This window comes from Faecalimonas umbilicata, assembly GCF_004346095.1.
Lineage (GTDB): Bacteria > Bacillota > Clostridia > Lachnospirales > Lachnospiraceae > Faecalimonas > Faecalimonas umbilicata.
In genome coordinates this window covers 1-57671 of record NZ_SLZV01000001.1, presented here as the reverse complement: position 1 = coordinate 57671, position 57671 = coordinate 1, and the positions used below count along the sequence as shown (strand labels likewise).

General features: G+C 43.3%; 57 protein-coding genes (1 of these 57 running past the window's edge). 53 read left to right on the top strand and 4 right to left on the bottom strand.

Annotated features, from left to right (window positions below):
- The 40 genes from EDD74_RS00290 to EDD74_RS00100 all read left to right on the top strand — a co-directional run.
- Window positions 1-325, top strand: partial view of a hypothetical protein gene (locus EDD74_RS00290; protein WP_009263599.1) — the 3' portion only. It extends 92 nt beyond the left edge of the window; 325 of the gene's 417 nt are visible here — the last part of the coding sequence; its start codon lies off the left edge, out of view; the stop codon is at window positions 323-325.
- A 219-nt stretch (window positions 326-544) separates the two neighbouring features.
- Window positions 545-913 carry a GntR family transcriptional regulator gene (locus EDD74_RS00285; protein ID WP_116441186.1) on the top strand — a complete coding sequence of 123 codons (369 nt, stop codon included), beginning with the start codon at window positions 545-547 and terminating at the stop codon, window positions 911-913.
- Window positions 910-1767 carry an ABC transporter ATP-binding protein gene (locus tag EDD74_RS00280; protein WP_116441187.1) on the top strand — a complete coding sequence of 286 codons (858 nt, stop codon included), beginning with the start codon at window positions 910-912 and terminating at the stop codon, window positions 1765-1767. Before EDD74_RS00285 ends, EDD74_RS00280 begins: the two co-directional genes overlap by 4 nt.
- 12 nt (window positions 1768-1779) lie before the next feature.
- On the top strand, window positions 1780-2535 hold the full coding sequence (locus EDD74_RS00275; RefSeq protein ID WP_116441188.1) for a hypothetical protein: 756 nt from the start codon (window positions 1780-1782) through the stop codon (window positions 2533-2535).
- A 138-nt stretch (window positions 2536-2673) separates the two neighbouring features.
- A complete protein-coding gene (locus EDD74_RS00270) occupies window positions 2674-3711 on the top strand; it encodes a hypothetical protein (RefSeq protein WP_116441189.1) in 1038 nt (345 codons plus the stop codon).
- A 10-nt stretch (window positions 3712-3721) separates the two neighbouring features.
- Window positions 3722-7132, top strand: a complete 3411-nt coding sequence (gene addB, locus EDD74_RS00265; RefSeq protein ID WP_116441190.1) for a helicase-exonuclease AddAB subunit AddB — start codon at window positions 3722-3724, stop codon at window positions 7130-7132.
- 31 nt (window positions 7133-7163) lie between these two features.
- Window positions 7164-10853, top strand: coding sequence for a helicase-exonuclease AddAB subunit AddA (gene addA / locus EDD74_RS00260; protein ID WP_116441191.1), 3690 nt, complete (start codon window positions 7164-7166; stop codon window positions 10851-10853).
- Window positions 10850-11122: a DUF1294 domain-containing protein gene (locus tag EDD74_RS00255; protein ID WP_009263593.1), complete on the top strand. Its 273-nt coding sequence runs from the start codon at window positions 10850-10852 to the stop codon at window positions 11120-11122. Before addA ends, EDD74_RS00255 begins: the two co-directional genes overlap by 4 nt.
- A gap of 278 nt (window positions 11123-11400) precedes the next feature.
- Window positions 11401-11724, top strand: a complete 324-nt coding sequence (locus EDD74_RS00250; RefSeq protein ID WP_008977377.1) for a PadR family transcriptional regulator — start codon at window positions 11401-11403, stop codon at window positions 11722-11724.
- Window positions 11721-12428 (top strand): DUF1700 domain-containing protein, encoded by a 708-nt coding sequence (locus EDD74_RS00245; protein WP_009263592.1) that lies wholly within the window; start codon window positions 11721-11723, stop codon window positions 12426-12428. Before EDD74_RS00250 ends, EDD74_RS00245 begins: the two co-directional genes overlap by 4 nt.
- Window positions 12425-13279 (top strand): DUF4097 family beta strand repeat-containing protein, encoded by an 855-nt coding sequence (locus EDD74_RS00240; RefSeq protein ID WP_116441192.1) that lies wholly within the window; start codon window positions 12425-12427, stop codon window positions 13277-13279. The genes EDD74_RS00245 and EDD74_RS00240 overlap by 4 nt, the downstream gene beginning before the upstream one ends.
- 59 nt (window positions 13280-13338) lie before the next feature.
- Window positions 13339-13539, top strand: coding sequence for a PspC domain-containing protein (locus tag EDD74_RS00235; RefSeq protein WP_008977374.1), 201 nt, complete (start codon window positions 13339-13341; stop codon window positions 13537-13539).
- Window positions 13540-13718: 179 nt separating this feature from the next.
- A complete protein-coding gene (locus EDD74_RS00230; protein WP_008977373.1) occupies window positions 13719-13940 on the top strand; it encodes a small, acid-soluble spore protein, alpha/beta type in 222 nt (73 codons plus the stop codon).
- A gap of 177 nt (window positions 13941-14117) precedes the next feature.
- Window positions 14118-15206 (top strand): PucR family transcriptional regulator, encoded by a 1089-nt coding sequence (locus EDD74_RS00225; RefSeq protein ID WP_116441193.1) that lies wholly within the window; start codon window positions 14118-14120, stop codon window positions 15204-15206.
- Between the two features lie 14 nt (window positions 15207-15220).
- Window positions 15221-15907, top strand: coding sequence for a cell division ATP-binding protein FtsE (ftsE, locus tag EDD74_RS00220; protein ID WP_008977371.1), 687 nt, complete (start codon window positions 15221-15223; stop codon window positions 15905-15907).
- Window positions 15897-16805 carry a permease-like cell division protein FtsX gene (gene ftsX, locus EDD74_RS00215; protein WP_008977370.1) on the top strand — a complete coding sequence of 303 codons (909 nt, stop codon included), beginning with the start codon at window positions 15897-15899 and terminating at the stop codon, window positions 16803-16805. Before ftsE ends, ftsX begins: the two co-directional genes overlap by 11 nt.
- An 8-nt stretch (window positions 16806-16813) precedes the next feature.
- Entirely contained in the window at window positions 16814-18022 is a 1209-nt protein-coding gene (locus EDD74_RS00210) for a murein hydrolase activator EnvC family protein (protein WP_039861741.1), read from the top strand.
- A 13-nt stretch (window positions 18023-18035) separates the two neighbouring features.
- Entirely contained in the window at window positions 18036-19253 is a 1218-nt protein-coding gene (locus tag EDD74_RS00205) for a S41 family peptidase (RefSeq protein WP_116441194.1), read from the top strand.
- 204 nt (window positions 19254-19457) lie between these two features.
- A complete protein-coding gene (locus EDD74_RS00200) occupies window positions 19458-20738 on the top strand; it encodes a dihydroorotase (protein ID WP_008977367.1) in 1281 nt (426 codons plus the stop codon).
- 58 nt (window positions 20739-20796) lie between these two features.
- Complete coding sequence (gene pyrF, locus EDD74_RS00195; protein ID WP_016441426.1) at window positions 20797-21723, top strand: orotidine-5'-phosphate decarboxylase; 927 nt, start codon at window positions 20797-20799, stop codon at window positions 21721-21723.
- Between the two features lie 40 nt (window positions 21724-21763).
- Entirely contained in the window at window positions 21764-22537 is a 774-nt protein-coding gene (locus tag EDD74_RS00190) for a dihydroorotate dehydrogenase electron transfer subunit (RefSeq protein WP_116441195.1), read from the top strand.
- On the top strand, window positions 22537-23439 hold the full coding sequence (locus EDD74_RS00185) for a dihydroorotate dehydrogenase (protein ID WP_008977364.1): 903 nt from the start codon (window positions 22537-22539) through the stop codon (window positions 23437-23439). Before EDD74_RS00190 ends, EDD74_RS00185 begins: the two co-directional genes overlap by 1 nt.
- A 56-nt stretch (window positions 23440-23495) precedes the next feature.
- Window positions 23496-24176, top strand: coding sequence for an orotate phosphoribosyltransferase (gene pyrE / locus EDD74_RS00180; RefSeq protein WP_008977363.1), 681 nt, complete (start codon window positions 23496-23498; stop codon window positions 24174-24176).
- Between the two features lie 13 nt (window positions 24177-24189).
- A complete protein-coding gene (locus EDD74_RS14965) occupies window positions 24190-24342 on the top strand; it encodes a hypothetical protein (RefSeq protein WP_008977362.1) in 153 nt (50 codons plus the stop codon).
- Window positions 24343-24376: 34 nt separating this feature from the next.
- Window positions 24377-24844: a VanZ family protein gene (locus EDD74_RS00175; protein ID WP_008977361.1), complete on the top strand. Its 468-nt coding sequence runs from the start codon at window positions 24377-24379 to the stop codon at window positions 24842-24844.
- Window positions 24831-25235, top strand: coding sequence for a DUF6142 family protein (locus EDD74_RS00170; protein WP_008977360.1), 405 nt, complete (start codon window positions 24831-24833; stop codon window positions 25233-25235). The genes EDD74_RS00175 and EDD74_RS00170 overlap by 14 nt, the downstream gene beginning before the upstream one ends.
- Before the next feature lie 4 nt (window positions 25236-25239).
- A complete protein-coding gene (locus tag EDD74_RS00165; protein WP_116441196.1) occupies window positions 25240-27327 on the top strand; it encodes an aminopeptidase in 2088 nt (695 codons plus the stop codon).
- Between the two features lie 228 nt (window positions 27328-27555).
- Complete coding sequence (gene purE / locus EDD74_RS00160) at window positions 27556-28068, top strand: 5-(carboxyamino)imidazole ribonucleotide mutase (protein ID WP_008977358.1); 513 nt, start codon at window positions 27556-27558, stop codon at window positions 28066-28068.
- Window positions 28069-28105: 37 nt separating this feature from the next.
- Window positions 28106-29131: a phosphoribosylformylglycinamidine cyclo-ligase gene (gene purM / locus EDD74_RS00155; protein WP_008977357.1), complete on the top strand. Its 1026-nt coding sequence runs from the start codon at window positions 28106-28108 to the stop codon at window positions 29129-29131.
- Window positions 29125-29754, top strand: a complete 630-nt coding sequence (gene purN / locus EDD74_RS00150) for a phosphoribosylglycinamide formyltransferase (RefSeq protein ID WP_008977356.1) — start codon at window positions 29125-29127, stop codon at window positions 29752-29754. The genes purM and purN overlap by 7 nt, the downstream gene beginning before the upstream one ends.
- Before the next feature lie 113 nt (window positions 29755-29867).
- Window positions 29868-31139, top strand: a complete 1272-nt coding sequence (gene purD, locus EDD74_RS00145; RefSeq protein ID WP_016441423.1) for a phosphoribosylamine--glycine ligase — start codon at window positions 29868-29870, stop codon at window positions 31137-31139.
- A 202-nt stretch (window positions 31140-31341) separates the two neighbouring features.
- Window positions 31342-31824 carry a GNAT family N-acetyltransferase gene (locus EDD74_RS00140; protein WP_116441197.1) on the top strand — a complete coding sequence of 161 codons (483 nt, stop codon included), beginning with the start codon at window positions 31342-31344 and terminating at the stop codon, window positions 31822-31824.
- Between the two features lie 25 nt (window positions 31825-31849).
- A complete protein-coding gene (locus EDD74_RS00135) occupies window positions 31850-32662 on the top strand; it encodes a threonine/serine exporter family protein (protein ID WP_116441198.1) in 813 nt (270 codons plus the stop codon).
- Window positions 32659-33135, top strand: coding sequence for a threonine/serine exporter family protein (locus EDD74_RS00130; RefSeq protein ID WP_008977352.1), 477 nt, complete (start codon window positions 32659-32661; stop codon window positions 33133-33135). Before EDD74_RS00135 ends, EDD74_RS00130 begins: the two co-directional genes overlap by 4 nt.
- An 81-nt stretch (window positions 33136-33216) precedes the next feature.
- Window positions 33217-33756, top strand: coding sequence for a GNAT family N-acetyltransferase (locus EDD74_RS00125; RefSeq protein ID WP_008977351.1), 540 nt, complete (start codon window positions 33217-33219; stop codon window positions 33754-33756).
- 61 nt (window positions 33757-33817) lie between these two features.
- Window positions 33818-34654, top strand: coding sequence for an NAD(+) diphosphatase (nudC, locus tag EDD74_RS00120; RefSeq protein WP_008977350.1), 837 nt, complete (start codon window positions 33818-33820; stop codon window positions 34652-34654).
- Between the two features lie 142 nt (window positions 34655-34796).
- Window positions 34797-36125 carry an FAD-dependent oxidoreductase gene (locus EDD74_RS00115; RefSeq protein ID WP_116441199.1) on the top strand — a complete coding sequence of 443 codons (1329 nt, stop codon included), beginning with the start codon at window positions 34797-34799 and terminating at the stop codon, window positions 36123-36125.
- Complete coding sequence (locus tag EDD74_RS00110) at window positions 36122-37021, top strand: tocopherol cyclase family protein (RefSeq protein ID WP_116441200.1); 900 nt, start codon at window positions 36122-36124, stop codon at window positions 37019-37021. Before EDD74_RS00115 ends, EDD74_RS00110 begins: the two co-directional genes overlap by 4 nt.
- A 62-nt stretch (window positions 37022-37083) precedes the next feature.
- The gene (locus EDD74_RS00105) at window positions 37084-37545 is read left to right on the top strand and encodes an NADH-quinone oxidoreductase subunit NuoE family protein (protein WP_116441201.1); all 462 of its coding nucleotides are present in this window, start codon (window positions 37084-37086) and stop codon (window positions 37543-37545) included.
- A 151-nt stretch (window positions 37546-37696) separates the two neighbouring features.
- Window positions 37697-38986: an aspartate aminotransferase type Ic gene (locus EDD74_RS00100; protein ID WP_174704833.1), complete on the top strand. Its 1290-nt coding sequence runs from the start codon at window positions 37697-37699 to the stop codon at window positions 38984-38986.
- A gap of 118 nt (window positions 38987-39104) precedes the next feature.
- Here EDD74_RS00100 and EDD74_RS00095 read toward each other — a convergent pair whose 3' ends face one another.
- Complete coding sequence (locus EDD74_RS00095) at window positions 39105-39986, bottom strand: alpha/beta hydrolase (protein WP_008977345.1); 882 nt, start codon at window positions 39984-39986, stop codon at window positions 39105-39107.
- 150 nt (window positions 39987-40136) lie between these two features.
- A complete protein-coding gene (locus EDD74_RS00090) occupies window positions 40137-41807 on the bottom strand; it encodes an L-lactate permease (protein WP_330572294.1) in 1671 nt (556 codons plus the stop codon).
- Window positions 41808-42171: 364 nt separating this feature from the next.
- Between EDD74_RS00090 and EDD74_RS00085 the strand changes: the two genes are divergently transcribed.
- From EDD74_RS00085 to EDD74_RS00040, 9 genes are all read left to right on the top strand, one after another.
- The gene (locus EDD74_RS00085; protein ID WP_008977343.1) at window positions 42172-42807 is read left to right on the top strand and encodes a TetR/AcrR family transcriptional regulator C-terminal domain-containing protein; all 636 of its coding nucleotides are present in this window, start codon (window positions 42172-42174) and stop codon (window positions 42805-42807) included.
- Window positions 42801-43610 (top strand): glycine/betaine/sarcosine/D-proline family reductase selenoprotein B, encoded by an 810-nt coding sequence (locus EDD74_RS00080; protein ID WP_008977342.1) that lies wholly within the window; start codon window positions 42801-42803, stop codon window positions 43608-43610. The genes EDD74_RS00085 and EDD74_RS00080 overlap by 7 nt, the downstream gene beginning before the upstream one ends.
- A gap of 179 nt (window positions 43611-43789) precedes the next feature.
- Entirely contained in the window at window positions 43790-45082 is a 1293-nt protein-coding gene (gene farE, locus EDD74_RS00075; protein WP_116441202.1) for a fluoroacetate reductase subunit FarE, read from the top strand.
- Window positions 45082-46401 carry a glycine/betaine/sarcosine/D-proline family reductase selenoprotein B gene (locus EDD74_RS00070; RefSeq protein WP_278320657.1) on the top strand — a complete coding sequence of 440 codons (1320 nt, stop codon included), beginning with the start codon at window positions 45082-45084 and terminating at the stop codon, window positions 46399-46401. The genes farE and EDD74_RS00070 overlap by 1 nt, the downstream gene beginning before the upstream one ends.
- Window positions 46402-46453: 52 nt before the next feature.
- Complete coding sequence (locus EDD74_RS00060) at window positions 46454-47623, top strand: M20 metallopeptidase family protein (RefSeq protein ID WP_016441412.1); 1170 nt, start codon at window positions 46454-46456, stop codon at window positions 47621-47623.
- A gap of 152 nt (window positions 47624-47775) precedes the next feature.
- Entirely contained in the window at window positions 47776-48159 is a 384-nt protein-coding gene (locus EDD74_RS00055) for a CidA/LrgA family protein (protein WP_116441403.1), read from the top strand.
- Window positions 48143-48835, top strand: a complete 693-nt coding sequence (locus tag EDD74_RS00050; RefSeq protein ID WP_016441411.1) for an LrgB family protein — start codon at window positions 48143-48145, stop codon at window positions 48833-48835. The genes EDD74_RS00055 and EDD74_RS00050 overlap by 17 nt, the downstream gene beginning before the upstream one ends.
- Before the next feature lie 81 nt (window positions 48836-48916).
- Window positions 48917-49459 (top strand): phosphodiesterase, encoded by a 543-nt coding sequence (yfcE, locus tag EDD74_RS00045; protein WP_009263564.1) that lies wholly within the window; start codon window positions 48917-48919, stop codon window positions 49457-49459.
- Complete coding sequence (locus EDD74_RS00040) at window positions 49456-50016, top strand: nucleoside phosphorylase-I family protein (protein WP_009263563.1); 561 nt, start codon at window positions 49456-49458, stop codon at window positions 50014-50016. Before yfcE ends, EDD74_RS00040 begins: the two co-directional genes overlap by 4 nt.
- Window positions 50017-50089: 73 nt before the next feature.
- Here EDD74_RS00040 and EDD74_RS00035 read toward each other — a convergent pair whose 3' ends face one another.
- Window positions 50090-50845 (bottom strand): type 1 glutamine amidotransferase, encoded by a 756-nt coding sequence (locus EDD74_RS00035; RefSeq protein ID WP_008977333.1) that lies wholly within the window; start codon window positions 50843-50845, stop codon window positions 50090-50092.
- Window positions 50842-52182: a MurT ligase domain-containing protein gene (locus tag EDD74_RS00030; protein WP_008977332.1), complete on the bottom strand. Its 1341-nt coding sequence runs from the start codon at window positions 52180-52182 to the stop codon at window positions 50842-50844. Before EDD74_RS00030 ends, EDD74_RS00035 begins: the two co-directional genes overlap by 4 nt.
- Before the next feature lie 138 nt (window positions 52183-52320).
- Here EDD74_RS00030 and EDD74_RS00025 point away from each other — a divergent pair, with 138 nt between their 5' ends.
- From EDD74_RS00025 to radA, 4 genes are all read left to right on the top strand, one after another.
- Window positions 52321-52689, top strand: a complete 369-nt coding sequence (locus tag EDD74_RS00025) for a GntR family transcriptional regulator (protein ID WP_008977331.1) — start codon at window positions 52321-52323, stop codon at window positions 52687-52689.
- A 21-nt stretch (window positions 52690-52710) separates the two neighbouring features.
- The gene (locus tag EDD74_RS00020; RefSeq protein WP_116441204.1) at window positions 52711-55155 is read left to right on the top strand and encodes an ATP-dependent Clp protease ATP-binding subunit; all 2445 of its coding nucleotides are present in this window, start codon (window positions 52711-52713) and stop codon (window positions 55153-55155) included.
- Window positions 55156-55265: 110 nt separating this feature from the next.
- The gene (locus EDD74_RS00015) at window positions 55266-55679 is read left to right on the top strand and encodes a hypothetical protein (RefSeq protein ID WP_008977329.1); all 414 of its coding nucleotides are present in this window, start codon (window positions 55266-55268) and stop codon (window positions 55677-55679) included.
- Between the two features lie 146 nt (window positions 55680-55825).
- Window positions 55826-57187, top strand: a complete 1362-nt coding sequence (radA, locus tag EDD74_RS00005; RefSeq protein ID WP_008977328.1) for a DNA repair protein RadA — start codon at window positions 55826-55828, stop codon at window positions 57185-57187.
- Window positions 57188-57671: the final 484 nt, after the last annotated feature.

Below are 57671 nucleotides of genomic sequence, written 5' to 3'. Positions count from 1 at the left end.
TTGCCTTCTGTGGGACAAGTTTTTGAATCAAGGGGGATATCGGTCACTTGCAGAGAATGCACTTTTTGTGGCAGGATGTATTTTCCTTATGTTGGCATGGATTCAATATCTTAGGCTGGATGGGGTTCGGATCCATCATTTGTTGGAGGAAAAAGAAGAGAAAAAAAAGAAACATATCACAAAAGATATGGTAGACTTTGTCGATGAGAAGGTGATTCCATTTGGGGAATTGGATGATGACGAACGGATTGTGTGCCGGTTTTTAGGAGATTTGTTGTGTGCGCTTGTCTGTTTGATTCCTTCTCTGATCGCAATGATGGTCTAGGAAAGAAAAAGACATTCCAGCATAGGTGTAAATATAGCATAGAGAAAGAACAGAAAGAATAGAGAAAGATGCCTTGCGACGTATAGAAAACGTTGCGAGGTTTTTTGTTTTTTACAAAACTTTTTGAAGCAAAGTAATTGACAAAAGTAGGAGTGGTGGATATAATGCATATATAGTTAATTACTTGAGTAACTAACCACATAACGAGAGGAGGAAAAGATGAAGCTGAATTTTGATGATGAGAAGCCTGTATTTTTGCAGATTGCAGAAGGGATGGAAGATGCAATCTTGACAGGGGTATTTCAGGAAGAGAGTCAGATTCCTTCTACAACAGAGCTATCTGTGACTTATAAGATCAATCCGGCAACTGCGCTTAAGGGGATCAACCTGCTGGTAGATGCCGGGATCGTGTATAAGAAGAGAGGAGTAGGAATGTTTGTGACAGAAGGTGCAGTAAGGAAGTTGAGACAAAAGAGGAAAGACCAGTTTTATGAAAATTTTGTGAGTCGTCTTGTAGAAGAGGCGAAGAAGCTGGAGATTACAGATGTGGAGATCATTTCGATGATAGAAAGGGGATTTTCAAAATGAGAGGGATAGAGATCAAAGAAGTGTCAAAGGGCTATAAGGACACAAAGGCGCTGGATCATGTCAGTGTACAGTTTGAGGATGGGAAAATATATGCGCTTCTCGGACGAAATGGAGCAGGGAAATCCACCATGCTTAATATTATCAGTAACCGGATTTTTCCGGATCAGGGAGAAGTGCTGGTAGATGGAAAGCCTGCAAGGGAAAATGATCAGGTACAGCAGAATATGTATCTGATGAGTGAGCAGACACTTTACCCGGCAGGGATGAAGATCCAGCAGGCATTTCAATGGTCGAAGGAATTTTATCCGAAGTTCGATATGGAGTATGCGATGGAACTTGCAAGGATGTTTGGGCTGAATACGAAGAAAAAAGTGCGGACGCTTTCCACGGGGTATAAGTCGATTTTTAAGCTAGTTCTTGCGCTTTCTGTCAATGTTCCATATCTGTTTTTAGATGAGCCGGTCCTTGGGCTGGATGCGAATCACAGAGAGATGTTCTATCGGATTCTTCTTGAGAAGTATATAGAAGAACCGTTTACGATAGTAATTTCTACACATCTGATTGAAGAGGTCGCAAGTGTGATCGAACATGTTGTGATCTTGAAAGACGGGAAGATTGTGAAGAATTGTGCGACAGAGGAATTGCTTGCCGGTGGTTATAGAATTTCCGGGAAGAAGGAAATGGTTGACATATGGAGCCAGGGAGAGGATGTGATCGGCACGGAGATGCTCGGAACGATGAAGACGGCATATGTGATCGGAAGTTCCAAAGAAAAATGGAAGAAAGCACCGGAAGAGCTGGAAGTGGCGAAGTTGGACTTGCAGAAGATGTTTATCCAGATGACAAATCGTTAGAGGGGGATGTATATGAGAACGAAGAAGAGTTTTAAATATCAGTTTCAAGAAGTGTGGCAGTCAATTGGGATGTTATATCTTGTTCAGATTGGAATGCGTCTACTGGCATTGCTGATTGCGAGCAAGATTGGTGGAGAATATGTGACGATGAACGGAATGAATATGATGTCGGCGATGTTTATGCTGATCATCGGAATGTGTAGTTTTACAGAAAGCTTCCAGTTTTTATTGCAGAATGGTGTGAGCAGAAAGCAGATTCTGGCAGGAAAGATGCTTGTCTTCGCAGCCGGTGCCGGGATGTGCGGAGTGGCTGATACCTTGCTTGCTACAGTAGATCAAAAGCTGAACGGATGGGGAAATATCAAATTTGGAGGAGAAATTTTACCCTTGTTTTATCCAGAGTTTTTAGAGCAGGTATCTTCCGTTGTGAGGGCAATCGTCTCGGTAGCACTGCTGTCTGTAGTGTATGCACTTTTTGCAGGGGCGGGGTATATGGTGTCTATCATCTGGTATCGTCTGAATAAAATAGGAAGAATCATATTTGCATTTGGAGTACCGGCAGTTTTATGGCTTGTATATCCCCTCGCGGACTATTTTCTGTTTGGTGGAAGGAGCATGATCGCCATCATGAATGCGATCATGAAGTTATCCGGCCTCGCAGATGGGAATCCATTCTATGGACTGATATCCGGTGTAATAGGTCTGGTGATTCTGGCAGGTGTCAGTATATTGTTGATCAGAAAAACGGTGGTAAGACGGGAAAATTAATTTTATAGTGGGAGATCGTTCTATATTTCCTCCGGAAATCATGTTATAATGAAATACATGATTTTCGGAGGATTTTTATTTTGGAATCAGGAAGGAACAGATCAGGAGTGAGCAGAAAATCCGGAGAGGAGGAGAGGTATGAGAAAGATTTCTAAGGAAGAACTCAGACATGGAACATGGTTCCGGAAGATGATGGTGGTGACAGTATTTCTATTTATTGCGATGATCGCAGCGGGCGCGGCGATGCAGATGGCAGAGTGGGCGCTTTCTGGAGGAAACGGTCTGGCAGCATGGCTGGTAGTGTTTGGAATCTTTGCGGCAGCAGTGGCAGGGTGTAAAGCGTACTGGAAGCCGATGGTGCGATACTGCCGCAGGAAATATCTGACAGTTCCGATCGTATCGGGATTGCTGGATGGGAAAGAGATCGACCGACTTCTGGATGGAGAAGTCTTTGAGACGGTGGTGGATCTGGACCGGAACTGGGATGTCAAAGAAAGTGCGAACTGGTTTCGTGTGGCGGATTACTATATTTCCAAGCAGCTGACGATGGGAATGCAGCTGGGGAATAATGTAGGAGTAGTGAATACAGGGCGTGAAACCGGAGAACTGTCTTTACTTGGGATCGACGGGACTTTCCTGAAGGTGACTTTGCCGACGATGATCCCAAGAAGCGGCGTAGAGCAAATCTATCACTATATTCGCAGCGAGGGGAGTATCCGGACAAACTGGGTATGGAAGATTTTTGATTGTGGAGAGGAGACGCGGCATCCCGTATTGCAGCGCGTATTTGAGGAGGAATGCCGGAAGTTTCCATCGAAAACAGAGGCAGTGCTTGCATTGGGTGCAGATGCCGAGGAGTTGAAAGAGAGGGAAATTGCAGCGCTTTCCTACGAGGAAAAAGAAGATGTATACAGGTTTCAGAAAGAAGCGATGAAACTTGTCCGGACTGTGAAGATTGGAAATGCGAAGAAAAATGGATTTGTCGAACAGTACGACCGGGCATATGCATTTGAAATTTGCAGCAAGGCGCTGAAAGCATTGATCGTCAAAGAGCCGGGAAAGAAAGAGCGGAAATTTGAAATCGAAGACTGGCCGTTTCTCTATATGACGCAGCGTGTGCCGGAGTGGTATGAGATACTGGATGAACAGGGAAATGTTGTGTTTGGAAAGAAGTAAGAGGTGAATGATGTCGTTACAATTTATTTTTGGAAATTCTGGATCCGGGAAATCCAGATATCTGTATGAACAGGTTATTGCAGGAGCATGCGAAAATCCAAATCGGAATTACATTGTGCTTGTGCCGGAGCAGTTTACGATGCAGACACAGAAAGAATTAGTCAGACTGCATCCGCGGCATGGAATCATGAATATTGATGTATTAAGCTTTGGACGGCTGGCGCATCGCATTTTTGAGGAGGTGGGCGGAAACAGAAGAATCGTGCTTGACGATATCGGGAAAAGCTTGCTGCTAAGGAAGGCAGCAGGGGATATGGAAGGAGAATTAAAGGTACTGGGGAGCAATATCCGGCGTCTTGGATACATCAGTGAAGTGAAATCGGTGATCTCAGAATTCACACAGTATGATGTTGGCGCAGAGGAACTGGAGCGTGTAATGGAAAGTGGAGAGATCGGCCCGCAGCTTTACTGGAAGCTTCACGATATCCAGAAACTTCAGGAAAAATTCGGAGAGTATCTGCAGGGAAAATATATTACCGGAGAAGAATTGCTGGATGTCTTTAGTGCGGTCGTGCAGCAGTCAGAGATTTTAAAAGACAGTGTGGTTGTACTTGACGGATTCACCGGATTTACACCGGTACAGAACCGGGTGCTTGGACAGCTTTTAAAAATTTGCCGGAAAGTAACCGTTACTGTGACGATAGATCAGAGGGAGGATCCTTACCAGTTGAAGCATAAGTATCAGTTGTTTACTCTGAGTAAGCAGATGGTTACCGGATTGGTGCACATTGCGGCGGAGGAAAACATTGAGGTAGAGCCTCCTGTGCAGTTGTATGGAAACCGGGGAGAAGTTCCTGTTAGATTCCGGGAAAATCCGCCGCTTGCTTTTTTAGAGCAGAACTTGTTCCGCTATACGAAGCGGGTGTATGACAACAAGCAGGATATGCTGTCGCTTCATGCGGTCAAAAATCCAAAGGAAGAGTCGGTGTTCGTTGTCTCAGAGATTCTCAGGCTGGTGCGGACAAAGGGGTACCGCTACCGGGATATGGCTGTGATTGTCAGTGATATGGAAACTTATGCGGAATATATGGAGAGAGCATTTCGGATTTGTGGGGTTCCATTTTTTATGGATCACAAACGAAGTGTGCTGCTCAATTCCTTTGTGGAATACTTGAGAAGTCTTTTGGCGATGATCGACGAAAACTTTTCCTATGAGAGTACGTTCCGTTTTCTGAGGACAAATCTGACCGGTTTTACACGGGAAGAGGTGGACGATGTGGAAAACTATGTGGTGGCACTCGGCATTCGTGGATATAAGAAGTGGAAAGAGATGTGGGTAAGGCAAAGTCCGCATGCAGACGCTGAGGACATGCTTCGTTGGAATGCATTCCGGCAGAAATTTATAGAGAAGTTAGAAAGACTCACAGAGGTATTGAAGCGCCGGAAAAAGACGGTGCGGGAAGTGACGGAGGCAATTTATGCATTTCTCGTTCAGGAAGAGATGCAGAAGAAGATCGGCATATATGAAGTGCAGTTTCAGGAGCGGGGACAGTTGGTACTTGCAAAGGAATATGCCCAGATTTACCGGATTGTACTGGAGCTGTTTGACAAGTTTACAGAACTGCTTGGGGAAGAGCAGATTTCTCTCGGGGAATACAGAGAACTTCTCGATGCAGGGCTTCAGGAGGCAAAGGTCGGTGTGGTTCCTCCGGGAATCGATCAGGTGGTCGTTGGAGATATCGAGCGTACAAGGCTTCAGGATGTGAAAGTTTTATTTTTGGCAGGAGTAAATGACACCTGGCTTCCGGGAAAGCAGGGAGCAGGAGGACTGTTGTCCGAGTATGACCGGGAGAGATTTCAGGAGCAGAAGGTGGCACTGGCACCGGGGGCGAAGGAGCAGGCTTACATTCAGAAATTTTATCTGTATCTGCATCTGACAAAACCATCTGAGTATCTGTATTTGACTTTTTCTAAAATCTCCTCGGAAGGGAAAAGTCTGCGTCCTGCCTATCTGATCGCAGATCTAAAAAGGATGTATCCAGAACTTTTGGTGGAAGAGGAGGAAGACAGGCCATTCTGGGAAAAGGAACTGACACCGGAGACGGCACTTCCGTATCTTGTGGAAGGGCTGCAGGTGCGAAGTGAGACATTTGGAGGAGCATGGAAGGAGCTATATACTTGGTATCGGAAGCACCCTAAGTGGCATGTACAGATGGAGCAATTGCTTGCGGCAAACCATCTGAAACGTCCGCACGATCAGTTATCGGAAGAGGTGGCTAGAAAGCTTTATGGCACGATCTTAGAGAACAGCGTGACAAGATTAGAAAAATTCTCTGCCTGTGCTTATGCGCATTTCCTTACTTATGGGATGAAGTTGGAAGAGCGTGCAGTCTATGGATTTAAACCGGTAGATCTTGGGAATATTTTCCACAGTGCGATGGAACAGTTTTCGAAAAAATTAGAAGAGCACCAAGTGACATGGACGACAGTTTCTGAGGAATTGCGGGAACAACTCATCGAGGAAAGTGTGGAGGCAGGTGTCACAAACTATGGAAATGCAGTGTTATATAGTTCTTCCAGAAATGAATATGTGATCACGCGTATGAAACGTCTGCTTAGAAGAACGGTATGGGCGTTGACTAAGCAACTGGAGAAGGGAGATTTTGTGCCGGCGGGATATGAGATCAGCTTTGGGAATTTGGCACATTTGGAGTCGGTTAATTTGTCACTGTCAGAGCATGCACGGATGCGGCTGAGAGGAAAGATTGACCGTGTAGATCTGTATGAGGATGAGGAGCATGTCTATGTCAAAGTCATTGATTATAAAACTGGGGCAAAAGCATTTCAGTTAGGAGAAATGTATCATGGATTGCAGCTACAGTTGATTGTCTATTTGAACGCGGTGATGGAGATGGAAGAGCAGAAATATCCGGAGAAGGAGATTGTTCCGGCAGGAATTTTCTACTATCAGATGAAAGATCCGTTTGTGGAAAAGGAAGTTAGAGAAAATCTTGGGGAGAAGGCAGTTTTGAAAGAATTAAAACCAGATGGCATCGTCAATTCCTCAGAGGAAGTCATCACCCATTTGGATCGTTCTTTTTCGGGGAACTCGGATGTGATCCCGGTTGGAAGAAATAAGGATCAGAGCCTCTCAAAGACGTCAAAAGTGTTGAGCGGAAGAGGATTTAACATTTTGTCAGAATATACAGATCAGATTTTAAATCGGATCGGACAGCGGATTTTAGATGGGGAAGCAGAGATCCTTCCATATGAACTGGGAGGAAAGACTGGGTGTGATTACTGCCCGTATCAGGGAATCTGTGGATTTGATAAGAAAATACCGGGGTATGAGTATCGGAAACTTTCCAAATTGAAAGATGTGGAAGCATTGCAGCAAATGGAGCAAGAAGTGAAAGAGTAGATTATGAAAAAAGAAAGGGGAGAATCATCGGATGGGAGTATCTTGGACAAAGGAACAAGCGCAGGTCATCCATCTTAGAAACAGAAATATTCTTGTGTCTGCGGCGGCAGGCTCAGGAAAGACGGCGGTGCTTGTAGAGCGGATCATCACGAGACTAACAGTAGATGAGCCGCCGATTGATGTAGATCAGATGCTCGTCGTGACATTCACGGAAGCTGCGGCGGCAGAGATGAAAGAACGTATTCGGGATGCGATTGAGAAAAAATTGGAGGAGCAGCCGGAAAACGTCCATTTGCAGCGACAGGCGACACTGATCCACAATGCACAGGTGACGACAATCCACAGCTTTTGTCTTTCGGTCATCCGGGACTATTTTCATATGATCAATCTGGATCCGGGATTTCGGATTGCGGATGAGGGAGAATTGAAGCTGCTTCGGCAGGATGTGCTGGAAGAAGTTTTGGAGAACTGTTATACAGCCGGTGAGCAATCTTTTTTGGATTGCATCGAAAGTTTTGCAGCAGGAAGGGACGACAAGAAGATCGAGGAGATTATTTTGCAGTTGTATGAATTTTCTCGAAGCAATCCGGAGCCGGAAAAGTGGCTCCGTCAGTGTGTGAAATCCTATGAAGTAGATACGATGGAAGCATTTGAGGCTTCGGAAGGAGCTGTTTATGCGAAAGAGAGTTTGAGAAAAGCGTTGGAAGAAACAATGGCACTTCTGGAGGAAGGGATAAGACAGTGCCAGAAGCCGGACGGCCCTTATATGTATGCCGATGCACTCAAGGAGGATCGCGAGAGGATTCAAAAGCTGCTGGCGCAGACAACGATGCGGGGAATGTATGACTTGTTTGCAGACTGGAAGTGGAAGCGATTTGCAGCGAACAAAGACAAAAGTGTATCGGAAGAACTCACTGCCTCGGTAAAGAATATCAGAGAAGAAGTGAAAGACATTGTGGGAGCGCTTAAGGATCAGTTTTTCTATGAAGCACCGGAGGAATTGTGGAAAGATATGGTGGAAGCAGGGAAAACGATGTCTGTACTTGCAGGGTTGGTACAGTTCTTTGCAGATGCATTCGAGGAAAAGAAACGGAGTAAACACCTGATTGATTTTTCGGATATGGAGCAATATGCACTTCGCATTCTGACAGAAAAGACAGAGGAGGGACTCATCCCTTCTGAGGCCGCGAAAGATTATCAGAAAAAATTTGCGGAAGTTATGATTGATGAGTACCAGGACAGCAATCTGATCCAGGAGGCGATTCTCACAAGTGTCTCTACGGTGTCAGAAGGCAACTATAACGTGTTTATGGTGGGAGATGTCAAACAGAGTATTTACCGTTTCCGTCTTTCCAGACCGGAACTGTTTATGGAAAAATTTAACACATATAGTATAGAAGAAAGTCAAAAACAGCGGATCGATCTCCATAAAAATTTCCGAAGTAGAAGAGAGGTGCTGGACAGCACCAATTTCGTATTCGAGCAGATTATGACAAAAGAACTAGGAGAAATTACATACGATGAGAAAGCTGCATTGTATGTGGGAGCAGACTACGAGGAGAAGCCGGGAATGGAGACGGAGGTACTGCTGGTCAATACGGCGGAGGATTTTTCCGAACAAACCGAAGTAAGGGAAGCATCTGACCGGGAGCTTGAGGCGCGTGCAATTGCGGCAAGGATCAAGCAGCTTGTGGGAGCACACCCGGTATTTGATAAAAAAAGCGGGGCATATCGTCCGGCAAAATACAGCGATATTGTCATTCTTACGAGAAGTTTGAAAGGATGGACAGATGTCTTTACGGAAGTGCTGAACCGGGAAGGAATTCCAACCTTTACTGGATCGAAAGAGGGGTATTTTGAGACGAGAGAAATTCGTCTGTTGTTAGATTATCTTCGTGTGCTGGATAATCCGCGGCAGGATCTTCCGCTTGCAGCTGTGTTAAAATCAATGTTTGCAGGACTTTCCAGTGAAGAGTTTGCCAAGATCAAATGCGAGGAAAAGGAAGTACCTTTTTATCAGGCGGTGCAGGATTACCGGCGGATGGGGGACGACAGAGCGATCCAAGAAAAATTAGACAGGTGTTATGAGAAGATGGAGGACTTCCGGGAGAGGCTCCCGTATACGGCCATCCACGAACTGCTCTGGCAGATTCTAGATGAAACTGGCTATGGAAATTATGTGGCGGCGATGCCAGGAGGCGGGCAGCGGGCGGCGAATCTGGAGATGCTTGTGGAGAAGGCGATTGCTTTTGAAGCTACAAGTTATAAAGGGCTTTTTAATTTCGTGCGCTATATTGAACAGCTGAGGAAATATGATATTGATTATGGAGAGGCAAACATTGCCGATGAGCAGGCGGATACGGTGCGCCTGATGAGTATCCATAAAAGTAAAGGGCTGGAATTTCCAATCGTCATTGTGGCGGGAATGAGCAAGCGTTTCAATATGCAGGATACGACGGGAAGCATTGTAGTCCACCCGGAACTTGGAGTCGGGGTGGATGCAGTCGATTTGGAGTACCGGACGAAGATTCCGACGTTCCTGAAAAAAGTGATCCAGAGAAAGGTTCAGCTGGAAAATCTCGGAGAGGAACTTCGCGTACTTTATGTTGCACTTACAAGAGCAAAGGAAAAACTGATTTTAATTGGAAGCATTTCTAATCTGGAGAAAAAATTGAAAAGTTTTGCTTCCATTCAGTCCAGAGAACAAACAGCGCTTCCATTTGGAATTCTTTCGAGGGCTACATCGTATTTTGACTGGATTTTGCCGGCGCTGTTTCGGAATCAGGTGCTTGCAGATCTGCTGAATGGATATGGGATGAATGTTCCGTTTACCAATGCAATGTACCAGAAGGAGGTTCCGCTCGTTGTGGAAGAGATTTTTCCGGAACATCTTATCTTGCAGGAAACTGCGGAGGAAGTGGAGCAGGCATTGACAGAAGAGCTCTTAAGAAACTGGGATACAGCATATGTCTATGATGAGAGAATGAGAGCGCAGATTGAAGAACAGTTTTCCTATCAGTATCCATACGAAGCCATGCAGAAGATGAAATTGAAATTTACTGTGTCTGAACTGAAAAAAAGGTCAGAGCCTGAGGAAGAGGCAGGAGAAATTTTGTATGAAGAGCCCGAGATAGTTCCTTTGGTTCCAAACTTTATGCGGGAGAAAACAGAGCCGGGATACACGGGAACTTTGTCCGGGGCATCCAGGGGAACGGCATACCATAAGTTTTTGGAACTGCTGGATTTTGGAAAAAGTTATACTATTTCGCAATTGTATGCTGAGGCGGCAAAGTTCTGTGAGGAAGGGAAACTTAAGCCGGAGATGATGGAAAGTATCTACTACAAAGATATTTTAGGATTGCTGGAAAGTCCGCTTGGTCTCAGACTTCGGAAAGCCGCACAAAGTGGCTGCCTGAAAAAAGAACAGCCATTTGTACTTGGAGTTTCGGCGGATACAATTTATCCGGAACTGTTCGAGAGACAGGAAGAAGAGGAAGAACTTCTGATCGTGCAGGGGATCATAGATGTTTATTTTGAGGAGGCAGACGGAATTGTCGTCGTGGATTATAAGACAGACCGGGCAGCATCTCGGGAAGAGCTTGCAGAACGATATGAGAAACAGCTTAGCTATTATGGAGAAGTGCTGGAACGACTTACCGGAAAGAGAGTAAAGGAGAAAATTATATATTCCTTTGCGCGGAAAGAGGAGGTACAAGTATGATAGAAATCGCAATCGGTTACGTGCTTCTGATCAATTTGTTTGCGTTTTCCCTGTTTGGAATCGATAAGAGAAAGGCAGTGAAAAGGAAATGGCGCATTCCAGAAGCGACCCTTCTGACGGTGGCGGCGCTTGGAGGAGGAGCCGGGGCGCTTCTTGGAATGTATACCTTTCATCACAAGACGAGAAAACCGAAATTTTATGTTGGTGTGCCGGCATTACTTGTGGCAGAATGTTTGGTGCTATGGTATTTATGGGGAAATCGATTCTGATTTTCGATGTTATGGATGGATTGAATAATAAAGGACAGGGGCGATACAGAAGTAGTTTCTTATACAAGAGATGATTCTGTATCGCCCCTGTCTGTATGCCTGAAAATGGAGGAGGTTTCAGGCAGAAATTGGCACGACATTAAGAAAATCTTCATAAATTCTTATATATTTTTACATTGACAACAATATTATACGCTATATAATATAGATAAATAAATAGTATTAAATTTATTATCATATTATGAATCACAAATAGAAAAAGATAAAGGAGTGATGACATGGTATTTAACACAGGAGCGGCATTGTTAGATGCGATTGTGTTGGCAGTTGTATCCAGAGAAAGTCAGGGGACTTACGGATATAAAATTACACAGGATGTCAGACAAGTGTTGGAAGTATCGGAGTCTACCTTGTATCCGGTTTTGCGAAGACTCCAGAAAGATCAATGCCTGGAAGTGTACGATATGCAGTTTGACGGCAGAAACCGGCGGTACTATAAGGTGACGGATCGAGGAATGGCACAGCTGAATCTGTATCGCGAGGAATGGAAAGTGTATTCAAAGAAGATCAGTGAGATATTTGAGGGAGGTGTGACTGCATGAATCGAATAGAATTTATGTTAGAGCTGGCAGCGCTTTTGCAGGATGTGCCAGTGGAAGAGCGAACAGATGCAATGCAGTATTATAATGATTATTTTGATGCGGCAGGAGAAGAAAATGAACAAAAAGTAATTTCGGAGCTGGAAAGCCCAAAGAAAGTTGCAGAAAAGTTAAAGGCAGGCCTGGATGGCAGAAGCGATCTGGGAGGAGCCTTCACAGAAAATGGTTATCAGGATTTTCAGTTTGACAGTCGGAAAATGCCGGTATCCGGAGAGTATCCATATGAGCAGAGTCGGTCAGAAGAACGTGGTACTTATGAAAATGAGAGACACAACAGGACAGCAAAGGTGATTTTGCTCGCTGCGATTATTCTTATAGGAGCGCCGATAGTGATACCGCTTGTGATTGCAATTATCGGTGTCATCTTTGGGGTGGTGATCGGGATTGTAGCAGCAGTGGCAGGGATTGGTATGGGAACGATTGCAATTTTGATTTCCGGAATTTTTACAGCAGGTGTAGGAATTGTCCACATGTTTACGGCTGTCGGAGAAGGATTGCTAGTAAGTGGAATCGGACTTTTGCTTACCGCGGTCGGATTGCTTGGATCGATGGCGGTTCTGTGGGTGATTTTGAAGGTGGTACCATTTCTGTTTCAGGGAGCTGTAAATATTTGTAGAAAGATTTTGCAGAGAGGAGTGAGAAGATGAAAAAAGGTTGGAAAGCCGGGTGGATCATAGCAGGTGTAGTGGCAGTGACTGGAGGGATGTTTTGTATTGCGGGTGTTGCGCTTGGAGGAAGAACAGATACAATTGAATTTAACGGAGAGCATGTTTTCGACTTCTTTTCAGGGGAACTGTTTGAAGATGATCTGTCGGAGGTGGCCTCTCCGTATGGGGCTCCTGAAGAGCAGTACACAGGGAGTGAAAGAGAAAATCTTTTTACAGATGTAAAGCGGATGGAAGTTGAGATAAGTGTAGGTGAGATAATCGTAGAGGAAACAGATGGAGCAGAAATTCAAGTAACGATTCCAGAGGACTTCAGAAAAATCCAGTGTTACCAGGACGGTGAGAAACTGACGATCGAGAATACAGAGCGAAAGTCAAAACTGGGAAAGAGCGTAGAACCGGTCGTGATTGGGATTCCAAAAGGATACCGTTTGGAATCGTTTCAGTGTGAGATTGCAGCAGGTGAGTTTACTGCGGACAAGCTTCGCGGTGGTCATGTGGAAATCAGTGCGGGAGCAGGAGATGTTACGATTGAGAAAGTCGATGCAACGACAATGACTTTAGAGGCTGGTGCCGGGGAAATTGACATTATGGAGGCAGTTGTGTCAGAAGGAGAAATCGAATGTGGAATGGGAGAAATATATCTGACACTTGCAGGGGAAGAGACAGACTATGAATGTTTCACAGAGTGTGGAATGGGAAGTGTGTGGATCGGAGATGAGGAATATACGGCGCTGGGATCAGAAAAACGTATCCATCCGGGAGCAGAGAAAAAGCTTGCTATCGAATGCGGCGCCGGGGAAATTACTATTGACTTTTCTGAGCAGGAGTGAAACACTGTTCATAGGAAAATTAATTTACAGAGTGTTTTTTAAGAAAGGGGAATTTTAGAATGGAACAGAAAAGATTATACAGATCAACAAGAAATAAAATGATATGTGGAGTATGCGGAGGAATAGCAGAATATTTCAACATCGATCCGACACTTGTAAGACTTGGAGTTGTATTGCTCAGCTTGACAAGTTGGGGAACGGGAATTCTTGCCTATTTTATCTGTTCGGTCATTATTCCGGATGAGCCGAAAGAATTTTAATATGTAGAAAACTTTAGGGTGACATAAAAAGCAGCGAACAGCTGCTTTTTCCTTTTAGATCATAGAGAAGTCCATGGGAAGTGAGGAGTCTGTATAAATTAAAAAAAACAGGGAATATTTACAAATATCACAATGGATTTAATAGAATTAGGAAATTGCAGGAAAAGGGGAGAAAAAAGATGTCACGGAAAAAGGAAAAGAAGATTGTATTAAGTGAATTAGAGCCAGAAGAACGGTTGAAATATGAGATTGCAGAAGAACTCGGACTCCTCGATCAGGTGATGGAAAAAGGGTGGAAATCACTGTCGTCGAGGGAGACCGGAAGAATCGGAGGAATCGTAAAAAACCGTAGAAAAATGTTTAAAAACTGTGAACAATCTGAGGCAGGGGTTGAAAAATAAGAGATTATTTGATATAATCGTACGACTGGGAGAAGGAATTTTTTTGTGCGTAAGTATTTCTCCCGAAAGAAAAAATGCATAATAATTCTTGATTTCTACTTTCTTTTTTTGCTGTTTTGCATTAAGATATATACAGATATGTAGAAATGTAGAATTTATTAAGCGGAGGAGAAGAATATGATATCAAATCAGACACTTCAGAACACCATCGAAGGCTTGAAGGGAATTACCCGGATCGATTTGTGTGTAATGGATACAGAAGGAAAGGTACTTGCAAGTACATTTACAGATACAGAAGATTATGAAAGTGCGGTAGTGCCGTTTGTGGAATCACCGGCGGACAGTCAGGTGATCCAGGGCTACCAGTTCTTTAAGATTTTTGACGAACATCAGCTCGAATATATCTTAATGGCGAATGGTGGAAGCGAGGATGTATACATGGTCGGTAAGATCGCGGCATTCCAGATCCAGAATCTTTTGGTCGCTTACAAAGAGCGTTTTGACAAAGATAATTTCATCAAGAACCTGCTTCTTGACAACTTACTGCTTGTAGATATCTATAATCGGGCGAAAAAATTACATATTGACACGGAAGTGAGACGTGTTATTCTTATAGTTGAAACGTCCCGGGAGAAAGATACGGGGATGCTTGAGAGTGTGCGTGTACTTCTGGGCAGCAAGACAAAGGATTTTATCACAGCTGTGGATGAGAAGAACATCATCGTTGTGAAAGAGCTTGCAGCTAATGAAGGTTACAAAGAGATGGAACAAGTTGCAAAGAACATTCTGGAGATGCTTCAGTCAGAGGGCGAGGAAGATGTTCACGTTGCATACGGAACTATAGTAAATGATATCAAGGAGGTATCCAAGTCCTACAAAGAGGCGAAGCTTGCACTGGATGTAGGAAAGATCTTCTTTAATGAGAAAGATATCATTGCATACAACACACTTGGTATCGGAAGACTGATCTATCAGCTGCCGATTCCACTTTGCAAGATGTTTATCCGTGAGATTTTTGGAGGAAAATCACCGGACGATTTTGATGAGGAAACATTGACGACGATCAATAAATTCTTCGAAAACAGTCTGAATGTATCGGAGACATCAAGACAGCTATACATCCACAGAAATACACTTGTGTACAGGCTGGATAAGCTGCAAAAGAGCACAGGTTTGGATCTTCGTGTGTTTGAAGATGCGATCACATTCAAGATTGCTCTTATGGTAGTGAAATACATGAAGTACATGGAGACCTTGGAGTATTAGTGATAGGAGGACATATGATAGAATTAAAAGATGTAACGAAGGAGTATTCAAAAGGAGTTGCGGCTCTGAATGGAGTATCTGTGAAGATCGAGCAGGGCGAATTCGTGTTCATCGTAGGGGACAGTGGGTCAGGAAAATCTACTTTGATCAAGTTGATCATGAAAGAATTGGACCCGACATCCGGCACGATCATCGTGAATGGACAGAATCTGAACCGTATGAAGCACAGACATATTCCGAAGTACAGAAGAGGGCTTGGAGTTGTGTTCCAGGACTTCAGACTTTTAAAAGACAGAAATATTTATGAGAACATTGCATTTGCCCAGAGAGTTGTTGAGACTCCGACGCGTGTGATGAAGAAGAAAGTACCTGCAGCGCTTTCACTTGTAGGACTTGCTCAGAAATATAAGATGTTCCCGAAGGAACTTTCCGGTGGAGAACAGCAGCGTGTAGCAATCGCAAGAGCGATCGTCAATGAGCCGTCAATCCTTCTGGCAGACGAGCCGACAGGAAATCTTGACCCGACAAACTCATGGGAGATCATGCAGTTGCTTGAGGAAGCGAACCAAAGAGGAACAACCGTATTAGTCGTTACACATAATCAGGAAATCGTAAACGAGATGCAGAAGCGTGTAATTACGATGAAGAAAGGTGTCATTGTCAGCGACGAGAAAAAAGGTGGGTATATAAATGAGGATTAGTACAGTAGGATATACGATGAAGCAGGGAGTTAAGAATATCGGAAGAAACAAGCTGTTCTCGCTGGCATCAGTTGCAACGATGGCGGCATGTATCTTCTTATTCGGACTATTCTTTTCCGTAATTCTTAACTTTAACTACATAGTCAAGAAGGCAGAAGAAGGGGTAGCGATCACTGTATTCTTTGAGGAAAATCTGGAAGACAGCAAGGTAGAGGCAATCGGAGATGCGCTGAGAGATAGGGACGATGTCCTGAAGGTTACTTACGTTTCGGCAGATGAGGCGTGGGATACATTCAAGGATGAATATTTTGGAGAATCCAAAGATCTTGCCGAGGGATTTAAGGATGACAATCCGCTGGCAGGATCTGATAACTATGAAGTGTATATGAAAGACGTAGAGTCACAGAAAGAAGTCGTGAAATTTGCAGAAGGACTTGATGGAGTCCGCAAGGTCAATAAGTCCGATGTTGTTGCAAAGACATTGTCGAGTGTCAATAAACTGATCCTCTATGTGTCTGCGGCGATCATCTTGATTCTGCTGATTGTAACAGTATTTTTGATCAGTAACACAGTTACGATTGGTATTACGGTCCGGAAGGAAGAGATTGCGATCATGAAATACATTGGTGCCAAGGATTATTTTGTCCGTGGACCATTTATCGTTGAAGGTATTCTGATCGGTCTTGTCGGGGCAGCAATTCCGCTGGCAGGATTGTATGTCGTATATGACAAAGCAATTGATTACATTATGACCCGCTTTAGCATTCTGAATAACATTTTAGATTTCATGCCAGTGTGGGATGTGTATAAAATCTTATTGCCGACAGGTCTTCTTCTTGGAGTCGGAATCGGTTTTATCGGAAGTTTCTTTACGATCAGAAAGCATTTAAAGGTATAGGTGAAAATATGAAATTAAGAGGAAAGAAGATAGCGGCACTATTCCTTGCGTGTGCGTTATGCAGCGGAAGTGTCATGCCAGTGTCAGCAACATCTATTTCTGAGACACAAAAAAAGGGAGAGCAGTTGGAAGAGCAGAAGAAAGCTGCGGAAGCCGAGAAAAGCTCACTTGACAATGAACTGAACACAGTAATCCAGGAACTTCAGAAAGCGCAGGATGATATGTCTGCGAAGGAAGAGCAGATTGAGTCTGCTGAGAATGAGCTTGTAGAGGCGAAAGTAACTGAGAACAATCAATATGAGAGCATGAAGAAACGTATCAAATACATGTACGAGAATGGAAATGTGGAATTTATCGAGATCATTCTCAGTGCAGAAAATATCTCAGATTTTCTCAACAAAACGGAATATGTGACTAAGATCTCGGAATATGATAGAGATATGCTTGTAGAATTTCAGAAGACGGTTGAGCAAGTGCAGAAGAAGGAAGAAGAACTCCGTGCAGAGTACGAGGAACTGTCGGCACTTCAGACGACACTTTCTGAGAAGCGTGCAAGTGTAGAAACACTACTTTCTAATAAGAACATTCAGATTGCAAATCTGGAATCTGAGATTGGAGAGAACGCAAAAGTATTACAGCAACTGATCGCGGAAGCACAGGAGGCCGAACGGCGTCAGAAGGAAGCTGAGGCGGCGCAGTTAGCAGCACAGCAGCAGGCGATGAACAACAATGCCGGACAGAACAATCAGATACAGGCACCTTCGGGTGGAAGCAGTACTGGTGGAAGTACATCTGGAGGAGTGATTCCGCCGTCATCAGGCAATGTGGTATCCGGCAGCGGGTATTTTACACACCCATGTCCGGGGATGACATATCAGTCAAGTTACTTTGGAGAAATCCGAGAGTTTGAGGTCGGAGGACACAAAGGGCATGATTATGCAGCGCCGGAAGGAACACCTACATATGCAGCAGCGGCAGGCACTGTCCTGATTGCGAATTATAGTACATCAGCAGGAAACTGGGTTGTCATTCAGCATGACAATGGACTTGTTTCAAAATACATGCATCATTCTGCACTGACAGTATCTGCTGGACAGAGAGTAGAGAAAGGTCAGCAGATTGGATATGTGGGAAGTACCGGACAGTCGACAGGACCACACCTTCACTTTCAGGTAGAATTAAACGGTGTAGCAGTGAATCCTTCAAATTATATGTAAGACAGGTAATCATATGGAGAATAAACATAGTTTTTTAAAAGGGGCGCTCTGTGGCGCCCTTGCTATGTTCATAGGGGGAGGCGCCATTTTTGGCGGAGTTTCCCTTGGAAAGAATGTAGCAGAGAAAATCAGAAAGAATGAAAATAACAGTATTCAGTCATCGGAGAGTGTGCTGAACGCGGAATCAAAAGAAAAGCTGAAAGAGATTGAGAAGATCATTGACGAGCATTATCTTCGGGATACAGATACAGAAGATCTGGAAGACGGTATGTATGCAGGAATTCTGGCAGGTTTAAATGATCCGTATTCGACTTACTATACGGAAGAGGAAACAAAGGAACTTTTTGAGACGACATCGGGAGAATATATTGGAATCGGAGCGGCGATGTCTCAGAATCTCGACACAGGAATCATTACGGTAAGCAGAGTCTACAAAGACTCTCCGGCAGAGAAAGCGGGAATGCGTTCGGAAGATATTCTCTATAAGGTGGAAGGCGAAGAAGTGACCGGTGAGGAGCTGGATGAAGTTGTTGCAGACATCAAAGGAGAAGAGGGGACAGAAGTCCATATCACTGTTTTACGCGGGGAGGAAAGGGAAGAGATTGAATTGACGGCTGTGCGGGGAAAAGTCGAAGCTCAGACAGTCGAGTTTGAGATGAAAGAAGACCAGATTGGCTACATCAGTGTTTCTGAATTTGACAGTGTGACGCTGGGACAGTTTGAACAGGCGCTTACAACATTGGAAGAGCAGGACATGCAGGGGCTTGTCATTGATTTGAGAAGTAATCCGGGTGGAAATCTTGATACAGTCTGCAATATGCTGGAGCTGATCCTTCCAGAAGGAACGATTGTTTCCACAAAGGAGCGGAGCGGAAAAGAAGAAGAAATCCGAGGAAGTGGAAAGAATGACTTTGATACTCCGCTTGCAGTTCTGGTAAATGGATATAGCGCAAGTGCTTCTGAGATTTTTGCCGGAGCCGTTCAGGATTACAAGATCGGTACGATCGTAGGAACGACAACATATGGGAAAGGCGTTGTCCAGCAACTATTTCCACTCGATGACGGAACTTGTGTCAAGGTGACAATCTCTGAGTATTTTACTCCGAAGGGAAGAAATATCGACGGGAAAGGAATCGAGCCGGATGTTTCGGTAGAGTATGTCAGAGATGAGGCAGATCCGGAGGCTGACAATCAACTGCAGACTGCGATGGATGTGCTTCGGGAACAATAGAATACAATGTACCAGTGTACTGAAAAATCAGTGCAGCATGGAAAGAATTTATCCAAAGTGATGAAAGAAAAGGAATGTCAGAAGGGAACACAAATTTGACATTCCTTTTTTTGTGCTGCTATGATAAAATAAAAATAGTATGATGACAGACGGGGACCTGTCTGTCGGAAGGTACAGTACACTGGGAAGAAAGGATAGAGCAGTATGAGAGTATTAATCAAGAATGGGCATGTTTTGGATCCGGCTACGGGAGTGGATGGGATCTGTGATGTGCTGACAGAGGATCAGAGGATCATCGGTGTCAAAGAACATATTGAAGAGCAGGCGGATCGGGTGATCGATGCGAAAGGCTGTTATGTAATGCCGGGATTCATTGACCTTCATGTACATTTAAGAGATCCGGGATTGGAATATAAAGAAACATTAGAGACAGGCGGAAAGGCAGCAGCACACGGAGGTGTGACAACGGTCTGTGCGATGCCGAACACAAAACCGGTCATCGACACAAAAGAGCGTGTGGAAGATGTACATACGCGTGCGAAGGAAGATTCGCCGGTGCATGTGATCCAGCTTGGTGCAGTCACAGTCGGTCAGGCAGGAGAAGAACTGGCTGATATCGAAGGAATGGCGGAGGCAGGATGCCATGCGATCAGTGAGGATGGGAAATCTGTGATGAACGCATCTCTTTACAGAGAAGGAATGAGAAGAGCGGCAGCAAGCGGAATCGCTGTCTTTGCACACTGCGAGGATATTCATATGGTAGAAGGTGGTGTCATGAATGCCGATCAAAAGGCAGAGGCACTCGGACTGAAAGGAATTACAAATGCGGTGGAAGATGTAATCGTTGCAAGAGATATCCTGCTTGCAAAAGAGACAGGAGTACAGCTTCATCTGTGCCATTGTTCGACTGCGGACAGTGTGCGTATGGTCGCTGAGGCAAAGAAAGATGGACTACCAGTGACGGCAGAAGTATGCCCGCATCACTTTATTATGACGACAGACGATATTACAGAGGATGATGGAAACTTTAAGATGAACCCGCCGCTTCGCAGCAAGGCAGATGTAGAAGCGCTTCGCGAAGGACTGAAAAATGACATCATGGATGTGATCGCTACCGATCATGCGCCGCATGCAGAGCAGGAAAAGGACAAATCCATGAAGGATGCTGCATTTGGAATTGTGGGGTTGGAGACATCGGCAGCACTGACTTACACAGAACTGGTGGAGACCGGAGTGCTTACTCCAATGCAGATGGCAGAGAAGATGAGCTATAATCCGGCAAAGATCCTCGGGCTTTCCGAGGAAAAGGGTTCGATTTCTGAAGGGAAGATCGCGGACATTGTCGTCTTTGATCCATCGAAAGAATATGAGATTGACAAACATACCTTTTTCTCAAAAGGAAAGAATACACCATTCCATGGAAGAAAAGTAAAAGGCGAAGTGCGCTGCACAATCGTGGACGGCGTGCCGGTCTATGAAGGATAAGAGAAAGATTTGCAAGACAGAAGAAAGATAAAAAGACATATCAGTGGAGGAGAGAAACATGATCAACAAGTTAGTAGCAAATATTAAGAAGACAAACGCACCAATCGTAGTAGGATTAGACCCGATGCTCAACTATATTCCGGAGCATGTACAGAAGAAAGCATTCGCAGAGTTCGGGGAGACTTTAGAGGGAGCAGCAGAGGCAATCTGGCAGTTCAATAAAGAGATCGTTGACAAGACTTATGACCTGATCCCGGCAGTGAAGCCGCAGATCGCTATGTACGAACAGTTTGGAATTCCGGGACTGGAAGCATTTAAAAAGACTGTCGATTACTGTAAGGAAAAAGGACTTGTGGTGATCGGAGATATCAAGAGAGGAGATATTGGCTCTACATCCGCTGCTTATGCAGTAGGACATCTCGGACATGTGCAGGTAGGAAGCAAATCTTATGCACCGTTTGATGAGGACTTCGTGACAGTCAACCCATACCTTGGATCGGATGGGGTCAATCCATTTATCGACATCTGTAAAGAAGAAAACAAGGGTCTGTTCATCCTTGTGAAGACATCCAACCCATCAAGCGGAGAGTTCCAGGATCAGCTGATCGACGGCAGACCGCTGTATGAATTAGTTGGAGAGAAAGTTGCTGCATGGGGCGAGGCACATATGGGTGACGAATACAGCTACATCGGAGCCGTTGTAGGAGCAACTTACCCGGAGATGGGAAAAGTTCTCAGAAAAGTGATGCCGAAATCTTACATTCTCGTACCGGGATACGGAGCACAGGGCGGACAGGGAAAAGACCTCGTACATTTCTTTAATGAAGATGGACTGGGAGCAATCGTAAACTCTTCCCGTGGAATTATCGCAGCTTACAAGCAGGAAGCTTATGCAAAATTCGGTGCCGAGAATTTCGGAGATGCATCAAGAGCAGCTGTGGAAGCAATGGTGGCAGACATCAGCAATGCACTGAACAACCGCTAATAGAATGATAAAAAAGATGAAGTGATAGAGGAAGAACATTATGGCAGAGAGAGAAAAAGAGCAGGCACTTGTTGTTTCCCAGGAATGTCTTGCGGATGGGATTTTCAGCATGTGGATCCAGACAAAGGCAGCAAAGACAGCAAAAGCAGGACAATTTATTTCCATGTATACAAATGATGGGAGCAAACTGCTCCCACGTCCGATCAGTATCTGTGAGATTGACAGAGAGGGAGGAAAGCTTCGTGTCGTATATCGCGTGACGGGAGAAAAGACAGGGACAGAACAGTTTTCCAAAATGAAAGCGGGGGATACAATCCCGGTGATCGGACCGCTTGGAAACGGATTCCCACTGATTGAGAAGAAAGCATTTCTGATCGGTGGAGGAATCGGAGTACCTCCGATTCTGGAACTTGCAAAATCACTGAACTGTGAGAAACAGATTATCGTAGGATACCGTGATGCACAGACTTTCTTAAAGGAAGAACTGGAAGCAAATGGAACACTTTATATTTCCACAGAAGACGGAAGTGTCGGAACAAAGGGAAATGTTATGGATGCAATCCGCGAACATAGTCTGGAAGCTGATATTATCTATGCGTGCGGTCCGACACCAATGCTCCGTGCACTGAAAAGCTATGCAGAGGAAAACGGAATCGAATGTTACCTTTCCCTTGAGGAGCGTATGGCATGTGGAATCGGCGCTTGTCTTGCATGTGTGTGCAAGTCAAAAGAGAAAGACCACCACAGCAATGTGAATAATAAGCGGATTTGCAAGGACGGACCGGTATTCTTATCGACGGAGGTGGAAGTATAATGGATATGCGTGTAAATATAGCAGGAGTAGAATGGAAAAATCCTGTGACAGTTGCCTCCGGGACTTTTGGTTCTGGTGCAGAGTTCTGTGATTTTGTAGATCTTAGCAAGCTCGGAGCAGTCACGACCAAAGGAGTGGCAAATATTCCATGGGAAGGAAATCCGACTCCGCGTGTGGCAGAAACTTACGGAGGAATGATGAATGCAGTCGGTCTGCAGAATCCGGGGATTGACCTATTTTGTGAGCGCGATATCCCGTTCCTTCGTCAGCATGACACAAAGATCATTGTCAATGTCTGTGGACGCTCGAAAGAAGATTATTGTGAAGTTGTAGAACGTCTTGCAAGTGAAGATGTAGATATGCTGGAGATCAACATTTCCTGCCCGAACGTCAAGGAAGGTGGGATTGCATTCGGACAGAATCCAAAGGCGGCAGAGGAGATCACAAGCGCAGTGAAAAAATATGCGAAGCAGCCGGTCATCATGAAGCTAAGCCCGAATGTAACAGATATCACAGAGATGGCAAAAGCTGTGGAGGCAGGAGGAGCCGATGCAGTATCTCTGATCAATACACTGACTGGAATGAAGATCGATGTACATCGAAGAGCATTTGCGCTGGCAAATAAAACCGGCGGTGTTTCTGGTCCGGCAATTAAGCCGATTGCAGTCCGCATGGTCTACCAGGTGGCAAATGCAGTCAATATCCCGATCATTGGAATGGGCGGAATTGCTACAGCGGAGGATGCGATTGAATTTATCCTCGCAGGAGCAAGTGCAGTATCTGTTGGAACTGCAAACTTCATCAATCCAGGTGTCACAGCCGAGATCGTGGATGGAATCGAAGCGTATATGAAGAAATATCAGTTCGAGACTGTGAAAGACATGGTTGGAATTGTAAAATAGAGAAGAGAAAACAGTAAATCAAGGCAGCTGCTGCCTGAAGATATGGAGGTAGAGAGATGGAACAGTATAAGAAAGAGTTTATTGAATTTATGGTGGAGAGCAATGTGCTCAAGTTTGGAGAATTTACATTAAAAAGCGGAAGAAAATCTCCGTTTTTCATGAATGCGGGAGGATATGTGACTGGTTCTCAGTTAAAGAGACTCGGAGAGTATTATGCAAAGGCAATCCACGATAAATACGGAGATGATTTTGACGTTTTATTTGGACCGGCATATAAGGGAATTCCGCTCGGAGTAGTGACAGCGATCGCATATAGTGAATTGTATGGAAAGGAAGTCCGTTACTGCTCTGACAGAAAAGAAGAGAAAGATCATGGAGCAGACAAGGGAAGCTTTCTTGGAAGCAAACTTCAGGATGGCGATCGCGTGATCATGATCGAGGATGTGACGACATCAGGAAAATCTATGGAGGAGACTGTGCCGAAAGTAAAAGGGGCAGCAGATGTAGAGATTGTAGGTCTGATGGTATCTCTTGACCGTATGGAAGTTGGAAAAGGCGGAGTGAAATGTGCTCTGGAAGAAGTAAAAGATCTCTATGGATTTGAGACAAATGCGATCGTGACAATGGCGGAAGTAGTAGAGCATTTGCATAATAAGGAATGCAATGGAAAAGTAGTGATCGATGATGAGATCAAGTCTGCAATTGATGCATACTATGAACAGTACGGAGCAAAATAGACAGGAGAGACTTATGAACGAAAAGATTTATAAGACGATGACGACAGTCGGCGCAGGAAATATAGTTCTCGGTGTGATCATGATCGTGACCGGGATCGCAGCAGGAGTGATCACAATCGTAGGGGGTGCACGCTTACTAAAGAATAAATCTGGTCTGACTTTTTAGTCCGGAAAGAGAGGAATCATTCTGAAAGGGTGCAATGGTGAAGTATAAAGAAAGAAAACGTCTGCGTATCCTCGGGAAAGTGTTGTTTGTATGTTATGTGTTGTTCATTATATACTTTCTGCTTTTCTCAGAGTGGTATGGGCGTACTGGGGAAATGAGCGAGTATCGGTACAATCTCGTTCTGTTTAAAGAGATTCGGCGTTTTCTGACATATCGTGAGACACTGGGGACTTTTGCAGTGCTCACGAATGTTGTCGGAAACGTAGTGATTTTTGTGCCATTCGGTTTCTTTATGCCGATGGCAAGCAAATACCGCAACTTTTTTATGACGGTATGTTACAGTTTCGGACTCAGTCTTTGTGTGGAAGTATTTCAACTACTTACAAGAGTAGGATCTTTCGATGTGGACGACCTTCTGTTAAATACAATCGGAGGGCTCGCAGGCTACATACTGTTTGTCATATGCAATGCAATAAGGAGAAGATACCATGCAAAGAAGTGAGAGAAGACGAAAAAAAAGACAGCGAGAATTAGAAAGACAGCAGAGACGGCGGGAAAAAGAAGTACAGCGCTATCAGAAAAAAAGAAACCGCTATGGAGAAGAAAAAGTGATCCGCCATGCGAAGCATGGAGTTCGTTCTACCCTTATTGCTATAGCGGCCATCGTACTTCTTTCTCTTCTTGTTACAGTGTCGTACGTTCAGGAAGGAAAAGCAGCAACAATGATTGGTGCGTTGGGAATTTGCGCCTGGATACTTTCGGGAGTTGGGATTTTCTTTGGAATGATCGGACTGCGGGAGCGAGAGCGGAAGTATCTTACATGCCGGATCGGAATTGTATGCAATGCCGCTTTGTTTGTCGGTTTGGCAATAATATTTTTCAGGGGGATATAAGTTTATGTGGAACGAACAGTGGAAAGAAGAAAATGAAATATTTCACGAAAGACACGATCTGACGATCGAACGTATCCGAATGATCGGCACAGAGCAGACTGCCGCAGAGCAGTTTCGTCCATATTTTAGACATGTGGCAGAATTTCTTCTTTTTGTAGAAGAAGTAAGAGCAATGGTGGAAGATGGATCGTGGGAAAAACTTTCATTTGAAGAGATGAAAGAAATCAATCACAAGCTGTATGCAGACATTTCAGAAGAAAATTACGGAACATCGTATGCAAATCCAGCTTGGGCAGTAGAAAAACTCGGAGAAGACTTTGGAACTTTTTTAAGTTTTCTGTATACTGAGATGCGCGCTCAGATCGGGTATGCCTATGAAGGAAAATTAAAATACAATACAATCTGTAATGAGCTGTTTATTGAAATCTATAATTGTTTTGAAGATGCACAGTGTCCGGAATTCAGAGAACTTAAGGAAATCGTGTACTGGTATGCAAGTGATTATTGTGATGTTTTTCTGGCAGATCGGATCGAAGAGCAGATCTCACCGGATTGCGGTGTGTTTGTGCCGATGCTTGCAAAGACGGATGTCAGTGATGAGCGGTTTATTTTCCGTACCGGAGAATGGATCACAGATTATGAGATCCAGACGATGCGTCACCTGAACAGTCTTCCGGAAGAGACGATCCAGAAGATGGCAGATACCTATACAGAAGGATTCCGAAGAGGATTTATACTTGGCGGCAAAGATCTTTCAAAGAAAAAGACGGTCAATGTGCTGTATTCCGCAGGGTTTGAGCGGATGATCCAGTATGCGATACGCAATTTTGAAAAAATGGGATTACGTCCGCTGATCTTTCGTGCAGCAAACAGTGTTGTGACCAAGAAAAACCATCAGAAATCCGGTTATTACGGAGCGGTCAACAAACAGTTTGAATATGATCACAGAGCAGACCAGGCATTGTTCCTCGACAAAAAATATACAGAGCGGAAGCTGGATGTGATCAAAAATACATATGAGAAACAGAAAGAGCTGGCGGCATGTTATGCAGGTCCGGCATGGATCGATCCATTTGGAGAACCACCGTTTTCACCGGAGAGAAAGTCGGAGGTATTCTCCTATACGGATAAGCAGGAAGAACTGCTGCAGGCATTTGCAAGTAAGTCCAGCCAGATGATCAATCAGTATATCAAGGGAGAAGAGAGAAGCTTCACGATCATCTCGTATCCGAAGCCGGAGATTGGAGAAGACTACGAGGCAATCTTTAACGATACGATCGAGATCAATGCAGTGGACAGCGAAGTGTATGGACAGATCCAGCAGACGATGATCGATGCCTTGGATCAAGGCGAATACGTGCATATCATTGGAAGAGGAAAGAATCAGACGGATATCAAAGTCAGACTGCATGCGTTAAATGATCCGGAGAAGGAGACGATCTTTGAAAACTGTGGTTCGGATGTCAATATTCCGGCAGGGGAAGTGTTCACCTCTCCGACACTGGAAGGAACAAACGGAACATTGTTTGTCAGTGAAGTATATCTGCATGGAATGCAGTATAAAGATCTGAAGATCGAATTTCAGGATGGAATGATCACAGATTATACTTGTGCAAACTTTGAGAAAGAAGAGGAGAATAAAACCTATGTCCGGGAAAATATTCTGCACAATCATGAGACACTTCCACTTGGAGAGTTTGCGATTGGAACGAATACGACGGCATATGTGATGGTCAACAAGTATCAGATCGCGGATAAGATGACCATTTTGATCGCAGAGAAGATGGGACCACATTTTGCGGTCGGAGACACTTGTTACAGCTGGAACGAGGAGAACCGGGTGTACAATCCGAACGGAAAAGAGATCATTGCAAAGGATAATACTATTTCGATTCTGCGAAAAGAAGATGTGAATAAAGCATATTTTCAGTGTCATACAGACATTACGATTCCATATGAAGAACTGGCAGAGATCAGTGTCATCCGAAAAGATGGCAGCAAGATCGAACTTTTGAAAGATATGAGATTCGTACTGCCGGGGACGGAAAGTCTCAATGAACCACTGGATCGAATGGATGCAGAAAATGCGTAAGATTTTTGGAAGAACGAGTTTAGAAATAAAACCTTATAAGTATTTATAATCACTGATACCGGGCGGGACTGTTGACATCCTTGCCCGGTATTAGTAAAATTGACTTATAAATGAACAAGTATTTATACTGATAACTTATAAAGGTGCGGGAAAAAGATGGATGATGGATCATTTCATACTTTGTACTTCCAAGTGCCGGTATTTTGTAAATGAGAAAAGGAGAGAATTATGCCAAAAGTAGGAATTGTTATGGGCAGCGACTCAGACATGAAAGTCATGAGCAAGGCAGCAGATATGCTGGAAAAACTGGGTGTAGAATATGAAATGACAATTATTTCTGCACACCGTGAACCGGACGTATTTTTTGAATATGCAAAGTCCGCAGAGGAGAAAGACTTTAAAGTCATCATTGCAGGGGCAGGTATGGCAGCACATCTTCCGGGAATGTGTGCAGCGATCTTCCCAATGCCGGTCATTGGAATTCCGATGTCAGGAAAGAACCTGGAGGGTGTAGATGCACTTTATTCTATCGTACAGATGCCGCCGGGAATTCCGGTAGCGACAGTGGCAATTGACGGGGGAGTCAATGCAGCGATTCTTGCGGCAAGAATTCTTGCAACATCTGATCCAGAGCTGCTTGGAAGATTGAAAGCATACTCTCAGGAGATGAAAGAGACTGTACAGGCAAAGGCAGAAAAACTTGATCAGTTAGGACATAAAGAATATCTGAAACAAATGTAGGAAAAAGCAGGGAAAGCCTTGAAATGGAGGAGAAAAGATGGATTACAAAAATGCAGGCGTCGATATTGAAGCAGGGTACAAATCAGTAGAATTGATGAAAGAACATATCAAACAGACAATGAGACCGGAAGTTCTGACAAATATCGGGGGATTTTCGGGAGCATTTTCTATGGAGAAGTTCAAAGAAATGGAAAAACCGACATTAGTATCTGGAACAGATGGTGTCGGAACAAAGTTAAAACTTGCATTTATTCTCGATAAGCATGACACAGTGGGGATTGACTGTGTTGCAATGTGTGTCAATGACATCGCATGTGCGGGTGGAGAGCCGTTGTTTTTCTTAGATTATATTGCATGCGGAAAAAATGTGCCGGAGAAGATCGCTACGATCGTCAGTGGTGTTGCAGAAGGTTGTAAACAGTCCGATGCAGCGCTGATCGGTGGAGAGACTGCGGAGATGCCAGGATTTTATCCAGAAGATGAATACGATCTTGCAGGATTTGCAGTCGGAGTCGTAGATGAGAAGGACCTGATCACTGGAAAGGAATTAAAAGATGGGGATGTTCTGATCGGAATTGCGTCTTCGGGAGTACATAGCAATGGATTTTCTCTTGTAAGAAAAGTATTTAAGATGGACAAAGATACTTTAGATACATATCATGAAGAGCTTGGAACTACGCTTGGAGAAGCACTGATCGCACCGACAAAGATCTATGTGAAAGCACTTCGCGGTATTAAGGAAAGCGGAGTGAAGATCAAAGGATGCAGTCATATCACAGGTGGTGGATTCTATGAGAATATTCCTCGTATGCTCTGTGATGGTGTGCGTGCAGTTGTGGAAAAAGACAGCTATCCGGTTCCGCCAATCTTCCGTATGCTGGCAAGAGAAGGTGAGATTGCAGAAGAGATGATGTACAATACTTACAATATGGGACTTGGAATGATCGTGGCAGTCGATAAAGATGATGTGGAGAAGACTGTTGCAGCAATCAAGGCTGCCGGAGAAGACGCATATGTGGTAGGACATATCGAAGCAGGAGAAAAAGGAGTTACTTTATGCTAAAAATAGTTGTATTAGTTTCCGGCGGGGGGACAAACCTGCAGGCAATCATGGATGCAGTTGAAGCTAAGACAATTACAAATACAGAGATCATCGGTGTCATCAGCAACAATAAGAATGCCTATGCTTTGGAACGTGCGAAGAAGCATGGGATTCCTGCAATGTGCATTTCACCGAAAGATTATGAATCAAGGGAAGCATTTAACGATGCTTTCCTTGATGAGCTTCAACAGTTAAATCCGGATCTGATCGTGCTTGCGGGATTTCTTGTGGTGATTCCGGAAAAGGTGATCAGACAGTACGAACATCGCATGATCAATATTCATCCATCTTTGATCCCGGCATTTTGCGGAAAGGGATATTATGGGCTGAAAGTACATGAGGCGGCACTGAAACGAGGGGTGAAGGTTGTCGGCGCAACAGTACACTTTGTAGATGAAGGAACGGATACCGGTCCGATTATTTTGCAGAAAGCAGTGGAAGTGAAAAATAATGACACTCCAGAGACACTTCAGCGGCGTGTGATGGAAGAGGCGGAGTGGAAGATTTTGCCGAAGGCGATTGATTTGATTGCAAACGGGAAGATTGAACTGATCGATGGGAAGGCGGTAGTCTGCGGCGAGTAGTGTACCGAAAAGAGTTATTGGTGAGTGGAGATAGAGAACAGATCGGCATAACAGGTCTGCATTCAGAGAAGAATGAGCAGAGAAACGGTAGAAAATCGTAGGAGGCATAATTTATGAAAGTACTAATTGTAGGAAGCGGCGGGAGAGAGCATGCAATCGCATGGAGTGTGTCAAGAAGCAGCAAAGCAGAGAAGATTTACTGTGCACCAGGTAATGCAGGGATCGCAGAATATGCGGAATGTGTAGACATCGGTGCGATGGAATTTGAAAAGCTGGCAGCATTTGCAAAGGAGAATGCAGTTGATCTGACGATCGTTGGAATGGATGACCCACTTGTCGGAGGAATTGTTGATGTCTTTGAGGCAGAAGGATTGCGTGTATTTGGTCCAAATAAGGCGGCTGCGATTCTGGAAGGATCGAAGGCATTTTCGAAAGATCTGATGAAGAAATATCAGATTCCGACAGCGGCATATGAGAATTTTGATTGTGCAGAAGAGGCGCTTGCTTATCTGGAAACAGCAAAATTTCCAATCGTTCTGAAGGCAGACGGACTGGCGCTCGGAAAAGGTGTGCTGATCTGCAATACGCTGGAGGAGGCGCAGGAAGGTGTGAAATCACTGATGCTTGATCATCAGTTTGGAGCGGCCGGAAATACGATCGTAATCGAAGAGTTTATGACTGGACGGGAAGTATCGGTGCTTTCCTTTGTAGATGGAAATACAATCAAGACTATGACATCAGCGCAGGATCACAAGCGTGCAAAAGACGGAGATCAGGGGCTGAATACAGGAGGAATGGGAACGTTTTCTCCAAGTCCGTTCTATACAAAAGAGGTGGATGCTTTCTGCAAGGCGCATATTTATCAGGCAACAGTCGATGCGATGAAAGCAGAGGGAAGACCATTTAAGGGAATTATTTTCTTTGGATTGATGTTGACAGAGGAAGGACCGAAGGTGCTGGAGTACAATGCAAGATTTGGCGATCCGGAGGCACAGGTGGTACTGCCGAGAATGAAAAATGATATTCTTGAAGTGATGGAAGCTTGTATTGATGGGAAATTAGATCAGATCGAGCTGGAATTTGAAGAGAATGCGGCAGTCTGTGTTGTACTTGCATCAGACGGCTATCCGGAAAAATACGACAAAGGGCTTCCGATCAGTGGACTGGAAGAATTCCAGAAACATGAAGGGTACTACTGCTTCCATGCAGGAACAAAATTTGACGGAGATACAATCGTGACAAACGGTGGGCGTGTACTTGGCGTGACTGCGAAAGGAAAAGATTTAAAAGAGGCAAGAGCAAATGCATATGCTGCGACAGAGTGGGTTACATTTGCGAACAAATATAAGAGAAACGATATCGGAAAAGCGATTGATGAGGCATAAAAAGCAGACGGCAAAAAGAAGCATGTGATAGAGAGAAGGGGAAGATGACAGCAGGAAGTGGCTGTGGTCTTTCTCTTTTTGTTTTTCAGAAAGAACATGCGGCTGAAAAAAGAGTGAGGATTTTTTGTATACTTTGGAGAAAAGTTGCGCTATAATACGGCTATCGACAAAACGAAGAACAGGAAAGAAGGAGTGAATAGATATGAAGATCAGGAAACTAAGAGAGAACGATTACGATACTGTAAGCCAGTTTATGGCGGAACTCCATAAATTACATGCAGAGAGCAGACCGGATATGTATCGGCAGATGGAGGAAATTGGAACAGTCTATACAAAGGAAGAATTTTACAGTATGCTTCAAAAGGATGAAATGATCACGCTTGGTGCGGACACAGAGGAAGGCGAGCTGATGGGAATCTGTATTGCTACCATACGGGAGACAAAGCATCCGATCATGGTGCCGAAAAAGACGGTGTACATTGAAGATATTTATGTATCACAGCAATATAGAAAGCAAGGAGTCGGAATCAGTTTATATCAGGCAGTAGAGAGACTGGCACAAGACATTGGGGCAGAACGCATCGATCTTTGTGTCTGGAGCTTTAATGAGGCGGCGCTTCGCTTTTATGAGAAAGCAGGGATGAAGCCGCAGCGCTGGTTGATGGAGAAAATCCTCTTAAAATAGAAGGTATGAGAATTGGAGGCAGGATGTGAAAGAAAAAGAAGAAATTATAGAAATCAATAACGGAGAGTCGCACAGAGTACTGGAACTGGCGATGGAGGCAGGGAGAATCCTCTTAAGAAACGGGGCGGAGATCTTTCGGGTAGAGGAGACTGTGTGGCATATCTGTGAGCATTATGGAGTGCAGGGATTGGATACATTTGTACTGAGCAATGGGATTTTTATCACAGCAGATGATGGTGAGAAGACAATCTATGCAAAAACAAAGCATGTGCCATTGTCAGGTGCACATTTAGGAATTGTAGCGGAGGTCAATGCGCTCTCAAGAGAGATTGTAGAAGGAAAAGTCAGTGTCGATGAGGCGTTTCAACGGCTGAAAAAGATCGAACAGATGCCCCGCACGAGCAAACCGTTGCAGACGTTTGCATCGGGGATGGGAGCAGGAAGTTTCTGCTATATTATGGGGGCAACTTTGACAGAAAGTGGAATTGCATTCTGCATCGGAGTATTGCTGCATGTATTTCTGATGGGAGTCAAAAAATATAACAGTTCAAAAGTGATCGTCAATATTCTGGGAGGTGCATTTATCACGGTGCTGACACTATGCGCGATCAACTTCCTGCCGTTTCCGCTTCGGATGGATAAGCTGATCAGCGGTGCGATCATGCCGCTTGTACCAGGAATTGCTTTTACAAATGCAATCCGCGATATTGCAGACAGTGACATTTTATCAGGGACTGTCCGCATGGTAGATGCCGTTCTTGTATTTGTCTATATTGCAGTCGGGGCAGGAACCGTACTGTCTATTTACAATAGTCTGATGGGAGGAATGTTTTTATGACATTTGTATTAAATTTACTTCTGGCATCCACAGGATCACTTGCATTTGCGATTCTCTACAATGTTCCTCGCAAATTTTATTTGTGTGCAGCATTTACTGGAATGGCGGGATGGTTTTGCTATTATCTCACAGTACCGTTTACGGATACAGCGGTTGCCTCGTTCTTCGGTGCAGTCGGAGTTGTACTTGTCTCCCGCATTTTTGCAGTCTGGAAGAAATGTCCGATCACAGTGTTTTTGATCTCGGGGATTTTCCCGCTTGTGCCGGGAGCAGGTGTTTACTATACCATGTACTATCTTGTGTCAAATGAGTTGACACTGGCGGCGATCAAAGGACTGGAGTCGTTAAAAATCGCATTTGGAATTGTACTTGGAATTGTATTTATTGTTACCATTCCGAAAAAATGGTTCTTTATTCAAAACTGGCGAAAAAAGGATGTAGAGAAGGAATACATTGCACCATCGCGAAAATAGGCTTGTGCGAAGAGAAAAATAGGATAAAAAGAGAAAATTTTTATAGAAGCAGATAGAAAGAAAAGATGGGAGGAAAAAAGAATGGGATATATTAAGAAATTGGAAGGGAAACATCTTTATCTTGCGGTACCAAAGGTGGAAGATGCAGCAACTTATGTGAAGTGGCTCAGCGATTTTGAGACGACAGACGGACTTGGGAATTCTGCGATGATCATGACGGTTGAGGCGGAAGAGGCATGGATCCAAAGTATGCAAGGGAAGACACAGTTTGCGATCATTAGAAAAGAAGATGATACACTGATCGGCAACTGTGGGATCCAGGAGATCAATCAGATCCGTCAGTGTGCGGAAGTCGGACTTTTTATCGGAGAGGAAGAAAATCGGGGAAAAGGATATGGGCAGGAGGTGTTAAGGCTCCTTCTCGATTTTGCTTTTGAGACATTAAACCTTCACAATGTGATGCTGCGGGTATTTGCCTTTAATGAGAGAGCAATCCACACTTATCAGAAAGTCGGCTTCCGTGAGTTTGGAAGAAGAAGAGAAAGCTATTATGCAAAAGGACGTTTCTGGGATGAAATCCACATGGATATTTTAAAAGAAGAGTATCTCGCAGACAGATAAAAATACAAGTGGATGGATGAAAAAAGAAAAATAGGAAATAGAAGAAAAAGAGGTAAAAATCATGATTCAAGATATTGCACCACACCGGTATCGAAATGAGTACAACCCAAAACCGCCGGAGAAAGACAGTATTATGCTCTGTTATGACGGACATCAGGTATTGTTGGAGAAAAAGGGAGAGGAAATCCGTTTTCCGACTTTTGCGGAACTGGAAAAGGAAAATGATGGGATCTATGAGAATTATACATATTTGTTTGAGATAGATGGGAAGTGTTTCTATTTGGGAGAACATATCCGTTATGCACAGCTGTCTACATTTCAGATGGAACATACTGAAGCTTTCCGGCAGGCGAAGCCACTTTATCTTGCCTTTGCGGGGATTACAGGTTTCCAGCTATATAACTGGTATCGGAGCAGAAAATTTTGCGGAGTATGCGGCAGACCGATGGTACATGACAAAAAAGAACGTATGATGCGCTGTGAGTATTGTGGACAGATGGAATTTCCGAAAATCTGCCCGGCAGTCATTATTGGTGTGACAGACGGTAATCGGCTGCTCATGTCAAAATATGCAGGCAGAGACTACAAGAAATATGCATTGATTGCCGGTTTTGCAGAAATCGGTGAGACGATCGAGGAGACGGTGCAGCGGGAAGTGATGGAGGAAGTTGGCTTGAAAGTAAAAAATCTGCGTTATTATAAAAGCCAGCCGTGGTCTTTTTCGGATACACTGTTGTTTGGATTTTTTGCGGAGTTAGATGGAAGTGCCGAGATTACGCTTGACGAAGAGGAGCTTGCCTTGGCAGAGTGGTTTGAGCGTGAAGAAATCCCAGTGACAGAAAAGCATATCAGTCTGACAAATGAGATGATTCTTGCGTTCAAAGAAGGAAAGGTATAGAAGATTCTCTCGGCAGAAGTGATTATAATGTGAATATAAAGCGAGCACAACAGAGAGGAGGGTCAGGAAAACAGAATAAGTGGTAGAAAAATTGTCCATACTTTCTATGACGTGTAGAAGTAACAAAAATGAGGTGGAGTGTATGGATACAATCTGGACGAAGACAAGCAAGCTTCCTGCGTTCTCGCCACTTGCTCAGAGTGTTCGAGCAGAAGTTGCAGTGATCGGCGGAGGAATGGCAGGAATTTTGACGGCTTTTTTTCTGAAACGAGCAGGAAAAGATGTGATCGTTCTTGAGGGGAATCGAGTGGGAAGTGGACAGACTGCAGGGACCACAGCAAAGATTACGATTTCTCACAATTTGATTTATGAAAAACTGTTCAGAGAGGCGGGAGAGGAAAAAGCAAGAAAATATGTCAGTGCAAATAAGCGTGCACTGAAGATGTATGGTCGGTTGATACAGGAAGAGCAGATAGACTGCGACTTTCGAGAATGTAGTTCCTACCTCTATTCACTGACCGATGCAGAGCAGATAAAGAGAGAAGTGGAGGCGGCAGTACGTCTTGGGATCGAGGCGGAGTTTACTACAAAGACAGAGCTTCCATTTTCAGTTATGGGAAGTATCTGTTATCAGAAACAGGCAGCATTTCATCCATTGCTTTTTTTAAAAGCACTTGCAGAACAGCTTGTAATTTATGAGCACACAAAAGTAACTGGTGTGGAGGAGGGGAAAATTTACACGGATCATGGAAACGTGTTGGCAGATGCAGTTGTATTTGCGTCTCATTATCCGATTATGAATACACCAGGATATTATTTTGCAAGGATGCATCAAGAACGCAGTTATGTACTTGCATTGAAACAGGCACAACCCTTTGAACATTTGTATTTGGGAGTAGATCCCGGGGAAGACTTCTCCTTTCGGAATTTCAGAGAGTTCACATTGTTTGGAGGAGAAGGACATCGGACCGGAGAAAATGAGACCGGAGGGCAATACAAGAAGCTAGAGAGGCGGGCAAAAGAATATTGGAGAGATTGTGAGACGATAGATAGATGGTCAGCGCAGGACTGCATGACACTCGATGCCATTCCTTACATCGGACTTTATACAGGAAAAAATAAAAAGTGGTATGTAGAAACCGGATTTGGGAAATGGGGAATGACTTCCTCGATGGCAGCGGCTCTGATGATTACAGAACAGATCTGCCAGAAAGAAAGTGGAAATGCAGCAGTGTTTTCTCCGCAGAGAGTTCCGATCAGAGCATTGAAAGCAGCAGCGGTAGAAGGAGCAAAGAGCGCCAAAGGACTGGCGGCTCCCGGAGGCATCCGCTGTCCCCACCTCGGCTGTAAGTTGACGTGGAATCCAGAAGAAGAGACATGGGACTGTCCTTGCCATGGATCGCGGTTTGATAAAGAAGGAAATCTGATTGATAATCCTGCAGTAAGAAATGCAGCAGTGGAGGGGAAATGAGCAGAAAAAATTATTTTTATGGGGAACGAAAAAAGAAGTGCTATTTTGAAGGATGGTATTTTAAGCATGAAAGTGGATCCCAGACTATTTGCTTTATTCCATCGTTCCATATCAATCCAAGAGGAGAAAAAAGTGCGATGCTGCAGGTGATCGCAAATGATCATGTTTGGAAGATTCATTATGCACCGGAACAGTTTTATGCGGCAAAGGGACGTCTGTACTGCCGGATCGGAAGAAATATCTTTTCGGAAACTGGGATTTCTATTGATATACGGACGAGAGAATTGAAAATGAAAGGGAAGCTTGTCTATGGGAAATTCTCCCAACTGTCTGGGGATATTATGGGTCCGTTTCGCTGGATCCCATTTATGCAGTGCCGACATGAGATCATCAGTATGAGACACAATGTGGCAGGAACATTGAAGATCAATCGAGAGCAGCTTCATTTTGACAAAGGAATCGGGTATATTGAGAAAGACCGCGGCACGTCTTTTCCAGATCAATATGTCTGGACCCAGTGCAGCAGAGGGGCAGGAGGAAGATTGCACTTGATGGCGGCAGCAGCAACAATTCCGGTGGGACCATTTTCCTTTGAAGGAACGATTGCAGAAATCTGGTACGGAAGAAGACACTATCGTCTTGCGACTTATTGTGGAGCTCGAGTCAAGGAAAGAACAGAGAAGCGGATAGTGATTGAACAGAAACATATAAAATTTGAGGCACAACTACAGCAGAACCATCCGCAGAAACTTCTGGCACCGCAGTTGGGGGCGATGGGAAGAGGAATCTACGAACATGCTGCATGTACGGTCAGATATCGGCTTTTTGTGAATGGCGATCTTCTCTTTGATGAAATATGTACGCCGGCAGGATTTGAGGCTGATATCAGAGAATAGGCAAAGGGAACAGATGCAATACAAAAGATGGACAATGAAGATACAGAAAGGAGATTGAAAAGATGGAGGAACAGATTCGTGAAATTATAGAATATTATACAAAGGAGGGAGAAACGATTTCTCAGGAGGATCTCGTCAATATGCTGCGGGAGATCCAGGATGTGAAAGGATGTATTCCGGCAGCAGTGCAGAAACAAGTGGCAGAAGTTACAAAAATGAAGGAGACATTTCTGGCGGCAGTCATCAAACGTTATCCAAGCCTGAAGGCGGAGAATTATCGTCATGAGATTCAAATATGTGTAGGAGCAGGGTGTTCAGCAAAAGGCTCTTACGATCTTTTGAAAATACTTGAGAAAAAGTGGAAAATCCGGCAAGGAGAAGTATCTGAGGGAGGCAGATTTTATCTGCGGACAAGCGGGTGTATGAAACAGTGTGCCAAAGGGCCGAACATGATGATTGATGGAACGGTATATCATCATGTTACAGAGGAGAGTCTAGGAGAGATTCTGAAAGCATATCGATAGAAAAATGAATTAATAAATATAGATTCATTCAAAAAAGAATAAAAAATAAAAGAAAATAGTGAAAATGCGTAAATAAATGCAAGAAAGTATTGACGAAACGTCAAAAAATGAGTATGATGTTAAATTGAAAACAGATTTTGGAGGTCTTGCAATGTTAGCGTATAAGGATAGAAGTAAAGAGGAACTTTTAGAACTGAAAAGTCAGTTAGAACAAGAATTTCAAAAGGTAAAGGCACAGGGACTGCAGCTTGATATGTCTAGAGGAAAACCTTCTGCGGCACAGCTGGATCTTGCGATGGGGATGATGGATGTCCTTACAAGTGAATCCGATCTGAAATGCGAGGAAGGGGTAGATTGCCGAAATTACGGAGTACTCGATGGAATCCGTGAAGCGAAGCAGCTCCTTGCCGATATGACAGAAGTGCCGAAAGACAATATCGTTATCTTTGGAAATTCCAGTTTGAATATTATGTACGACACGATTGCACGTTCCATGACGCATGGGGTAATGGGAAGTACTCCGTGGGCAAAATTGGACAAAGTAAAGTTCTTATGCCCGGTTCCTGGATACGACAGGCACTTTGCGATCACAGAGCATTTTGGGATTGAAATGATCAATGTGCCGATGACGATGGATGGACCGGATATGGATATTGTGGAGAAGCTGGTCAGCGAGGATGATGCAATCAAAGGAATCTGGTGTGTCCCGAAATATTCGAATCCACAGGGAATCACATATTCTGACGAGACAGTACACCGCTTTGCAAAACTGAAACCGGCGGCAAAAGATTTCCGTATTTATTGGGATAATGCATATGGTATCCATCACTTATACGAAGACAAGCAGGACTATTTAATAGAGATTTTGATGGAATGTAAAAAAGAAGGAAACCCAGATATGGTGTATAAATTCTGTTCCACATCCAAAGTAAGCTTTCCGGGTTCCGGAGTTGCAGCGATTGCGGCATCGGATGCCAATCTTGTGGCGATCAGAAAACAGATGCAGATCCAGACAATCGGACATGATAAGTTGAATCAGCTGCGCCACGCACGCTTTTATAAAGACATTCACGGAATGGTGGAACATATGAAGCTGCATGCAGATATTCTGCGTCCGAAATTTGAGACAGTCCTGACAATTTTAGAGAGAGAGCTGGAAGGACTTGAAATCGGTTCCTGGTTACGGCCGCGAGGAGGATATTTCATCTCGTTTGATGCGATGGATGGATGTGCCAAGGCGATTGTTGCAAAGGCAAGTGAGGCAGGACTTGTCATGACACCTGCAGGGGCGACATTCCCGTATGGTAAAGATCCAAAAGACAGCAATATCCGTATTGCACCATCATATCCGACACCGGAGGAACTGGCGAAGGCATGTGAGATCTTTGTACTGAGTGTGAAACTGGTAAGTATTGATAAGATTTTGGAGAGTAAATCATAATATAGAATGCAGTTGATACTGTGAAAGGAAAAGAGCCGGGGATTTTGTTCCCGGCTCTTTTGGCAGAAGCGGCAAGAAATCACTTTTGCCAAAGATTTTATTATAGAGGAATTTGTCTCTATTCAGAGATAAATTTCAAGATTGCTTCCCGTGTAGTCTGATAGTAATCTTTTTCAAGATACATTGCGTGACCAGCGCCGTGCAGATGAAGTAATTTGGATCCTTCTGGAAGTTCCTTCTCAGCTTGATAACATCTGTCAATGTTCACATAGAAGTCATTGTCACCAGTAATAATCAATACAGGAACTTTTACTGCTTTTGTATCGATCAGCCAGCCATCGCCGATTTCCATAATCTCTTTCGCACCGCCGTTTGGACGTCCATGTCCGCCATCCTGAGCATATGTATGGTCTACCCACATTCCGTGAAGTTCTGGTTCGACCGTATCGAAATCAGTAACAAGATCATTGGTACCAGGAACATGTTGCCATACACGGATGACATATCCATAGTTTAGATAAGAAAATGGTTCTGTTACTGGAGTCGCTTCAAATGCACCACCGAAGCAAGGTCCAAGCCATACGACTTTCTTTAATAAATCCGGGCGCTGTGAAGCAACTTTGGAAGTTGTCATTGTTCCCCATGACCAGCCAAGCAAATCAAGTTTTTCTACACCCTGTAACTCACAGATTTTTTCGAGAGCATAAATTTCATCTTCTGCAGCATGTTGTGTTGTGACTTTCCATCCGTCTTCGTATTTTCCAGATTTTCCATATCCGCTAAGATCCAGACGCCATACAGTGTATCCGTTCTTTGCAAAATATTCGCAAACACTGTAATCTTTGTATTTGATATCAAATACATGCTGCGTGTAAGTTAATCCATGAACCATAAGGATATTTTTATCCTGCCAGCTTGCTGGACACCAGAATTTTGTAAGGTATAAGTCCGTACCATCGTCTTTTCTTTTCAGTTCTACCTGTTCACATTCGTAACGCATAAATCATGTCTCCTTTCGTTTTTCAGACTGTTTTTTTACTTGTCTTTATCATACTCCTTTTGAATCATAGAAACATCATTCAGAAAATAAATCTGTATGGATTTTGGGCAGTTGATGATACTGTTCAAAATTTTTATAGGAACGATGATGTCAGTGTAAAAGTTCTGGCATTGGATTGACGCCGGCCATGATTAGAATACCTACGACTACGGCGACAATTGCGCAATAAATTACACAAGGAATGATATTGGTACGCATCAATTTTCCTTCGTTTCCCATTGTTCCGGTTGTGGCACAGACGGATACAATGTTATTGACACAGATCATATTTCCGATGGCACCTCCCATATTTTGAAGAGCAACGATCAGTACTTGTGGCATAGCAAGCAGAGTCGCTGTTTCAAATTGCAGAGAAGAAAACAGAGTATTCGATACTGTGCAGGAACCAGACATAAAGGAACCGAGCACTCCGATCAATGGAGCAATTAAGAAATACGTTCCGTTGAAAATTTTGGCAAGTGCATTTGCCATGACATAGAGCATACTGCTGTTTGCGAAGGTAAATTCGCCATGAAACTCAGAGGAAGCAACTAAGTTTCCAATCGAAGGACAACAAGTGAAGCGATAGAGATTTACCATGGCTACACCAAACAGAAGAGCAATGGCAGCTCCGGATACTTGCTTTACAGAATCACGGCATGCAGTCTTCATTTCTTCTTTTGTCATTTTGTGAAGAAATACGGTGAAAATCGCAATCAGTATAAATGGGAAAATTCCAGGGTTCCATAAGAATTTAAAATCCCATGAAATATTTTCAAAACCTAAAATATGGTCAATGTGAATGATAAAAGGCTCGCTGGTAAGAATCGGTTTCAGATGGAAAAATCCTACGCGAGTCACGACGAGTAGAGCGCCGATCACAATATAAGGCAGCCATGCGAGAAAAGGCTTCATTTGTTTATCTTTTGCCTGTGCCACTTGCTGGGAGGACATCCAAGACGATTCGCCCCATTCAGATACGCCGTCAAAAGTCCAGATGTCTTTCGGCATCAGGAATCCTTTTTTGATGCAAAAGACTAAGATTGGCAATGCTCCCAGAAATGCAGTCATGGTAGTTAATTCAGGACCTGCAAAGATTGCCATAAGAATATAGATTACGCCAATCACACATCCGGTAAAGATGCAGAAAGGAAAAACCGGCAGTGCATCTTTAAAGCTTTTATTTTTTCCGAATACTTTTGTTAGGACACATACTCCGATCATAATGATGAAGATGCCACCGATCATATGTGGAATACAGGTCCATTTTGTTAATGCAAGTGTAAAGGCTTCACTATTTCCGCCGAGGTGCTCTACAGCAGACTGAACGGTAGAAGAAGCTGTTAAGGTTGGAACTCCGACAGGTCCTGGACAGACGGGAGTGGAGTTATAGATAAGGCAGATGGCTGCTGCGGCAAGCGGTGGAAATCCCAGGCTGATCAGAATTGGTGCAGCCAAAGCAGCAGGAGTACCAAAACCAGCAGCGCCTTCGATGAATCCAGCAAAAACATATCCGACCAGGATTGCTTGGATTCGCGCATCACGCGTAATTCCAGAGAAGAGTTGATTGATTGCGGCCATGGCACCAGACTGCTTGAGTACGTTCATAAGGAGAAGAGCTCCAAAAATGATAAACAAAGTTTCCAGAGCGCTTAGGAAACCAGAAATTGTTCTGGCTGAGATTTCCAGAAAATCCATTTTCCATACAAATCCTGCAACTAGGCAGGCAATCAGCCAAGAGAAAGGCAATGCACGTTTTGCAGGCCAATTGAAGACAGCCATAAAGATAATAGTGAATAAAATTGGAAGTGCAGCGATTGCAGCATATAGATACATAAATAAAACCCCCTTTTTTTCCGACCAATTTTTCTAATCAAATGCTAACAAGAGAAAAAGGGAAATTCATTTTACGAAAAAATGTTTTGTTGTAAATATGTACATAAGAGGAATATGTAAGAAAAAATAGAGATTCCGTACAATTTTTTGCAAATTTTATAAGTGAAAAGTATTACAAAAATGAAAAGTGTTCAATATTCATTTCTTCAATATTGCATATAGAAAAAAACTATCATACAATGAAAATACAGAAAAATGACAGGAAAAATAAAAAATGAAGCAATAATTTGTGAAGTGTGGAGGAAGAAGTATGTCGAATAATTCTATTACGAAAGAAGCGTTGGCAACTGCTTTGAAAAAATTACTGGAACAGCAGCCGTTATCGAAAATTTCTGTAAAGCATATTACGGACTACTGCAATATCAGTAGAAATACATTTTACTATCATTTCAAGGACAAATATGAGCTGATCAACTGGATGTTTTATACAGATATGTTGGAAAATGTAAATTCTTTTAACGATCCATCGAAGCTGACAGAGAGTTTTGTGAAAGTATGTAAGGCTCTTTATGCAGAACGGAAATTTTACTTTGCGTGTTTTCAATATGTTGGACAAAATTCTCTGTTTGAATCTTTGTATGAAATTTATTATGAACTTTGGAAGATCAATATTGATATGGGATATTCTGAATGCGGATTCAAGCTGTCGGAAAGTGAGTTGAGTCTGATGGCAAAGCTAAAAGCACATGCACTGGTAGGAATTATCAAAGATTGGGTAGATGAAGGAATGCATGATAATTATATGAAGTATTTTGAACAGATTCGTGAGATACTGGATTCCGAATCTTTAGGATACTCAATTTTATCGAATCAGAGAATGATGGAAAAACGAGCAGAGGAATTTGATAAAAATCCAATCAGAAAGAAGAATTTAAAAGTATGTTAAGGCAAATAGATTATATTTATTCTCAGCCAGAGGGAAGCTACACAAAAGAAGGGAAGATTATCCCGTTTATCAACTATCAGAGATCTGCGCCGGAACGTTGTCTCGATATGCTGCTGGCAAAATATTATGGAGAATCCTATCAAAGCGAAGTGCTGATGGATCTGCCGGAAAAAAGAAGTGTTCCGGAACTTCGATGTGATTTGAGAAAAGCGACTATTTTACTGATAACTGATGGGGGACTTGTGCCAAAAGGAAATCCGGATCGAATGCCGTCCACAAATGCAGGAAAATATGGAACGTATAGTTTGGAAGAGGAAGAGTACGAAGTCAGCCACCAAGGATATGATACAAGTTATGTAGAAGAAGATTACAACCGCCTATTGCCGATTGATGCGATGCAAGAAATGGAAAGAGAGGGGAAGATAGGGAAATTGTGTCCATTTTTTCTCTCCACTGTGGGGGTAATGACATCGGTAGAAAGAAGTATCCATCTCGGAAAGCAAATTGCAGCGGATGTGATAAAAAATAAGGTAGATGCGGTGCTGATCACATCAGCATGCGGTACAAGTACGCGCTGTGGAGCCTATATCGGAATTGAAATTGAAAAAAGAGGGATTCCGGTCGTACAGATAACAAACTTGACAAGGATTGCAGTGGATATGGGAGTAAGCCGTGTCGTGAAAGGAAACAACATCTGTTACCCATGCGGGGAACCGAAAAGGGCAGAAGAAGGGGAGTATTTATATAGGAGAAGGATTGTGGAGAAAGCGCTTCACATGTTGGAAGAAATATGCGAAAAGTAAAAAAAGATTCCGAAGGGTGCCCCTTTTCGGAGTCTTTTTGGCATATTGAGGATTTGTAATAGAATTAGACAAATTGTTTTTTTGTGAATTGGATGCGTGCTAATAAGGATTTACAATAAAGATAAAGTGAAAAGAGATCTATCCATACAACATAAATCTCGGTCGAAAGGAGAATGGATATGAGTAAGAGATTACAAATTGATTATGTTCGGGTAAACAAAGTACAATTTGGACAAAAAACCAGTCTGGAAGAAGGAGTTCTGACGGTCTGTAAAGAGGAATTGATTGATCTTGTAAAAAACGAATTGTTCGGCACACTGGATATCAAACTGGCAGTGCCGGGGGAGAGCTGCCGTATTTTGGGAATCCATGATATTATGCAGCCGAGGTGTAAGGCAGAGGCACCGGAGACATCCTACCCTGGAATTTGGGGAAAACTTGCACCGATGGGAGAAGGACGTACGGTTGCGTTAAAAGGTGTTGTTGTTTCTGATATTTATTATGCAAAATGCAATATCAAATATTATATGGATATGGGTGGTCCATGTGCAAAGTATACTCATTTTTCTAAACATTATCATGTGATCCTGGATGCAACTCCGGCGGAAGGAGTCACAGATGCAAGTTATGCAGAAGCACTGAAACATGCATCACTGACAATCAATGTTTATTTGGCAAAACTTGCAATTGGTCAGAAACCAGATGAAACAGAAGAGTTTGAAATGGGACCAGTCGGACCTGGAAAAGATGGGAAGCCACTTCCGAAGGTTGCTTATCTTGTTACGCATATGGCGTCGCATGACACATGGAATTTCCTTGTATATGGACAAAGTGCGATTGGATTTCTTCCGACAATTTTGCAGCCAACAGAAATTTTGGATGGAGCAATGGTATGGAGATACTGGGAACCAAACTACTATTTGCAAAATGAAGTATACCTGAAGGAATTGCTGCGCAGACACGGAAAGGATATTGAATTTGTGGGAGTTGTATTTGCCAACAATGTGATGAAAATCGATGGGAAAGATACGATGGGAATGATGGCAGCAACACTCTGTAAAGAAACGCTGAAAGCGGACTGTGTGATTATCAATAAATCTGGAATGGGACATTGCCAGCTGGATTCTGCCCTGGCGTTTAACTGGGCAGAAAAAATGGGAATGACCTGCGTGATGAATTTGTCCGCAGTATCGAACGATAAACCAGGAGATATGTTAGTCATTTCCGATTCGAAAATAGATGCAGTAGTAAACAGTGGAAGGAATTATGATCTGAATCATCCAAGAGTAGAGAGGGTGATTGGAGAGGAAACGAATGTACCAAGTCTGATGGGAGTAGATGTGTATGGTCCGTTTACACATACAACAAACTTTGCTTATCAGGGAATCTGGTCGCAGTTAGGAGACTGCTATGTGACAACAGACAGTGATCTGCCGGAAGTTCCACAGACAAATGGAAAGGAGGAGTCATAATGTCAGAGAAGATCAGAGTGATACATTATATTAATCAGTTTTATGCCGGAATGGGCGGGGAAGATACCGCAAGTGTTGGGGTCAGTGTAAAAGAAGAACCGGTAGGTCCGGGACTTCTTCTGAAAAGACTTCTGGGCGAATCTTACGAGATTGTAGCAACGATTATTTGCGGAGATAATTATATAGCGGAGCATACAGAAGAAGTGTGCAGGGAGTTTGTAGAACTTGTAAAGAAATATCAGGCAGATTTATTTGTGGCAGGACCAGGATTCAATGCAGGAAGATATGGATTGGGATGTGGAGCTGCTACGGCAGCGGTGACTGAACAGGTTAAAATTCCGGCGGTGACTGCTCTGTATGCGGAAAATCCAGGGACAGATCTTTATAAAGACCGCGCATATATTTTACAGACGGAGAACAATGCTGCCAAGATGAGAGAGGCAATGAAGTCCGTTGCAGAATTTGCGGACAGACTGATCAAAAATGATTTTATTGGAGATGGAAGAAAAGAAGGGTATCATGGATCGGGACCTGCAATTGAGATCGATTACAGTATACCGGCTCCAAGGCGTGCAATTTCTATGCTGCTTGCTAAGTATTACGGACAAAATTTCCATACAGAAGTTGTGATGCCGAATCACGAAGATATCCCGCTTCCGGTTTTGGATAAACCGTTATCTGAGATCAAACTGGCACTTGTTACAGATGGTGGATTGGTACCGAAAGGAAATCCGGATCACATGGTTCCGACAAACTCAAAATATTTTTGTAAATATAGTTTTCAAGATGCAGATACATTAAGACCAGAAGACTATGAGGTGAGCCATCAGGGATATAATAATGCATTTGTACTGGAAGATCCAAACCGACTGGTTCCGGTAGATGCAGTGGTGAAATTAAAGAAGGAAGGAAAGATTGGAGAAGTATTAAATTCTTATTATACAACGGCAGGGGTAATGACTCCTATGGAAGTTGGAAAGAAATTTGGGGAAGGAATCGCAGAGGACTTGAAGAAAAATGAAGTAGATGCGGTTATTCTGACTTCTACATGAGGTACTAGCTCTCGCTGCGGTGCAGTGATGGTAAAAGAAATTGAGAGAGCGGGGATTCCGATTGTGCATGTAACAAATCTGACAAAAATTTCAGAAGGTATTGGTGCACATCGAATTTTGCGTGGAAACAGTGTATTGCATGTATTTGGAAATCCATCCCTTCCAAAGAAGCAGGAAGAAGGTTTCCGAAAAGAACTGGTAGAGGAAGCGCTTGAAATGTTGACAGAGGCTCCGAAGGACGGACAGCATGCATTGATTCACGAATAGAGACAGAGTGTATACAGAAAGGAATGACTGGAAAGTGGATCGAGAATACGAGATGATTCAAAAATATCTTGTAAAGGTTAGAAGAAATCTACATCAGATCCCAGAACTTGGGACACATCTTCCAAAGACACAAAAGTATGTTTGTGAAGAATTAAAAAAAATGGGAATTCCTTATTGGTGTTCAGAAAAAGATAGTGGGATCATTGCTGAAATCCGAGGAAGATATGAAGGAAAGACGGTTGCCCTGCGAGCTGATATGGATGCGCTGCCGCTTCAGGAGCAAAATGCGGTTTCTTATCGGTCAAGGCATGAGGGGTGCATGCATGCCTGTGGACATGATGCGCATATGGCGATTTTGCTTGGGGCAGCAAAAATACTTCAGGAAGAACGAGATGGAATGCATGGAAATGTAAGATTGATTTTTCAGACAGCTGAGGAAATTTCCAGAGGCTCAGAGATTGCAATTTCAAATGGATGTCTGAAAGATGTAGCTGCTATTTTTGGACTTCATATCGGAAATATTTTAGGCAAAGAAATTCCGACAGGGACTCTTATTTTTCCAAGGGCATGTTGTATGGCATCTTTTGATAAATTTATTATTTGTGTAAAAGGGCAATCCTGTCATGGATCTACACCGGAGAAGGGCGTTGACCCTGTCAACATAGCAGCTCATCTTCTGATTGCTTTGCAGACAATACAGACAAGAGAAATATCGGGAACAGCGTCTAGTGTTATCACCGTTGGAAAAATTACAGGAGGAACCCAATATAATGTGATACCGGACCAGGTAGTTTTGGAAGGGACGATTCGAGCGCTGGATGAGACAGTGCGGCAGTATATTGCGAGAAGGATTAAAGGACTGGCAGTGGCTATTTCAGCGATGTTTGGAGGAAGCTGTGAGTGTGAGATTATATGGGGAGCTCCCCCGGTAGTCAATGATGAGACGATGGCAGAGCTGGCTGCAAAAGCCGTCAGCGATCTGTTTGAACCGAAAGATATTATTGAGGATTTTTCAATTCCTAATATGGGAGGAGAAGATTTTGCGAACTATCTTTTGGAAGTTCCGGGAGCTTTTTTCTTCCTGAGTTCTTCCAATGAAAAAAAGGGAACAGATATTCCACATCACAATCCAACATTTAATATTGATGAAGATGTGATGTGGAAAGGAACTGTGACATTTGTGCGAATTGTACATAATATGTTGCAGATTGAAAAAAAATAAAGCATATCTACAAAAGGCAGAGGATATCTACAAAATGGAGGAGATATCCTCTGCTTTTTTTGTGGAAAAATCATTGTGCGCAGCAAAATGGAGTGTGATATGATGAAAAGCAAAGAATTTTGTAATCGTTTAGGGAAGGAATGAGAAAAGATATGAAATTATTGTATCAGTTTGGCGTGATCATGACGGTCACATTTCTAGGGGAAGTTCTTCATGCAGTGCTCCCTCTTCCGGTTCCGGCAAGCATTTATGGACTTTTGATCATGCTATTTTGTCTTTGCGCGAAAGTGATAAAATTAAATCAGGTGAAACTTGCAGCGGATTTTTTGATTGATATTATGCCGCCGATGTTTATACCTTCGGCAGTTGGACTTATTACAGTGTGGGCGGATTTAAAGGAAATCGTTGTGCCGGTCATGATGATTATTGTTATCACAACGATTTTTGTGATGATTTGCACCGGAAAAGTATCACAGGGAATTATTGACTACAGGAGAGAAAAGGAAGTAGAACGGAAAGATGAAAGAGTTTTTTAGTGAATCGTTGTATTTTGGTCTGACGATCAGTATCGGAGCCTATGGTCTGGGCTTACTTGCACGGAAAAAATTGAAATGGGGGTTTTTGAATCCATTGCTGTTAGCGATCGTTGCAGTTATTGTTGTACTCAATGTATTGGATGTTGATTATGCTACTTACAACGAATCAGCAAAATACTTAAGCTATCTTTTGACTCCGGCTACTGTCTGCCTTGCGGTTCCATTGTATCAGCAGATGGAATTGTTGAAACAAAATTTCTGGGCAGTTTTCTGGGGAATTACGGCAGGCGTACTGTCAAGCCTCGGAAGTGTTTTCGGGTTGGCATATTTGTTTGGGCTGAGCCATGAACAGTATGTGACACTGCTGCCGAAGTCGATCACAACTGCGATTGGAATTGGAGTTTCCGAGGAGTTGGGAGGAATCTCAACGATCACCGTCGCTGTCATCATTGTGACAGGGGTGTTAGGAAATATCATCGGAGAATATATATGTAAAATGTTTGGAATCAGAGAACCGATTGCGGTAGGACTTTCTCTTGGAACGGCTTCGCATGCAGTCGGCACAGCAAAAGCATTGGAACTTGGAGAGGTGCAGGGAGCCATGAGCAGCCTTTCTATCGCTGTGTCAGGGCTGATGACGGTCATTGGCGCATCTGTTTTTGCCACATTTTTATAAATTTTTATTTTTGCCTATCCAAAGAAAATGAAAGATGGTACAATGACAGCAAATTCACAGTGAAACAGAGGAGGAGCAACAATGAGATGGATGATTGCATCAGATATCCACGGTTCTGCATATTACTGCAGAAAGATGATAGAAGCATACAGAAGAGAGAAGGCAGATAAGCTTCTGCTTCTCGGAGATATTTTATATCACGGTCCAAGAAACGACCTTCCGAAGGACTATGCGCCAAAGGAAGTGATCGCGATGTTAAATGAGATCAAAGAAGAGATTCTTTGTGTGAAGGGAAATTGTGAGAGTGAAGTAGACCAGATGGTTTTGGAATTCCCGATTATGGCAGATTACTGTATTTTATATTTGAATGACCGTATGATCTTTGCCACACATGGACATGTACATAATCTGGAACATGTGCCAATGTTAAAAAAGGGAGACATTCTTCTTCATGGACATACACATGTGCCGGTTTGCAGAGAAACGGACAGATGTATTTATATGAACCCGGGTTCTATTTCCATTCCAAAAGAAGATTCTCTTCACAGCTATATGATTTTAGATGAGAAATTTGAGTGGAAAGACCTTAATGGCGAAGTATATATGGAGAAAGAAATCAGATGAAAAAGAAAAGAATCCTGTTTGGGCTGATCGCAATAGGAATCAGTTTGTATATGAGTGGCTGCATGGAACTGATGCCGAAGGAGAAGCAGACGTTTCGGACAAGAGGAAAAGGGGTCTATCAAGGATTTGATCATGTTCCGGAAGATTATACTGCCGAACAGGCAAAGAGAGATGGATGTGTAGTTTACAGAGATACAAAGCTGGTTGACGGCGGAGAATACTGGGAACAGTTTTTAAGAAGTGCAGAGAGCAAAGAGCCTGCAAAAGTGCGGATCATGTATCAGTTTGGAAGGGAGAAAGAATGGTTTCTCGAAGATTTATTCTATGATGGGAAGAACTTCCGGGTGATTTTGTCAAAAGATCATGAGGTGCATGATTATGAATATAAATATTTGCTGGATTTGGAGGGACGTATGGATCAGGCAGTGAAGCCAGTCCGCTATGTTGTACTGACAAACGATAAAGATCTTTCCTTTCAGAATGTCTGGGACAGCGAGCATGCAAAGACCGAAGAAGAAAAGCTAAACTACAAGCGGATCATCTATGAAATTCCATAAAGCTAAAAAAGAGAAATAACGATAAGAAGTTGCCGTAAAGAAAAAATACGGCAACTTTTTTTGAAGTAAAATCTTAAATTTGTTCCTGATCCTGCGGTCTGCTGACTTTTCCTTTGAATCGCTGATAAATGTAAGTATTTGCTTCACGTTCCTCGGTGTCATCAAGAGGAGCGAGCTCGATTGACTTCTTATATTTTCTTTCAAGTGCTTTTGAGAGAAGATGATCACAAATCTGAGGATTTTTTGGGAGAAGCGGTCCGTGCAGATAAGTTCCGATCACATTTTTATAAATGATCCCTTCGTAGCCGCTCTGTCCGTCATTTCCACTTCCATAAATGACTTTTCCGAATGGCTTCTGATCTTTGATATAAGTTCTGCCGCCGTGATTTTCAAAGCCGACCACAGGCATATCAGAAAGTTCGCTCTCCAGAACAATGTTATCGATGAGTCGATAATCCTTGCCCTGTTCTGTGTAAATATCTACGATGGAAAGCCCTTCGATCACACCTTGATCAGTGGAATAGTGGGTCCCGAGTAACTGGTATCCGCCGCAGACTGCAAGGACAACACCGCCGTCCTCCACATAAGCTTTGAAATCATCGCGGATTTCCTTCAGACGTTCGCAGACAAGCATCTGTTCCCGGTCAGACCCTCCACCGAGCAGAACGATGTCCAGTTCAGAGAAGTCGACCTCGTCCTGAATCTCAAATTCAATTGTCTCTGCTTCGATGCCTCTCCATTGGAGCCGCTTCATCATACATTGAATATTTCCCCGGTCTCCGTAGAGATTCAGAAGATCTGGATAAAGATGTCCGATAGTCAGTTTCATGATTGTTCACCCTCCATTCGCTTTAAGATATTATGAGTACTATACAAGGCAGTATAATTGACAAGGACGTATAAATTTCCGGTGCCATCGGCGATGCGTTTCCGGACTGCGGTCTCAATATCCGGCTCCAAAATAGAAGGGATATCTACATATTTCAATCGTAAGCGCATATCCTGACAGCGGATTCCGCTGACGGTGATGGAACGTATGGATGGGTCGCCTAGGCGGTCAAAGTCCACATCCCAGAGCCAGGACACATCAATTCCGTCCTGATCATTGTCGTTGATCAGAATAATCAGATCTTTCGGGCTGTCATCCTCCATGACGGCGGAAATGTTTTGGTTAAATCCTGCTGGGTTCTTTGCAAGGTTTAAGATAATTTCCGTTCCTTTGATAGAGAAATGTTCCATTCGTCCGTTTTCTGGGTTGTACTTGCCGAGGATCTCATTGAAATTTTGAAGTGGAATACCGGCTTCTTTGACAGCAGCATATACAGCAAGAATATTGTAGACATTGTAGAAACCACGATAATTTACATGAATATGCTCCCCATTTGCATCGAAGTCCAGAACCTTTCCAGTCTTGACATTGCTTGCGTTATAGTTTAGCTCTGGTCGGTGGAAATCACAGTTTGGACAGTGGTAGTCCCCGAGCTGGCTGTAATGGTAGAAATTGTAAAACAATTTTGCTCCACATTTTTTGCAGAAACGTCCTTCTTTGATCTCGTTGATGCTTTGTTCTTCAAATACTTGCTCCTGAATTCCGTAAGTGACATATGGATTGCCGCTTTCCTGGGCAAGATACGTGGAGAGTGCATCATCTCCATTGACGATGATCGTCATCTCCGGAGCAATTCGCATTGCATCTTTTAACAGATTCATTGTGATATCAATCTCGCCATAGCGATCCAGCTGATCCCGAAACAGATTGTTCAGTATCATGTAATCCGGTTTGAAATGCGGGAAAATGCGCAGTGTGGAGGCTTCGTCCACTTCGATACAGGCATAGTCGGCATCGATTTTTCCATTCCATTTTGCAGATAGTACAAAAGCGGCAATAGCTCCGTTTAACATATTGGAACCGGAGTGGTTACAGATTACCTTTTTTCCCTGTCCCTCCAAAGTAGAGCAGAGAAGATTATTGATTGTGGTTTTTCCATTTGTACCACAAACGACAAAGATTTTCTCACGGACATCAGCGGCCATCTCTGTCAGAATATCAGGATCGATCGTAAGTGCAATCTTACCAGACCAGGTGAGCCCCTGCTTTCCTAACAATTTACATACAAAGCCTGTGAGCTTTGAAGCCCATATGGCAAATAATCTACGTATTTTCACAGTGTTCCTCCATCTTGTTTTATTTTCTTATTTACGTTGCTATTATATCTGAAATTAAAAGGAGTGTAAAGGGCAAGAGAATGCATTGACAAGAAATGTCATATGTTATAACATGTATATAACAACGGAGGTGAGGTTATGTTTATCGAGATTGATTTTAACAGTTCAGAAGCGCTGTATATTCAGCTTCGGAATCAGATCATTATGGGAATTGCGACATCTACGATCCGGGAAGGGGATACACTTCCGTCTGTCAGGCAGCTTGCGGAAAATATCGGTATCAATATGCATACAGTAAATAAGGCGTATTCGGTCTTAAAGCAGGAAGGGTTTCTTCAGCTGGACCGCAGAAAAGGTGCTGTGATCGCCATCGATGTCAATAAACTTCAGGCGGTGGAAGAGATGAGAGAGCAGCTCAGAGTACTGCTTGCAAAGGCAAGCTGTCAGAACATTTCCAGGGAGGAAGTTCATCAGCTTGTGGATGAGATTTATGAAGAATATGTGTAGGAGAGATAGAAGGAGGAATTCATGCAGATTGGATATACAAAACAGGCTGAGAGTGTGTTAAAGACCGCGAGGAGTGCAGCAAAGGAGTTAAGACACCCATATATTGGGACAGAACATCTTTTGCTTGGACTGCGGAGAGTGTTTACGGGAGTGGCAGGTCAGATCCTTGCGGCAAACGGAGTAAATGAGAATGAGATTTTGAAAGTGATCGGAGAACTGATTTCTCCGACAGAGGAAGTTGTATTTGAAGGAAAGGCAGAGAGAAGTCCACGCTTAGAGTATCTTCTTGAGAACAGCAGAAGAGAGGCAGAGCGATTTCAGGCATCGGAGGTTGGTACGGAGCATATGTTGATGGCGATCGTGCGTGATTCAGAGTGTGTTGCGGCCAGAATCCTTACAACGTTAAATATCAGTCTGACAAAGATTTATCAAGATATTTTTGAGGCGGCAGGGATTGATCCGGCGGAATTTTCAGAGGAAGCCGGAAGTGGAAGAAGAGGACAGCCAGGGATGCTGGAGCAATACTGCACAGATCTGACAGAGAAAGCAGCAGATGGGAAGCTGGATCCGGTTGTTGGAAGAACGGAAGAGATTGAGCGGCTGATGCAGGTATTAAGCCGCAGAACGAAGAACAATCCATGTCTTGTCGGGGAACCGGGAGTTGGAAAGACTGCGATCATTGAAGGGCTTGCACAGAGAATCGTGTCGGGGATGGTTCCAGAGAGTATGAAGCATAAGCATATTCTGACGTTGGATCTTGCTGCTCTCATTGCGGGATCTAAGTATCGGGGAGAATTTGAAGACAGGATGAAGCGCCTGATTCAGGAAGTGAAAAGTTCATCGGATATTCTTCTGTTCTTAGACGAGGTACATACAATGATCGGTGCAGGAGGTGCAGAGGGGGCTATGGATGCCTCTAACATTTTGAAGCCATCGCTGGCGCGTGGAGAACTGCAGTTGATCGGCGCAACAACAATCTCTGAATATAGAAAATATATTGAGAAAGATGCAGCGTTGGAGCGGAGATTTCAGCCGATTACAGTTGAAGAGCCGGATAGTGCCCAGAGTATTCAGATTTTGGAAGGTCTGAAGGGAAAATATGAATCACACCATCATGTTACGATTGAGCCGGGAGCACTTGAGGCTGCGGTCAAACTGTCAGAGCGCTATATCAGTGACAGGAATCTGCCGGATAAGGCGATTGATGTTTTGGATGAAGCGTGTTCCAAGGCAAATCTTAATGGGTTTAAAGTTCCGGACAATCTGACAAAGACAGAGGAAATTCTGCAGTCTCTCATGAAGGAGAAGGAACAGGCCGTGGCAGAAGGCCGTTTTGCAGAGGCATCGATGTTGAATCAGGAGCAGCAGGCTGTTGAAAAGAAATTAGAGAGCATTAAGAAACGGTTTGACAAGAATCAGGCATCGCATCAGATTTGCGTGACAGAGCAGCAGATTGCAGAAGTAGTGTCTGTCTGGACAAAGATTCCGGTACAAAAACTGGGAGAATCTGAAAGTGCAAGGTTAAGAAAATTAGAGCAGACTTTACAGAAGAGAGTGATCGGTCAGGAAGAAGCGGTCACTGCTGTTGCGAAAGCGGTGAAGCGGGGACGTGTAGGACTGAAATCCCCGAACAGACCGATTGGGTCATTTTTGTTTCTTGGACCGACAGGTGTGGGGAAGACAGAGCTATCCAAAGCACTTGCGGAGGCGTTGTTTGGACAGGAAGATGCAATGATTCGCGTCGATATGTCAGAATACATGGAGAAGCATAGTGTGTCAAAGATGATTGGTTCCCCTCCGGGATATGTCGGACATGAGGAAGGCGGGCAGCTCAGCGAGAAAGTCAGAAGGAATCCATATGCAGTAATTTTGTTCGATGAGATTGAAAAAGCACATCCGGATGTATTTAATATTTTGCTTCAGGTACTTGATGATGGGCATATTACAGATTCCCAGGGAAGAAAGATTGATTTCCGTAATACGGTCATTATTATGACGTCGAATGCAGGGGCAAAGGCAATCGTGGAACCGAAGAAGCTGGGATTTGCTGCAAAGGAAGATCCGCAGGATGACTATAAGAAGATGAAAAGCAATGTAATGGATGAAGTGAAGCAGTTGTTCCGACCGGAATTCTTGAACCGGATCGATGAAATTATTGTGTTCCATGCGCTTAGTGCAGAGAATTTGAAGAAAATTGCAGGATTATTGTGCAAGGAATTTGCAGTTCGTGTTCAGTCACAGTTAAATATCCAGTTACACATCCGTGATTCAGTCAAAAAACATATTGTGGAAGTGGGAACAGATACTAAATATGGAGCAAGGCCGCTGAGACGTGCAGTGCAGAATGAATTGGAAGATAAGATGGCAGAGGCGATTCTTGCCGGAGAAATCCACTCCGATATGGAGGTAGAGGTATCCTTTTCTAAAAAACAAATTAAATTTCTGCCGAAAGTGACAAAGAACTAGAAAAATATCACAAATTATTATATAATATCAGAAAACACCTTATCCACACTATGATGAGAGGGGATAAGATGCAGAAATGAAAATATGAAGTACCGTAGGAGGAGAACAAGATGGCTGCAGTAAAAGAATTATTGCGTGTAGAGGAAGACGGAACACTTAGTTTTGGGGATTTTACATTAGCACAGAAGACAAAATTGGATAACTTTGAATTCGAAGGAGATGTATATAAAGTAAAGACCTTCTCAGAGATCACAAAACTAGAGAGAAATGGAATGTTCGTCTATGAATCTGTACCGGGGACTGCTGTTGAACATTTTGCAGAAACAGAAGATGAAGTGGCATTTACAGTATCTGCGAAGGAAGATGCACAGTTTACATTAGAACTGGAACCAGACTGTGAATACATTGTGTATGTGGACGACGTCAATATCGGAAAAATGATGACAAATCTGAGCGGGAAACTGAGTGTCAGCGCAGAACTTCAGGAAGGCGTCAACGCAAAGATCAGAGTGGCAAGAGTTTAAAGAAGAGCATACTTGTAATGAGGGTGTAAGTTACATAAAGAGATTACAAATCAAGAAACAAGGAACCGATGCAAAAATGAGACAGTGTCTTGAGGCAGGGCTCCTTGTTTCATTTCATATAAAGAAAACAAAAAAGGAAAACGAATATGGCAAAATCAAAAAAGAGTATATTTTTCTGCCAAAATTGTGGGCACGAAGAAAATAAATGGCTCGGACAATGCCCGGTGTGCAGAGAATGGAATACGTTTGTAGAGGAAAAGATCACTGCTTCCGGAAATCCAAAATCTGTCCTTGCATCGGTAAAAGAAGTGGAAATTTTATCTTTGAATGATGTGGAGACAGAGCATGAAGAAAGGATCTATACAAAAATCGGAGAATTGGATCGTGTACTTGGAGGAGGGATCGTACCGGGATCGCTAATTCTGGTAGGAGGAGATCCAGGAATCGGCAAATCAACACTTTTGCTGCAAGTTTGTCGGGAACTCGGTGGGGATCAGAGGAAGATTCTTTATATTTCAGGGGAAGAGTCACTCAGGCAGATAAAACTGCGTGCAAAGCGGATGGGAGAATTTAGTGAGACGGTCTTTTTGCTGAGTGAGACGAATCTAGAGAAGATTCAAGGTGTGTTAGAGTCACGCAGACCAGAGATCGTGATCATTGACTCTATTCAGACAATGTACAGCGAAGCTGTGGGATCTGCACCGGGAAGTGTATCTCAAGTACGGGAATCTACGAATGTTTTCATGCAACTTGCGAAGGGGCTTGGAATTTCGATTTTTATTGTAGGACATGTGACAAAAGAAGGGACAGTTGCAGGTCCGAGAGTGCTGGAACATATGGTGGATACCGTTTTATATTTTGAGGGAGATCGACATGCGTCCTACCGGATTCTGCGAGCGGTAAAGAATCGGTTCGGATCTACGAATGAGATTGGCGTCTTTGAAATGAGGCAGGATGGACTCAAAGAGGTAGAAAATCCATCAGAATATATGCTGGAAGGAAGACCGGAGAATGCTTCGGGATCTGTGGTGGCATGCTCCATGGAAGGAACGAGACCGATTTTGATTGAAATACAGGCACTTGTCTGTCCGACAAATTTTGGGATGCCAAGGCGCACAGCTGCGGGGACGGATTATAACCGCGTCAATCTTTTGATGGCAGTTCTTGAAAAAAGAATAGGATTTCCACTTTCAAACCATGATGCTTATGTAAATATTGCCGGAGGAATTAAGATGAATGAACCGGCGGTAGATCTGGGAATTGTCCTGGCAATCGTATCCAGTTATAAAAACCGACCGCTTGATGAAAAGACGATCGTATTTGGAGAAGTTGGATTAAGCGGTGAAGTGCGTGCAGTAAATATGCCGGAACAGAGAGTGGCAGAAGCGAAGAAACTTGGATTCACCACTTGCATTTTGCCGGAGGCTTCTGTGAAAATGGTGAAAAGTATAAAGGGAATCCGAGTGATTGGCGTAAAGAGTGTTAATGAAGCAATACAGCTCTTATAGAAAAAAGAAAAGAGATATATGCAATTCAAAAGGTCATTTCTTTCACCTAGGACACAGGCAGTCTGACGGAAGAACAATCTCAAAGGCTGCCTGTAACATGAAGTGAAAAAACGTCGGAAAAGTATAAAATTACAAAAAAATAGAAAAAAATGAAAAAACCTATTGACAGTTTCTGTCGAAGATGATATTCTAATGGAGCGCTCGAGAGAGCAGACAAGTTCAAAAAAAGTTTGAAAAAGAAAAATAAAAAAGTACTTGACAAACAAAAAGGACTTGTGATAATATATAAATCGTTGTTGCGAAACAAAAACAACGAAAAATAAAAATAAAAAAGTGCTTGACAAGTAAGAAACGCTGTGATAAAATAAAACAGCTGATTACGAAAAGCAAAACAGAACATTGATAATTAAACAATAGACAACACAACCCTGAAAATTTCGAACAAATGAGAAAATTTCAGAACAGACAGAAATGTCAACCTAAA

Bases quoted from the DNA above. Each gene is read 5' to 3' on its own strand.
- EDD74_RS00285 (WP_116441186.1), top strand. From the start codon at position 545: ATGAAGCTGAATTTTGATGATGAGAAGCCTGTATTTTTGCAGATTGCA.
- EDD74_RS00280 (WP_116441187.1), top strand. From the start codon at position 910: ATGAGAGGGATAGAGATCAAAGAAGTGTCAAAGGGCTATAAGGACACA.
- EDD74_RS00275 (WP_116441188.1), top strand. From the start codon at position 1,780: ATGAGAACGAAGAAGAGTTTTAAATATCAGTTTCAAGAAGTGTGGCAG.
- EDD74_RS00270 (WP_116441189.1), top strand. From the start codon at position 2,674: ATGAGAAAGATTTCTAAGGAAGAACTCAGACATGGAACATGGTTCCGG.
- addB (WP_116441190.1), top strand. From the start codon at position 3,722: ATGTCGTTACAATTTATTTTTGGAAATTCTGGATCCGGGAAATCCAGA.
- addA (WP_116441191.1), top strand. From the start codon at position 7,164: ATGGGAGTATCTTGGACAAAGGAACAAGCGCAGGTCATCCATCTTAGA.
- EDD74_RS00255 (WP_009263593.1), top strand. From the start codon at position 10,850: ATGATAGAAATCGCAATCGGTTACGTGCTTCTGATCAATTTGTTTGCG.
- EDD74_RS00250 (WP_008977377.1), top strand. From the start codon at position 11,401: ATGGTATTTAACACAGGAGCGGCATTGTTAGATGCGATTGTGTTGGCA.
- EDD74_RS00245 (WP_009263592.1), top strand. From the start codon at position 11,721: ATGAATCGAATAGAATTTATGTTAGAGCTGGCAGCGCTTTTGCAGGAT.
- EDD74_RS00240 (WP_116441192.1), top strand. From the start codon at position 12,425: ATGAAAAAAGGTTGGAAAGCCGGGTGGATCATAGCAGGTGTAGTGGCA.
- EDD74_RS00235 (WP_008977374.1), top strand. From the start codon at position 13,339: ATGGAACAGAAAAGATTATACAGATCAACAAGAAATAAAATGATATGT.
- EDD74_RS00230 (WP_008977373.1), top strand. From the start codon at position 13,719: ATGTCACGGAAAAAGGAAAAGAAGATTGTATTAAGTGAATTAGAGCCA.
- EDD74_RS00225 (WP_116441193.1), top strand. From the start codon at position 14,118: ATGATATCAAATCAGACACTTCAGAACACCATCGAAGGCTTGAAGGGA.
- ftsE (WP_008977371.1), top strand. From the start codon at position 15,221: ATGATAGAATTAAAAGATGTAACGAAGGAGTATTCAAAAGGAGTTGCG.
- ftsX (WP_008977370.1), top strand. From the start codon at position 15,897: ATGAGGATTAGTACAGTAGGATATACGATGAAGCAGGGAGTTAAGAAT.
- EDD74_RS00210 (WP_039861741.1), top strand. From the start codon at position 16,814: ATGAAATTAAGAGGAAAGAAGATAGCGGCACTATTCCTTGCGTGTGCG.
- EDD74_RS00205 (WP_116441194.1), top strand. From the start codon at position 18,036: ATGGAGAATAAACATAGTTTTTTAAAAGGGGCGCTCTGTGGCGCCCTT.
- EDD74_RS00200 (WP_008977367.1), top strand. From the start codon at position 19,458: ATGAGAGTATTAATCAAGAATGGGCATGTTTTGGATCCGGCTACGGGA.
- pyrF (WP_016441426.1), top strand. From the start codon at position 20,797: ATGATCAACAAGTTAGTAGCAAATATTAAGAAGACAAACGCACCAATC.
- EDD74_RS00190 (WP_116441195.1), top strand. From the start codon at position 21,764: ATGGCAGAGAGAGAAAAAGAGCAGGCACTTGTTGTTTCCCAGGAATGT.
- EDD74_RS00185 (WP_008977364.1), top strand. From the start codon at position 22,537: ATGGATATGCGTGTAAATATAGCAGGAGTAGAATGGAAAAATCCTGTG.
- pyrE (WP_008977363.1), top strand. From the start codon at position 23,496: ATGGAACAGTATAAGAAAGAGTTTATTGAATTTATGGTGGAGAGCAAT.
- EDD74_RS14965 (WP_008977362.1), top strand. From the start codon at position 24,190: ATGAACGAAAAGATTTATAAGACGATGACGACAGTCGGCGCAGGAAAT.
- EDD74_RS00175 (WP_008977361.1), top strand. From the start codon at position 24,377: ATGGTGAAGTATAAAGAAAGAAAACGTCTGCGTATCCTCGGGAAAGTG.
- EDD74_RS00170 (WP_008977360.1), top strand. From the start codon at position 24,831: ATGCAAAGAAGTGAGAGAAGACGAAAAAAAAGACAGCGAGAATTAGAA.
- EDD74_RS00165 (WP_116441196.1), top strand. From the start codon at position 25,240: ATGTGGAACGAACAGTGGAAAGAAGAAAATGAAATATTTCACGAAAGA.
- purE (WP_008977358.1), top strand. From the start codon at position 27,556: ATGCCAAAAGTAGGAATTGTTATGGGCAGCGACTCAGACATGAAAGTC.
- purM (WP_008977357.1), top strand. From the start codon at position 28,106: ATGGATTACAAAAATGCAGGCGTCGATATTGAAGCAGGGTACAAATCA.
- purN (WP_008977356.1), top strand. From the start codon at position 29,125: ATGCTAAAAATAGTTGTATTAGTTTCCGGCGGGGGGACAAACCTGCAG.
- purD (WP_016441423.1), top strand. From the start codon at position 29,868: ATGAAAGTACTAATTGTAGGAAGCGGCGGGAGAGAGCATGCAATCGCA.
- EDD74_RS00140 (WP_116441197.1), top strand. From the start codon at position 31,342: ATGAAGATCAGGAAACTAAGAGAGAACGATTACGATACTGTAAGCCAG.
- EDD74_RS00130 (WP_008977352.1), top strand. From the start codon at position 32,659: ATGACATTTGTATTAAATTTACTTCTGGCATCCACAGGATCACTTGCA.
- EDD74_RS00125 (WP_008977351.1), top strand. From the start codon at position 33,217: ATGGGATATATTAAGAAATTGGAAGGGAAACATCTTTATCTTGCGGTA.
- nudC (WP_008977350.1), top strand. From the start codon at position 33,818: ATGATTCAAGATATTGCACCACACCGGTATCGAAATGAGTACAACCCA.
- EDD74_RS00115 (WP_116441199.1), top strand. From the start codon at position 34,797: ATGGATACAATCTGGACGAAGACAAGCAAGCTTCCTGCGTTCTCGCCA.
- EDD74_RS00110 (WP_116441200.1), top strand. From the start codon at position 36,122: ATGAGCAGAAAAAATTATTTTTATGGGGAACGAAAAAAGAAGTGCTAT.
- EDD74_RS00105 (WP_116441201.1), top strand. From the start codon at position 37,084: ATGGAGGAACAGATTCGTGAAATTATAGAATATTATACAAAGGAGGGA.
- EDD74_RS00100 (WP_174704833.1), top strand. From the start codon at position 37,697: ATGTTAGCGTATAAGGATAGAAGTAAAGAGGAACTTTTAGAACTGAAA.
- EDD74_RS00095 (WP_008977345.1), bottom strand. From the start codon at position 39,986: ATGCGTTACGAATGTGAACAGGTAGAACTGAAAAGAAAAGACGATGGT.
- EDD74_RS00090 (WP_330572294.1), bottom strand. From the start codon at position 41,807: ATGGCTGTCTTCAATTGGCCTGCAAAACGTGCATTGCCTTTCTCTTGG.
- EDD74_RS00085 (WP_008977343.1), top strand. From the start codon at position 42,172: ATGTCGAATAATTCTATTACGAAAGAAGCGTTGGCAACTGCTTTGAAA.
- EDD74_RS00080 (WP_008977342.1), top strand. From the start codon at position 42,801: ATGTTAAGGCAAATAGATTATATTTATTCTCAGCCAGAGGGAAGCTAC.
- farE (WP_116441202.1), top strand. From the start codon at position 43,790: ATGAGTAAGAGATTACAAATTGATTATGTTCGGGTAAACAAAGTACAA.
- EDD74_RS00060 (WP_016441412.1), top strand. From the start codon at position 46,454: ATGATTCAAAAATATCTTGTAAAGGTTAGAAGAAATCTACATCAGATC.
- EDD74_RS00055 (WP_116441403.1), top strand. From the start codon at position 47,776: ATGAAATTATTGTATCAGTTTGGCGTGATCATGACGGTCACATTTCTA.
- EDD74_RS00050 (WP_016441411.1), top strand. From the start codon at position 48,143: ATGAAAGAGTTTTTTAGTGAATCGTTGTATTTTGGTCTGACGATCAGT.
- yfcE (WP_009263564.1), top strand. From the start codon at position 48,917: ATGAGATGGATGATTGCATCAGATATCCACGGTTCTGCATATTACTGC.
- EDD74_RS00040 (WP_009263563.1), top strand. From the start codon at position 49,456: ATGAAAAAGAAAAGAATCCTGTTTGGGCTGATCGCAATAGGAATCAGT.
- EDD74_RS00035 (WP_008977333.1), bottom strand. From the start codon at position 50,845: ATGAAACTGACTATCGGACATCTTTATCCAGATCTTCTGAATCTCTAC.
- EDD74_RS00025 (WP_008977331.1), top strand. From the start codon at position 52,321: ATGTTTATCGAGATTGATTTTAACAGTTCAGAAGCGCTGTATATTCAG.
- EDD74_RS00020 (WP_116441204.1), top strand. From the start codon at position 52,711: ATGCAGATTGGATATACAAAACAGGCTGAGAGTGTGTTAAAGACCGCG.
- EDD74_RS00015 (WP_008977329.1), top strand. From the start codon at position 55,266: ATGGCTGCAGTAAAAGAATTATTGCGTGTAGAGGAAGACGGAACACTT.
- radA (WP_008977328.1), top strand. From the start codon at position 55,826: ATGGCAAAATCAAAAAAGAGTATATTTTTCTGCCAAAATTGTGGGCAC.